The following is a 57671-nucleotide window of genomic DNA, read 5'->3' on the forward strand; positions in this document are numbered from 1 at the left end:
CTATCTCATTCGGGTTAAATGACATGTAAATTACGCTTTACTTACTATTGCTACGAGCTAAAGCAGCGTTTCTGCACCATCAATAAAGATTTCAGTGCCTGAAATATGACTGGAGCTTGATGAAGCTAAAAATTTGACAAGATCAGCCACTTGCTCTGGCTTACCCGGCCCGTGCTCCAGCGGCTGACTGCCTTCCGGATAGACAACAGGGATTTGGATTTTCTCAACTTCAGGCTGCTTGAACGTATTTTCGCCGATATTGGTTTCAATCGCACCTGGACAAATGACGTTTACACGTATTTTATATTGTGCCAGCTCAAGTGCAGCCATCTTGGCAAAAGCGACCTGCCCCGCTTTCGAGGAGCTGTATGCGGACATGCCGAAGCCGGAAAATTTTCTGCTGCCGTTAATGGAGCTTGTAATAATAATACTTCCGCCGTTTTGCTTCATATGTGGAACGGCATATTTCACAGTGAGGAACGTACTCTTTAAATTCGTCGTTAACGTTTCATCCCACTGATCTGGTGTTAAATCTTCGATTGGCGCAACCGTACCATTAATGCCTGCATTGGCGAATACGATATCGATGGACTGGAATGTTTCGACCGCTTTTTGTATCGCTGTCTCAACACGTTTAGGATCTGCGACATCGGTATCGACAAAAATACATTCCCCGCCTGCTTGCTTAATTTGTTCTTCAGTTGATTCAGCGCGCTCGTTATTAAGATCGACAAGCACAATTTTGGCGCCCGCCTTGGCTAATGCAATTGCTGTAGCTTGACCAATTCCTGATGCAGCGCCAGTAATGAGCGCGACTTTATTCTGTAAGCTCGTATCTGTCATACGACAATCTACCTCCTGATGCAAATATGTACATCCCTTCTTAAGATTGCCTATTGCTAACAAATTCATGCTTGCAGTTTAAGTCAACCGTATCAGGTTGGAGTCATTCTTCGAATTGTGTCTGCTCCGCGCTCATAGGCTATAAAGGGCATGAAAACGCTAATTATCGCGCACAGGATGTACATAAACGAGTATGATTGCCAATCAGCGATTGGTCCCATCACTGCTGCAGCAAGCGTCACGCCAAGATCTCACTAGTTGTTCTCTGTCTGCTATTGCTCAGCTAGTGCTCAGTTGAACGCCAGTCCTCTTCAACCAATTCTGCCAGCACGCCTGCCGCTGCCTTACTTCCCGATGCTGCAGCGAATATAAGCTGTGAAGGCATGACGTATGCGGAGTCACCAGCTGCAAAGACGCCGTCTATTGTTGTTTTGCCCATCTCATTCGTAACGATGCCCCCGCTTTCCGTTACTTCATAGCCCAATTCCTGATGAAAGTGAATCGTTGGCTGCAACTCGGAAGTGATAAGGCCTCCCTGGCATGAAATGCTGCTGCCATCGGCAAAATGGACCTGTTCGATCTGACCATTCTGACCAGTAAAGCGTTCAATAGAGGTTTCGATTACTGCTATGCCTCTTGCTTCAAGCTGCTTTTTCTGATCTTCATCCAATATGCTCTTGCCATTCGTACATACATACAGTTCCTTACTCCAATTGTAAAGCAGCTTGGTAATGTGCAATACGTGTGAATGGTCAGAAACAAGAATAAGAGGTTGATCACGATGCTCCCACCCATCGCAAAACGGACAATTGAACAAACTGTTTCCATAGAAATCCGACAAACCATCAATATCTGGCAGCACTTCCTTTAAGCCAGTAGCAAGAATTAGCTTTCGCGAAGTCAATGTTTTGCCAGAACGAAGCTGAACTTCAAAACCACCCTCAACTTTCTTGATGGTGACAGCTTCCTCAGCCTGATGCTCGACAGAAGGGTAACGCAGCACTTCTTCCATCGCAATTCTTCTGAATTCAGCAGGTTGTATGCCGTCGCGAGTCAGATATCCGTGTGAGGCATGAGCAACTCTGTTCCTTGGCTTTCCACTATCAATCAGCAATACCTTTCGTTTCGCTCTTCCGAGAACAAGGGCTGCGTTCATGCCTGCTGGCCCGCCACCAATAATTGTACAATCATACATCGTGATTTCCTCCCGTTAATTAAAGATATTAAAGAGTGTTTATGTCTGTAATTGAAGGATAAAAAATGGAGCTCTTACTGAGGGTAGCTGCGCAAATGATTAAACTCAGTACAGCTCCATTGAAAATACTCCCGTACATAGCAATGTCAATGGACATATGGGACAAGCTCTGCAAGCTTCTTAGATTGCAAATGCTGCTCCATCTCTTTTTCAACAGAGATCATGACCTGATGAATGAGGCAGCGTGAGTCAGCGTGATCGACGCATTCAAAAAGCGACGTCGTACCCTCTACAGCGTGAATAATATCAAGGAAGCTGATCTCCTCCATGCTTCTTTTGAGACGGTAGCCCCCGCCAGCGCCAGTAGCCGATTCAATCAAACCCGCTTTCACCAGCTTGGTAAGAATCTTGGAGAGATATGTAGGAGATACCCCTTGCCGATCCGCTAAATATTGAACACCAACAGGTTTGTCTGGCGCAACAGCCATTAAGTAGAGCATCGTATGCAGGGCGTAGCTGGTTGCTTTTGAGTATTTCATGATCCTTCGGCATCCCTTCAATTACAGACTTAATGTATCTATAATATCCTGCAATGTTGCATCCAGTCAAGCTTCCATGTTATTTGTTCACGTTTATTGTTCGTTTCTTTTAATACGAACCGGCTCCTTTACCCCTTGATTGCTGCAATCCTTAAACGCTTGTAATCGATATGCCACGCACCGTCCATATAGAGTGATGGTTTAAGCTTGTCGATGATTTTGCAATAGGCATGTTCTCTAACTTCGCTTGTCATTGATTGAAAAAATGGCCATGCAAAGCCTTTCAGCCAGTGAGTTAAACCTTTTTCTTCATCCGGCATTATAGTGGGACGATCAAAATGAGAAGCATAAACAACTCGAAACCCTTGGCTTTCCAGCAATGTGCTGTACTCTGCAATGCTTGGAAAATACCATGGATTAAGCTGATTGGCATCTATGCCATGCAGCTCCGTCAGCACTTCTCCAATTGCATCAATAACAAGTTGGACATTGCCTTTTCCGCCGAGCTCTGCTATGAATCTTCCTTGCGGCTTGAGATTATGCCAAACAGACTCAATCACCGCTTCTGCAGGCTTAATCCAATGCAACGCAGCGTTGGAGAAAATTGCATTAAACGGTACTTCGAATGAAAAATCCTTCGCATCCTTTACAACAAATTCGATGTCAGCATATTTTGCTTTCGCCTCCTTGATCATCTCGCTTGATGCATCAAGTCCAATTACATGTGCACCCCGCTGCTTAATGCTGAAGGTAAGATCCCCTGTTCCGCAACCAAGATCAAGAATTCGTTCTCCATGCTCCACGTTCAACAGCTCCACTACATCCTGTCCATACTGTGAAACAAAGCCTAGCTTATTATCATAAAGCTCACCGTTCCATGCCCCCATATGTTCAACTCCTTTATCTTCCAGCTTTGAATATAGTATTACATAGTATATTTTATTTGTTAAATATATAAATGCTATTATAACTATAGGTTTTTCCTATAATATATGGGTTTGGAGCGAAGCTACTATTCTCTTTTAGCTTTAGAAGCAGCAAACGTCAATCTACATATCGATTTACTAGAATCGAATGCTATAATGTGCATAGCATATATCTTATCTCATGTATTAAAGGAGGAGCGCATGTTTGTTTCGATTCTAATCTTTCTTGCCGCTGGTCTTGCGGAAATTGGCGGCGGTTATTTAATATGGCTATGGTTGAGAGAGTCTAAACCTTTTTGGTATGGCGGAATCGGTGGCGCATTGCTTGTCATTTATGGCATATTGCCTACCTTTCAGAGCTTTCCGAATTTTGGACGAGTATACGCAGCTTACGGTGGCGTGTTTATCGTTCTTGCGGTGCTGTGGGGCTGGCTAGTCGACAAAAAGACACCTGATCTCTATGATTGGATTGGTGCTGCTGTCTGTGTGCTTGGTGTGGCGATTATACTATGGGCGCCAAGAGGATAGAATGACTTTCGCAGTCGTCTTCATCATTCGCTGTAAGATGAATAGACTGCATCCAATATATACTTATGGCTAGGCCTAGAAAATCAAGAAACCGATGTGTGACTTATTGAATGAAAATCAATGACTTGATTGCAGATGCGATTGAGCAAGTGTCGGTCATGACTGACGACAAGCAGCCCCATATGCCGCTCAGATGCAATGTCCAGCACCGTCTTCCATATACTCGCTTGCGTAATAGCATCCAGCATCGTCGTCATCTCATCAGCAATTAGAAACTTCGTCTGCGGACATAATGCACGAGCGATGCATATGCGCTGTAGCTGTCCGCCCGACAGCTCCGAAGGCCAGCGATCGAGCCAGCTTCGATCAATATGCAATGACTCTAGCAGCTCATCATCTGGCATCCACCCTTCACTCACGATGCTCCTAACTCTCCAACGCGGATTAACGGCCCGTTCTGGATGTTGAAATACGAACTGGATCGGCTGATAGCCTCGCTTTTGCAGTGGACGCCCATCCAATAATACGCTGCCTTGCGTGGGAGCTTCCATTCCCGCAATAAGTCGGCATAGGGAAGATTTGCCGCAGCCGCTCGGTCCTTGCAGGCCGATAATTTTACCGCTGTGAAGCGTAAGGTCCACATGCTGAAACAGCCAGTTGTTCTTGTTAATGCACTTGCCAAGTCCTCTTGCTTCAAGCTTCATGCTGCGACCTCTTCCCTTCGATAAATTGATGCTGCGGCAAAGCCTGCCACAGCGCACGTGCATACGGATGCTCAAGCAGATTGCCCTCTCCACTAAAGCTTGATGCTGGTGCAACCTCGACCAGCTTGCCATCAAGCAGCACGGCTACACGATCTGCAACGGCAGCCGCTTGAGCAAGATCGTGTGTGATGAGCATGATGGAGCTCCCTGCTTCGACCAACTCTTGAAAATAGTGCAGTGTCTGCTGAATAACCCCCTCATCCAGCCCTGGAGTCGGCTCATCGGCAATTAGTAGCTTCGCTCCGCTTCCTGCTGCAATTGATACGAGTACACGCCTTGCCATCCCGCCCGATAGCTGATAAGGATACAGCTCAGCTGTTTCCTCTGCGAGCTTAAAGCGTTGAAAAATATGACGTCTCACCTTTTTGGGATCACCAATACGTACAGCCTGTTCTACCTGCTTGCCTACGCGCATGAGCGGGTTAAGATACTGTACGGATTGCGGGATAAGCGCAAGCTCAGTCCCTCTTAGTTCATGAAGTCGTTCTGAGGAAAGCGGTTCGCCCTCGAACAACAGCTCCCCGTTCACCTTCGCATTTGAAGGCAGCAGACCCAAGATCGCATGGGCTAGCAGACTTTTTCCGGAGCCGCTTGCTCCTACAACAGCAACGATTTCTCCAGACTCGATTGAGAGCGACAGATCGTCAATTACATTCAGTACTTGCTCCCTCAGCTTATGATCATGGATCGTAAATGAAATGGACAGATGGTGAACGTCAAGCAGTGCCATTAATGTCCTCCTCCTTTCTCTAGTAGTGCGCGCGCTGGATCAATGAATCGATACATACTTCTAGCTAGCATATCGAATGCTCTTACAACGAGAAATAAGCAGAATCCAGGAAACAATGCCAGCCACCACATCCCAGCCGAGATGTATTTCATTGATTCTGACAGAATGATGCCGATGGCTGGTTGATGGGGAGATAAGCCCATCCCTAAAAAGGTAATCGCAGCTTCATGCAAGATGGCATGTGGAAACATTAGCAGCGATCCAACTATGAATTGCGGCAGCAAATGTGGTAGCATGTGGCGGGTGGCGATCCACCACGGTGTTTTTCCAAGCTGCTTTGATATTAGAACGTATTCCGATGACTTTAATGCCAATATTTCAGCGCGCATCAGGCGGGCAAGGCTAGGCCAATGCGTTAGAGCGACCGCAACAATAACCCCCTTCAGCCCTCCTCCCATTGCAAATGCAATCAGCAGCAGCAGTACGAGATGCGGAATACTTAGAAAGCAATCGATAAGCCATGTAATAATACGATCTGCCGTTTTCCCTAGCGTTGCAGCCATTAATCCAAGAAAAGCCGCGATCAGTGAGCTTGCTAGCGCGGCACTCATGCCTACCCCAATGCTGAGCGCAAGTCCGTTCATTGTGCGTGTGAACATATCTCTACCGAGCCAATCCGTTCCAAACCAATGCGACCATGATGGAGCGAGGTTGCGTGCCTCAAGCTGTGACAGCAAACCATGACCTGGCAATACAGCTGCAAGCAGTAGCGGAAGCAGCAAAATTATCAGTGCAACGATCATTCGAGTCAATGTGCTACGTCTCATGCTTGAATCCCTCCTTAATGCGCGGATCGATCAAGCGATATATCCATTCAGCCATTGAATTACCTATAAATACAAACATCGTGCTGAACAGAACGATACCCATTAACAGTGGGATATCTCCTCTGGTGCTTGCTTCTACAGTAGCTTGACCAAGACCAGGATAAGAGAATACTTGCTCGATCAGCACAGCTCCGCCAAACAATTCACTAAATGAGGCAAATTGCAGCGTAACGGCAGGCATCAATATATTACGCAAGCCATGTCGCCACACGAGCTGAAAACCACGCTCACCTCTTGCCTTCGCAAATAATACGTATTCACTTGACAGCACCTCGACCAGCTTTTCGCGGGTATGCAGTGCAATGCTGGATATACCCGTTAAGCTTAAGGTTATCGCAGGCAGCACCATATGATAGGCTTTATCGAGCCAGGTCACTTCATTCGCCGTTACGCCTGCTGGTACGCCTAGTCCAACAGGAAAAATAGGCAGCCAAACCGTAAACAGCAGCAAAATAAGCAGCGCTATCCAAAACGTTGGCGTAGAGGACAAGGCATAGCAATACCATTGAATGATGCGATCCAGCCATGTGCCTCGTTTCATCGCAGCCGCAACTCCGGCAGCAAAACCAAGCAGTCCTGACAATAACCATGCGAACAAAAGCAATGAGACTGAGCTCATAAATTTCTCTTTGATAACAGCACGAACAGGCTCGCGGTAGATCATAGATGTGCCCATTTCGCCTTGAAGGATAGAACTGGCCCAATATACATAGCGCTGAAAAGGCGGATCATGAAGACCCCAATATTGTGCGATAGCAAGCCTTTGCTCTTCGCCGACACGCAGCATATCTGCACCGATATAGGCTTGAATCGGGTCAATCGGCGACTGACTCATTAGAAAAAAGGTCATGCCGCTTACGCAGATCAGGAGCATGACAAGCTTTATGAACTGTCGTATCAATAGCTGGATCATATGCATGCATTAATCCGTCCATTTCCATTGCTCGATATTGCTTGTAACCGGCCAGCCATGACCATGCGGATGAATCGGCTGCTCTCCAATATCAAGCTGATCTGCTACGAAGTATAGATGATCGATATTGACCAGCCATGCCCAAGGAGCATCTCCCATGTTGCTTAATCCAGTTGTGCCATCCCACTGTGCTTTTTTCCATAGCTCCATTGCTTGATCAAGGTCTGTTGCTTCAAGCGCAGCATTCATATAGCGGTCTACTGTTTCATTGGCATAGTGACCGGGATTGTAATAGCCTACTCCTGCATAAGAGCTGCTGTATACGTTGTACATTTCTAGTGGATCAAGACTACCCCAGCCGAATAATACAGCATTCGAATACATCAGCTTTTCGATCTCATCCCAGCTCTTCCCTTCCACTGTAATAGAAATGCCTAATGGCTTGATCATATCGGCTGACGCGATCGCTAACGCCTGTCTAATGCTATCTCCTGCCGGATAGATCATTGAAAATTGCGCTTTCGTTCCATTCTTCTCGAGAATTCCATCACCGTCACTGTCATTCCATCCACCTTCTGCAAGTATTCGACTTGCTGTACCTACATCGCCATCTTCAATAACAGCAGCCGCTTCATTCCACCATGGCAGCTTATCGCTAATCGAATATGCAGGCGTTCCATGTCCCTCCAATATGCCCTCAACGAGCATATTGCGATCAATCGCTACATTTATTGCCTTGCGAATCGCGGCATCGCTCGTCACATCATTGCCAATTGGATATCCTTCTGGCGTACTCATGCCGCTGCTTACAGAAGGAAACATAATGCCGCGATTATCTACCGACTCGACAGCTTCAAGGCGCATTCCTTTAATGGCTTGGTTGCTGAAGGTCGATGGCACGGCAGCCATATGAACATTGCCTGCTTTAGCCGCAGCTAACGCTGCATCCTCGTCAAGAAAGAGAAATACTATTCGTGGAAAGGCTGGCTGCCGTCCGTAGTAAAGCTCATTTTGCTCAACAATAAGCTGCTGTCCTTTATCCCATTGCACCAGCTTATAGGGACCAGATCCAATAGGCTGCTGCGCATAGCTGTCTGAATAAGCATGCTTTGGCACAATCCCCATCGTCGTTAGCAGATCGATAAACGTCGATTGGGGTTTTTTAAGCTTGAATTCTACACGGTATTGATCCAGCTCCTGCAAGCTATAGATGTTCGATAGATCGACAACAGAAGCTTTTTGCTGCGCCGTTTGAAAGGTAAAGACAACATCCCCCGACTTAAGCGGTTCACCATCGCTAAATACGATATCCTCACGCAGGGTTACCGTCCATGTTAAGCCGTCCTGGCTAATCTCGTACCGAGTTGCTGCATCTGCTATAATCTCTGCGTTCTGATTGCGTTTAAAAAGCGTACTTTGAAACAGCGGAGAACCATATCGCCCCCATCCTGTCGTAGGATCGAAACCATCCTCTGGCTCGCCTCCGATTGCCAGTCTTAAGTCAGCTGGTTGTGGCTGTGGAATCCGAGAGCTCGTGTGTTCATTGCCGAGTGCCGAGCATCCCGTCATTATTGCTAGACATAAAATGAGAATGAATAGATTTCGATGTTTATGCATAAGTTCTTCCCTTCTATGATAGATAAAATGAATAATTAGCAAACACTGGTATAAGGTTTCATGATAGATTCTATGACATTAGTATATCAGTATAATCGCTCTCTTTCATCCACCACTTCCAGTTTTATCTATCGTGCACAATTTTAGTAGAGGTTGATCGACATCCTATGTTAGTCAGTCATAAAGGTTGTGCATATGAACAAATATAAAAAGAGCACCAGCCCGCAAGAAGATGTTCTCTATCTTCACATCGGTCGGTGCTCTTTCAATATAAAAAAGAGTTTGCTGCTATTTACGAATCAAGCTCGACGTGCTTTGTAGCGATTTTATCGGAAAATACACGATCATGCTCAACAAACAACAACGTTGGCTCGTAATCCAGCAATACCTCCTCGATCTGCATCCGTGACAGCACATCAATAAAATTTAGCGGTTCGTCCCATATATATAAATGTGCAGGCTCACAAATGCTTTTTGCAATCAGCACTTTTTTCTTTTGCCCGCCGCTAAAATGCTTCATATCCTTTTCAAATTGATCTCTTGAAAAATCCAGCTTTCTTAGCAGCGACTTGAACAGCGCTTCATCTAACCCTTCGTTTCGTGCATAATCCTTTAAGTTTCCTTGCAAATGCGCAGTTTGCTGCGAGACATATGACATCCTCAGTTGACTTGCGATTTGCAGTGTTCCGCTATACGATAAAGGCTCACCGTAAATAAGCTTCAGCAGACTTGATTTGCCGGAACCATTTTTACCTGTAATGACGATGCGATCTCCCTGCTCAATCGAGAAGCTAATATCATGAGTGACCTGCTTCTCTCCGTAGTGAATCGAGACGCAATTCAACTCCACCAGCTGATGCTTATGATAAACGAGCGGCGTCATTTTCATCGGAACGCTTGCTTCCACATTTTTGAGCAGCTTTGATTTTTCTTCGATTGCGTTCTGCTGCCGTTTTTCCAGCACCTTGGATCGCTTCATCATTTTTGCTGCCTTATGACTAACATAACCTCGATCTACCTTCGAGCCTGAATTGTGCGAACCATTTTTCGTTTTCTCCACCTCATGCGACCAATGATTCGTTTGCTTGGAAGCCTCGTTTAACCGCTTAATATCGTGCTTCAGCTTTTCATTTTCAGCCAGTTCATATTGATCCTGAAGCTGCTTGTTCGACCACCAGCTGGAGAAATTTCCCTTCTGAATCTCGATATTGGTTTTATTGATCGACAATATATGATCAACACAATCATCGAGAAATGCGCGATCATGCGAGACGAGAATATAGCCGCGCTTTCTCTTCAAATACTGACTGACACTTGCGCGCCCTTCTGCATCCAAATGGTTCGTAGGCTCATCAATCAGCATAAAGTTGTTTTCCTTGAGAAACATCGAGGCGAGCATCACTTTACACTGCTCCCCGTTAGATAACGTGTTAAAGCTGCGCTCAAGCACGGTTTCATCGACCTGCAATAATGACAGCTCTCGCAGCACCTGCCATTCCTCCGCCTCAGGGCAAAGCTCCTCGATAATGGCGGATGTCAGACGCGTGTCATCCTTAATCTGGTACGGAAAATAATCAAAATCAACAGAGGCCGAGATGCTGCCGCTGTACTCATACTGACCGAGCAGCAGCTTAAGAAAGGTCGTTTTCCCTCTACCATTTCTACCAGTAAAGCCAAGCCGCCAATTCGTATCGAGCTGAAAGCTGACGTTTTCAAATATTGTGTCGTAGCTTCCATCATAGGCAAATGTTAAATTCGTTACTTGTATCATAGACATACCGTTATCCTCCTTACTACACCATAAAAAAGCCGCAAGAAAGTTACTTCTTGCAGCTCATCAATAAATATAGTGAATCAAAGCCATTAGCACTGAACGGTGCCTAGCCTAGATAACGATATTTAAATAGAGTCAAGTGAGCGTAACTTTCTTGCACAACAATAAAACGGACGATACAGCTACTCATCATCACAGACAAATGACATGTATTCATCATCGTTTTACAATTAGCAAGAAATCTACATTTCACTCTTCAACTCCATTCATTAATTTAGGTGAATTATAGCATAAGTCCCTAGTTCTTACAAGGGTTGAAGCCTCGTATTGCCATTCATTATATTCCCCATCTTATCAGCAAACCAGCATGCGTTAAGCCACCGCCGAAACCGTATAATACAAGGTGATCCCCCTTCTGAATGCGCCCATCCTTAACTGCTGCATCCAGCGCTAGTGGAATCGTTGCTGATGAGGTATTGCCGTATTGCACCAGACTATATAATGTTTTATCCAGTGGCAGGCCAGTTCGCTCACAGATTGATTCAATCATACGCAAATTGGCACTGTGTGGAATAAACCAATCCACGTCATCTATAGACAAGCTTGCCTTTTGAAGCAGCTGCTGAACTCCTTCAGGAACAGTCGTGACAGCCCAGCGGTACACCTCTCTGCCGTTTTGCACAATTTTGTTTGAAGGATGAATCGCCTCACCAAAAAGCTGCTTAGATATTCCCGTACAATAGAGATTTTTGCTCTTTTGACCTTCCGTGCCCATATGGTGAGCAAGTACGCTTGATTCCACCTCGTCATATTCGACGAGTACAGCTCCAGCACCATCACCAAATAGAATACAGGTCGTTCGATCCTCGTAATCCGTGATTTTGCTCAATGTTTCTGAGCCAATTACCAATATTTTTCGATGCAAGCCTGACGTAATAAGTGCATTGGCCAGATGAATGCCGTACGTAAAACCGGCACAAGCCGCATTCAGATCGAGCGCCCCTGTATGCTTCACATTCAGTTTGGCTTGGATAATCGCTGCTGAGCTTGGAGTTGCTACATCTGGGGTGAAGGTACATACGATGATCATGTCGACATCGTCGATCGTTTTGTTGTAGCGAGAAACAAGATCTAATACTGCGCGATAGCCAAGATCACTGGTATATTCATCATCTGCAGCAATCCGTCTTTCCTTAATTCCTGTTCGTGAAACAATCCATTCATCATTCGTATCGACAATTTGTGCGAAATCTTCATTTGTCATTATTTTCTCTGGAACATACGATCCGATTGCTGTAATTTTGGCTTTAAATTGAATCATTATACACCTCCAATAGTACGATCCTTATCATCATACCACAGATTAGTACCAAGTACTAATACTTGATGCTATATTTGTGCAAAAAAAATGACCATCAAGATGGCCATTCTATAGTTATTGACGCTCTTTATAATCGATTTCAAGAAAATCCACAACTTCTACTTCCCAACGATCCTTTACAAAAGCAGTATGAACGGGATGCTCATTATAAGCGTCGTATGCTGACTGGGATTCAAATTTCATCGAGAATCCATATTGAAAATTATTTTTTGGACTAACCTGATCAAATACTTGAAAATGACGAACGGTTGGTATAGATGAAAGCAAAGCTCGTCCATCCTGAAGAAATTGTTTGGCTTCAATAGAATTTTTCTCATGCTTTAATGTGAAAATAACAGAATGAATAATAGAGGAATCCATAACATTACTCCTTTGTTTCAATCGAATGATTGGCTATGTGTTGCGCGCAGACTGGACATTCAAAATCTTCGGGAGAAAGCTTAGAAGCACAAGCTTGACAATATTCTCTGAACGGTTCGGAAACATAGGCCGGATTCTTCTGTTCATTGAGCAGTTGTTGCATCAGTTGCTTTAATTCCTGTACTTCTCTTGCTAGTTTTGATGACTCAATTGCACTAGAAGTCACCCAATAAATGATAGTGACACATAAGCATATTGCAATAAGCCCCGTACACAATACAAGAACGACTTCCTGCACTTCCCATTCTCCTTGTCCAAAAAAATTAACGATCAATCACCGCGACTCTGAATTGCAAATGGTGATGATATATAATTTTAATAGATTTTTTGAGCGATTGTAACCCTTACAAACCGCAAAAAAAATTGATGATTCAAATTTCAAATTTCAGTGAGACGTGATTGCGTGAAACGATTAAACCCACTTTCGAAAGTGTTTTTACAGACAGTATGACTCGACTATGCATGATGCACTACCATTATATGTTAAACAAAGGCCGATCACAATAATTACTTTTAATGCTGCATAGTTGATTCCTTCAACATGCATACTATACATGTACAATTTGGCTGACCCAAGCACTAACTTAGAATGGAAGGAAGTTAACAATGTCAGATCTTAAAATTGGTATCATCTTGGGAAGTACGCGAGAAGGACGTGTTAGCCCGCAGGTTGGTCAATGGATCAAATCCATTGCGGATCAACGTGGCGACGCACATTATGAAATTGTAGATATCAAAGACTTCAACCTCCCGCTATTAGGGGAAGCAGATGCATCAGAGCAGGCAGGACGCTGGAATGAGAAGCTTGCATCACTGGACGGCTTTATATTCATCGTTCAGGAGTACAATCATAGCATCTCTGGCGCATTGAAAAATGCAATTGACTATGCACGTGAAGCCTGGAACAATAAGGCCGCAGGTATCGTCAGCTACGGTTCTGTCGGTGGTGCGCGCGCAGCCGAGCATTTGCGAGGCATTTTAGGCGAGCTTCTTGTTGCCGATGTACGTGTCCATCCCGCACTATCGCTCTTTACAGACTTTGTGAATGGCACCGAGTTTAAGCCACAGGATTTGCATTTAACAAATGTCAATCAAATGCTTGATCAGCTGATTGCCTGGAGCAAAGCGTTGAAAACGATTCGATAACAATTAGTAAAAAGCCTACCTATATGATCTGACGTATGCTTATCAGATTACAGGTAGGCTTTTATCGTTTTTTAATGAAGGTAGTTATTCGTTTTCTTGGTCGCCGTACGGCTTGATTGTTACAATTGTACCGTCCTCGTTGTACTTCAATTCCGTAAACTTCACGCAACGCTTATGGTTTACGCCGCCAGAAAGGGAGCAGTCATGATAGAACAAGTACCATTTTCCTTTGAACTCCACGATTGAATGATGTGTTGTCCAGCCAATAACAGGCTCCAAAATTTTTCCTTTATATACGAAAGGTCCTGTTGGCGATTTGCTCATTGCGTATACCAAGTAGTGTGTCGAACCAGTTGAATAGCTCAAGTAGTAATTGCCGTTGTACTTGTGCATCCAAGGACCTTCAAAATATCTGCGTTCTTCGTCACCAGCAAGCAGCGGGTTGCCATCCTCGTCCACGATGCTGATCTCTTGTGGTGCAGCTTTGAAGTTAAGCATATCGTCTGTAAGCTCAGCAACCATAGGACCAAGTGCTGGGCCATTCACATCCGGATTTGGAGCATCGGCTACGAATTCGCCTGTTTGCCATTTTTCCAACTGTCCGCCCCATAATCCACCAAAATACATATACGCACGATCGTCCTCATCTACAAACACAGCAGGGTCAATAGAAAAGCTTCCTTCGATGTAGTTGTCCTCTGGAACAAACGGCCCTTCTGGATTTTTGCTTGTCGCAACGCCAATTCTGAAAATATCCTCATGGTCGCGTGCAGGGAAGTACAAATAGTAGGTGTCATTTTTAAACGCCGCATCAGGCGCCCACATTTGCTTGCTTGCCCATTTTACATCACGCACATGCAGTGCTTCGCCATGATCGACGACAGGCGCATCAACATCGTCCATGGAAAGGACATGGTAATCCTCCATTTTATACTGATCCCCATTATCGTTACTTGGTTCATCATGATCAAGGTCATGTGACGGGTAGATGTATAGTTTTCCGTTGAACACATGTGCTGAAGGGTCTGCAGTGAAAATATGAGTAACTAAAGGCTGGTTCGGCTTTGCATGATTTGACATATCGCGTTCTCTCCCTCTATTTTTCAAATGGAACTGTAAAGATGTACACGCGTTCATTATTACGTAAAATGATAGCGTTGTCAATACATTTTCCATAAAAGGATATACAAAAAAAGCCTGAACGAATCAGGCTTTCACAGAAACAACACAGCTGCTCTGAACACCGCAGCAGCAACCACTCCCAAAATAACAGTTGCGAGTATATAGGCTGACGCCGCCCCTATTCGTTTTTGCTGAATAAGCTGAAGCAGCTCGTAGCTGAATGTTGAAAAGGTCGTAAACGCGCCAAGTAGACCAACACCTAGCCATTGCCAGACCCATTCATTAATGAGCAGTTGCTCGTAGAGTCCCCATAATGCGCCCAGCAAGGCAGATCCAAGAACGTTAATGACTAAGGTACTAAAAGGAAATCTGGAAGCCTGACGCCACACTGCAAGCTGTCCCACGTAAAAGCGCAAGCAGGCCCCGATTGCACCCATCAGTGCAGTTCCAATTATCATGCGCTGTCCCCCTTGCTCTTCAACCGATTGCCAAGCGCATAACCAAGCCATGCAGCTAACAAGCCTCCGATAATGCTTAAGGTTAAGTATTGTACTGCAAGCAGCCATTGCTTGGTCTCCATCAGCTTCAACAGATCGAGGCTAAAGGTAGACATTGTGGTAAAGCCGCCCAGCATCCCTGATCCAAGCGTCCAGCGAAGACGATCATACAGTCCAGCTGGGAACATCGTAAAAAGCAATGCAATTAAAAAGCTGCCTATAATATTTATCCATACAATATGAAAATCATTAGCAAGTGGATAAAGCTCGCTTATTATGCCTCGCAAGAACACACCGGTTGCACCTCCTAGCGCAACCCATCGATAGGCCTGCATCGCCTTCACCTCTATTTCTTTCACTCCTTTCATCTTATCAAAAACAGCCGCTCTCGAATAGAAGATTTACCGCTACCCTGCATAGGATTGGTTCGAGTTGGCATCATAAGAGTGAAATGAATCAAGAGGAGAATTCTACCTATGAGAAAAGGAAAGACTTTGAAAAAAGACCTCAGCACAATAGATCGTCAGGAAAAAAGGTTAATCACGACTTGCTTTGCGGTAGGAATTATTATGCTGGCTGCGCTGTTGCGTAAAATGTTCTAAAGAGAGGTTGATACGATGAGCTTGCTTTACACCTATGATCCCGTCATTTTCAGTAGATGGTTAACGTCATTAACTTTAGCCTTTCATATCATATTTGCAACTATTGGGGTCGGTGTCCCTCTATATATTGGACTTGCAGAATGGATTGGCATTCGGAAAAATGATTTCCATTATATCCTGCTTGCAAGACGCTGGTCTCGCGGCTATGTCATAACGGTTGCTGTTGGTGTTGTAACAGGTACGGCCATCGGCTTGCAGCTAAGTTTGCTGTGGCCAAGCTTTATGCAGGTTGCAGGACAAGCGATCGCCCTTCCGCTGTTCATGGAGACCTTCGCCTTCTTTTTCGAAGCGATCTTCCTAGGGATTTATCTATATACATGGGATCGGTTCAAAAATCCGAGGATTCATCTGATCTTTCTCATTCCTGTTGTGATCGGATCTGGCGCCTCCGCTATATTCATAACAATCGTCAATGCCTTTATGAACTATCCAGTTGGCTTTACATACGAAAACGGCATGATTACCGATGTTAACCCTATCGAGGCGATGCTGAGTCCAGCGATGCCAACCAAAATTTCTCATGTGTTGTCTACAGCTTATTTAACATGCGGTTTAGTGCTCGCTGCGATCGGTGCTTTCGCTTACGCACGAGGTCAACGTGAAGAATACCATCGCAAAGCGTTGAAATTTACTATGGTGTGCGCCTTTGTGTTTATGCTTTCTACCGCTGTCATTGGTGATTTGTCAGGAAAGTATTTGGCGTTATATCAGCCAGAAAAGCTGGCAGCTACAGAGTGGCATTTTGAAACGCAGTCGCATGCACCATTAATTTTGGGCGGGATACTTCAAGAGGACTACACTGTCAAATATGGACTGGTTATACCTTATGGGCTAAGCTTATTGGCTTTCAGTGATCCAACTGCAGAGGTTGTCGGTCTAGATCAATTTCCCAAGGAGCATTGGGCACCATTATGGGTTCATTACATTTTCGATATGAAGATGGGGTTAACCGCCATGATTGTGCTGATTACGCTTATATTTATGGTAGAGCTTGTCCGTAAGAAAGGCAATATTTATCGCAAATGGCTGCTGGCGCTCGTTGTAGTCGCTGCACCGATTGCTATGCTAACCATTGAGCACGGATGGATCTTTTCGGAGGTCGGGCGTCAGCCATGGATCCTGCGAGGCATTATGACCACATCAGAAGGCGCAACTAAGTCTGACCACGTTGATCTGATGCTTTTGCTGTTCTTCCTGCTCTATCTCGTGCTTGGCATTTCAGCTGTCCGTGTATTGACGAAAATGTTCAAGAACAATAAAGTGGCAGACGAACTGGCGTTATATAAGAAATAGAGGTGAAGCTATGAGTTATGAACTGCTTGGCATTACAGTGTTGTGGACCTTTCTGTTTGGGTATTTGATCGTAGCCTCGATTGATTTTGGCGCTGGTTTCTTCATGTATTACAGCACGATAAGCGGAACAAGACATATTATTCATGATATGATTGAGCGCTACCTATCGCCTGTTTGGGAAGTAACGAATGTGTTTCTGGTGTTCTTCTTTGTTGGGATTATTGGCTTTTTCCCTGATATCGGCTATTATCTGGGAACTGCTCTGCTTATTCCTGGAAGCATTGCTATTGTACTGCTTGCGATACGGGGCTCATACTATGCCTTCAGCTTTTATGGGAAAGCCGAAAATCGGATCTACAACTTGCTTTATGGTGCAACAGGCCTGCTAATTCCTGCTGCTCTATCAACGGTTTTAACAATTTCCGAAGGTGGCTATATTACGGTCAGAGATGATGGCAAGGTCGTTTTTCTTGCGAAGGAGCTGTTTACAAGCCCGTATTCATGGAGCGTAGTTGTGCTGGCGCTCGTAAGTGTACTGTATATCTCGGCTATGTTTCTCAGCTACTATGCGTTTAAAGCTTCTGATAAGAATGCCTATCGTGTTGTGCGAAATTATGCGCTAATCTGGAGTTTGCCAACACTGCTAGCCAGCCTGTTTGTTTTTTTCTCGATCTATAGCCACAATCGGGAGCATTTCAATCGAATGCTTGAGCTATGGTGGATGTTTGCGCTATCCATCCTCTGCTTTCTTGTCGCAATTACGCTGCTCTATACAAGCAAGCATCTTGGCTGGTCATTTGTGTTTGTTATGCTTCAGTTTGCATTTGCATTTTACGGCTACGGAGCAGGACACTTGCCGTACATCATTTATCCATATGTCACGATTTACACGAACTTCACCAATCCGAATATGGCGATCGCCTTAATTATCGTGTTCCTGTTAGGTCTTGCATTGCTAGTTCCCTCCTTATATCTATTGCTAAAACTATTTTTATTTAACAACGATTATGTGAAAGGAAAACACGGCTATGAACCTCGATGAATTTTTGGTGCTTGTTTGCCCACCTTTTATACTGGCTGCTGCAATCGTCACTCTAATTTTTTGGGGATCGATTGGCAACACAAATGAAAAGCCGGATAAACAATAAAAACGTTCTGCTTATTAATATAGCCAGCGATGTTTAGGCATGCTGACGGTTTTTCCGCAGCAGCCTGCATACATCGCTGGCTATTGAAATTTGAATTATTGTGTCTGCATCCATAACAGCAATGCCACCATCGGAATGATCACAATAAGCATAACTGCTGCAATGGCAGCAATGAGCAGCATGCGCTTTTTGCTGTCTGCCATTTTCATAGGATTCGCAATCCCACAGGTTGCGCAATGAGTTGCCGCAGCTGCTATGGGAGCATGACATGATTTGCAATGCATGTCTAATCACCTTTCTGCTAATAGTTAATGACATTAATAATTAATAGGTTATCGTTGTTCAAAATTGATCAAAATTTGCACAATCTCTGATTGGCTGCCAATTCGAATAGGCGGGCCCCAAAAGCCAAATCCTGACGAAACGATCGAGTGAAGCTGTCCTTTTGACATATAGCCATAGTCATTTTCGAATAATCGTTGAGTAATGAGATGACCTGGTGCGATCTGACCTTTATGGGTATGTCCAGACACCACCAAGTCAACACCTGCTGCTTCTGCTTCTGCAAATTCATACGGCTGATGATCCATTAGAAAAATCGGCATCTGCTTATCGAGTTGTGCAGTCAGCTCCGAAGTGGCTGCTCGCGGACCTTCTGAATAGTCCTTACGTCCAATAACGGCAATCGCATCATCAACGATTAGCACTTCATCATGTAAAATCTTAATGTTTGACTTCTCAATAGCATCTATCAAAGTGGCCAAATCTCCACGATAACGATCATGATTGCCTAGTGAGCCATATACCCCAAGCTTCGCTTCCAACCCTGCCAGTATACTGAAAATCTCCTTCTTTTCAACGATTTCCAGATCGTCGTCAATGATATCACCAGGGATTAAAATAATATCAGGCTCTAACGCATTAACCTCTTGCACCAAGCGCTCAGCATGCTTCGCACCTGATAAATATCCAAAGTGTGTATCAGAAAACATCACGACATTCAAATTCTGCTTGTAAGGCTTGTCAATGTCAATTTCATATGTCGTGACCTTTGGGGTATATGCCATATAGCTGCCGTATGCAAGTGCGGACAACAAAACAACAGAACCGACTATTGTGGCAACCACTCTCACCTTTTGACGATGCAGCGACGTCAGCCTGAGCAGCAGCATCAACACATGAATGACAGGCAGTATCATAAGCGACAAACTAAAAATAGCAAGCCAGTAGTTGCCGATAATCGAAAGGATTGCCGAACCACCGCCTAGTCTGCCTAAAATAAAGGCTGTAGATAGAAAGAGCAAAATAACAGAATAAGCGACGAGGAATATGCGATTCCCTTTCAGTCCAATACCACGATACCCACTCCAGCCAACATAAAACACTAATCCTCCATATAACAATAGGGTAATCAGAACAGCAATAATCACTTGTAGGTCGTCATCCTTTCCAGTATAGTTAGAATAAAAGCATTAAGGAGCTGAGCACATCATGAAACCACAAACGATCCTGCTGTATGATGGAGAATGCTCATTTTGCAACCGTACGGTACAATGGATTATTGTACGTGATCCGCGTGCCAACATCAAATTCGCTTCACAACAAGGTGAGCTTGGCATGCAATTACGAGCGCACTATAAAATTCCTGATGATGTCGACTCCCTGGTTTTTATCGATCAGAATAAAGCGTATGTATACTCTGAGGCCGCTTTGCGTGTAACCAAGCATTTGCATCGCGCTTGGCCATTCATGCAACTGCTGCTCGTGATTCCTGTCTCGATTCGCAATGCAGCCTATCGCTATTTTGCTAAGCATCGCTATCAATGGTTCGGCAAGCAGCATGCATGCCTCATTCCAACACCTGAGATCAGAGCTAGATATTTAGATTAGAGTCTATGTTTATATTTTGTCCAAAAGCGACGGCACAGCGATCAACTCAACCGCGTGCTTCTTCTCATCATCATGAATATGCGTATAGATCATTGTAGTATCGATAGAGCTATGGCCCATTAGTTCTTTTACGATACGAATGTCTACTTGGTTTCTTAACATTAAGGTTGCAAATGAATGTCGCAGCTTGTGGCAGGACAGCTTAAGTCCTTGCAGCTCCGCCTGTTCTGCTTTCATCTCGTTAAACATTTCAGCGATTATTTTTTGAATTTGACGAATAGACAGCCTTCTTCCCTTTTGCGAAATGAAAAATGCTTCGTCTTTCGGCTTGTAGGGCTTGATCCGCTGTGCAAGAACTGACCTCATATATTGATTAACCTCAGGAGCCAGTGGAATCTCATTCCATTTCCTGCCCTTTCCCAGAACGGTAATTGTTCCCTTCGCCTCATCATAGTGTGAACAGTTCAAGCGATGAACTTCCCCTACTCTTAACCCAGAATACGCCATTAGAAGCAGCAGTGCAATATTTCGATCCTTATACTTGCCGTGCATATAGCTCACAGTTTTAGCGAGCTGTTCCTGCTCCAAATAAATAGGCTTGCGATTTCGTTCAGTTTTGGACTTTTTCACCTCCTGGGCTGGATTGCTTGTAAGCAGCTCAAAATCAATTAGTGCCTTGAAAAAGCTGCGCAGCGCGGCCAAGCTTCGATTGCGAGCCTGATCTGACAACCGCTCCTTCTCCTGCACAAGATAGCTCACAATGGTCAGCTTCTTAACCGCGCTTAACGATGTTCCGTCTATGTACTTCAAAAAATGTTGAATCTCTCTGATGTACTCCTTTTTCGTTGTCTCAGCATACCCGGCCTGCTTCATCCACAGCTGAAATGCTTGAATCGACTCTTCATACTGTTCATGCAGCATGTTACGCATCTCCTATCGTGTAAAGCTACACATGTTATCAAGATTAGCTGTTGATTGCGCCACTAAAAATCGCTTAAAACAAAAAGTGCGCAAAACATAGATTTTGTGCACTTAATTATAACAAGTTTATCGTCATTATACTAAACAGATATTGGATGTTCTGTCGCAGCTGCAACGCAAAAGCCCCCTGTTTGTTAGCGTTAAGCTAAACCATTAGGGGGCTGACTAATTCTCGACAACTAGACGGACCGAGTGCTGCAATATCAGCTTATCCATTTCGTCATGATATACGCTTTGATTTGCTCTGCTACAGCAGAGGGTGGATTGGTAGTTGTCTCAATAGTAGGCATTGGCGGGTCATATGCGGAATCTGCATTGTCCAGCAGCCACTGGGCAAACTGCTCATGCTGTTTTAACATATCGTCCGTCCACGTCGCTTTATCTTCGCGATTGCGCAGCCGATGATTACGTGTTGCATCATCACAATGCAGGTTAATAAAACAGACCTCGCGAAATGCTTGATACATATCACATTTCTCTGCATCCCACGGCATACATGTGCCGCATATAATTGTCCCTCTGCCGGACAAAGCAACAGCATGTGCAAAATGCAGCAAGAGATTGTATCGATCTTGGTACTCGAGCTTGGAACTAGTTGTACCAAAATTATCATTGTCGGTGCTGAAAACGACAAAGTCTGGCAGTAGCTTCCGCAACTCATGCATGACAGTCGTTTTACCTACACCACTTGCTCCTGTAACGATAAATAACGGCAGTTTATTCATTACGTATCTCCTATTTTTCATTCCATGGATGGTTTAGTATTGTTACTAGAGCATTAAAGTCTTCTTCGCTGCTGCTCCAAAAGACGACCGGCACATGTTTCATATTCATTTGACGATATGCTTCATGTCGATGACGCCCGTCATTAATTTCATATTTGCCATTCGCATACGATACGATTAGAGGTGGCACGTCCCAATCCGCATACGATGCTTTCATGTTGTCAACAACATGAAAAAACCACGCGATATCGTTCGCCTTAGTTAGATAGGAAGGAGCTCCTTCCTCAATGCCAAACGGCGTTATATCCGTAGTAATTGGACCAAAATAGTATCGCTTCTCAAGCAATAATCCATCTGCTAGGGCAATATTTTTACCGTCATTTCTGAGGAATAGTTGAATCCATTTTTCTATCTCACCTCGCTGCGCATATTCCATGGCGCACTTCGTACTGCCATAGATCATGAGGTCACCTCCTTCCATATTTGCTTCAATCGCTCTATAGCTTGATAATAAAGCTTGAGTACAGAGAAAACTATGACACCTTTAAGTTAAATTGTTTTCGACATACACCTACCTATACATACATGCCGTAAGTATTGAGAAATGCATCATGACATTCCTTAGCTGTGATCCATATGATGACAGGATACTCTGCCACACGAGAACGTACCAATGCTTCATACAATGGATTATCACTATTGATTTCAAATTTATTATGTTCATAATTGATCAGTAGAGGTGGTGTATCCTCCGTCTGTACAATCTTGTTTAGCCACTCGGAAACTCTATGTTCGAACACTTCAGGATGAACTTTCCATTTCATATCATACTCTGGGCCACTGGATCGCTGAAACAATGAAAGCGGCATCATAATTGGACCTATATAATATCTATAACAAAGCCTTAATCCATCCGAGAAGATCTCGTTGCGTCTATGAAATAATAAATAGGTATGAATCCATTCCTCGAGTAGCCCTGCCTCTGAGTATTCGCTAGCAGATTTCAAAGTAGGGGAATAAGTCAATTGGAATTTGTTTTTCCTGGAATATACGATTTTTTTGATCGTTTCCTCGGAGAGATGGAACTTCGCAGATAACTGTTCAACCTCAACACCATGAAGAAACATATTGACGATTAATTGGTTGCGCTTAACTAGCATATGTCGATAACCTGAAAGCTCGCCCCAAGCCTTTCTTTCCTTTTCAAGAGGAACATACAGTAGTTTGCCAGCAGCATACTTTTTAATCTCTTCTAATAAATGCGCTGGCAGTACATCTCCAGCATTTTCATACTTCATCCTCATCACCGCCCGCCTTTTGTTACCAATATAGCGTCAAACACTCTGCTTGTCCATTATTTAACATTATTTTATAAATCGTCAATAATTGCGAACTGTACCTTGAAAATTCGACATCTATGCTTGAACCATAATCCAAAAACAGGTATCGTTGACGTATACGTATATAAAACTAGAAAGCAGGTATAACGATGAAAACAGAAAAACAAAAAATGCAAGCAGGAGAAATGTACAATGCCGCTGATCCTGAGCTAATGGCTGATCGTTTGCGGACACGCAAGCTTGTCAGAGTATACAATGAAACCGCTGACGATAACTTTGAGCAACGTATCTCCCTTTTGAAGCAATTGCTTGGCTCAACAGGCAATCACATTTACATGGAGCCTAACATTCGTTTCGATTACGGCTATAATACATATGTTGGCGAAAACTTCTACGCGAACTTTGACTGCACCATTCTCGATGTTTGCGAGGTTAGATTCGGAGATAACTGCATGCTTGGTCCAAGTGTACAAATCTATACTGCAACACATCCTCTTCACCCTACGGAGCGTAATTCGGGAAAGGAATATGCTAAGCCGATAACGATTGGAAACAATGTGTGGATAGGCGGTAATGCTACGATTAATCCTGGTGTGACGATCGGTGACAATGCAGTAATTGCTTCTGGGGCTGTTGTAACGAAAGACGTCCTAGCTAATACGGTTGTTGGTGGGAATCCTGCCAAAGTGCTAAAGCATATAGAAATCTAAGATGCATAATGCTTTCTCCCTCATCCACTGTAGAGGGAGAAAGCAAATTCAGCTGCTGCGGATGAGCCTGACCAGTTATAACCTAAACTCTTATAGCTGACAAGTTTACATAATTATTGTTATGTGATAGATCGTCAGCTACTGGCCAAATCGTTACAGTAATCTATCTCGTAGCAACTTTCTCTGATTCTACGTTACTATTACAATATTACAATGTAACGCAACAAAAACTGCTTGATAATGGCTAGCGTAGCTAACGATTATCAAGCAGTTCCTTTTTAAACGAGATATTGCATCAAATCTATGCTTTAAAATGCAGTTTCAGCCATTTGTGAGCCAACGGAACCCACTCGGCAGCAGCCGCGTTAATCTGAATAGGATGCGAAGCAGTCGTTTCATCCGCTAGTGACAAGCCATGCCCACCCTTTTCAAATACATGCAGCTCATGCGGAATGCGATGCTTGCTAAGCTCAAGCGCAAATGTAAAGGAATGTGCAGATAAAACAAGATCGTCTTCAGACGTATGCCATAAGAAGGTTGGCGGCGTATGAGCACCTACGTAATGTGTAGGGGTCAATTGCTTCAATTCTTCTTCGGTAGCTTCATGATCGCCAAACATCGCTTTGTTGATCATCGTATACAGATCGCTGAATTTCTGCTTGTCCTCTTCTGACATCAGCTGAAGAGCAAGCAAGTTGTCAATCAGTGCATAACCGAGCAGCAATGCATTCGGCTTTAATTGATCAGCTGGCACCCCGATTTTTTCAACAACATCCGCTCGGTTCCAATGCACACCAATACTTGCTGCAAGATGACCGCCAGCTGAAAAGCCGGCAACCGCAATATGATCAGGGTTGACGTTCCACTCTGAGGCCCGTTTTCTAATTTCCGATATTGCTTTTGCAGCATCATATAGCGGCTGAGGGAACTTCACGTGCGGATTAGGATTGCTTTTCATCTCTTCTGTAACGGGAGATGCGCCATAATACGTATTATAGTGCAATACGAATGTACGATATCCTAGCGAAGCGAAACGCAGGGCGACTGGCTCTGCTTCACGATCAGATGTGTAGAGATAGCCTCCACCAGGCAAAACGAGCAAGGCTGGCTTTGGTTCAGGCTGGCCTTCTCGCGAAATTTCATAAGGAATATAAGCTGTTAATGTAACCTGAGGGAATTCCTCCCACAGCTGAATCGTTTCGATATGCATGCCAATCCTCCATTATCATCTCTTAGTCTTGAAGGTTCACGTTATGATATACCTGCTGAACGTCCTCCAGATCCTCCAGTGCATCAATTAGTTTTTCGAATTGAGCTTGCGCATCTGGTGCCAAATCAACCTCGTTATTAGGCAGCATCGTGATCTCTGCAACATTAAACTCAGTGATGCCGGCTGCCTTGAATGCATCCTGAACCGCCTGGAATTGATCCGGCTCAGCGTACACAATAACAACCTCATCTTCTACGATAATATCGCGTACATCGACGTCTGCCTCAATGAGAAGCTCCATTACTTCATCTTCTGATTTGCCAGAAATACCGATAACCGCAGTTTGTGTAAACATATACGAAACAGAACCACTTACACCCATGCTGCCGCCGTTTTTATTGAAAGCAGAACGAACCTCAGGGGCTGTACGGTTTACATTATTCGTTAATGCATCAACGATAACCATTGATCCACTTGGACCAAAGCCCTCATAACGAAGCTCAGAGTAGATCTCATCCGCGCTTCCTTTGGCTTTCTCTAATGCGCGATCAATAATAGCTTTCGGCACGTTGTATGTTTTCGCACGTTCAAGAACAACCTTAAGCGCGCGATTTGATTCAGGATCGGGCTCGCCTTTTTTTGCAGCCACATAGATTTCAATTCCGAACTTCGCATAAACACGACTTGTGTTTGCATCCTTTGAAGCTTTTTTCTCTTTAATATTATTCCATTTACGGCCCATCTTGCTCCCACTTTCTGCATAAAATATTCAACAATATTATAACACTGATTCCTATCAGAAAAAAACATGCCAGCCCATCATTTATCAAGAAAAGTAGACAAGTTATCGGTGTTTGCAGTTTAAATGAAAATATGCAATAATAGTCGTCCGCTGCTTTACGGTTTATACAAACGACTATTATTGCATATTTGTTTACATAATTATATTTACGTTCTTTATTCAATATTCTACATCATTACACATCGAATTCCATCATACGTTTAGCTTGATCAATTAGCTCTAATGGGGATACTGGTTCTGTTTCATCAAATTGAGACGCACCGATTCTCAGTTTAATCGCAACATTATATTTTTCCTTGTACTCGAATTCATTCAGCTCGTTTATTTTATCCTTCAAGCGCTGGATAACAATTTCAGATCCCTCAATATCCGTGAATAGCACGATCCCCCATGTCGGTTTTTCGTTATTAAGCAAGTATAAGGAATCATTGCTTCGTACCAATGATTGACTGAGCTCTGAAACCTCTAGCAATATGCTTGAAAACTGCTCAGTGCTCATAACTCTTTTAATTTCATCCCAATATTTCACGTTAATTACGAGAAGCGTTAACGGAATCTTGTACCTGACTGATAGGGCCATGAAGGTTTGCACATCCTGTTGAAAGGATAATGTATTTTTCAGTCTAGTCGTCTCATCAATCGTAGCCAATGTTGAATTTTTGTTGAGCAGACGTTCATTTTCCTCCTGGAGCAGACGATTGCTATGCGTAAACAACCAAATGAGCAACGTAATAACCGGTGTCAATACTAACCAGAAGTAATTCGTCCCACTTATAACATCGCCCATTGTTGCCACCTGATACAGCGTATATGAGCCATACCCGAAAATAAACAGCAGATTCAGAATCAAGCCTGTAATGATCGTTGTAAAATACGTAATGATCGCAATTAAGAAGGCCGCATTCAAAAAGATCATATTCATGACGTAGTTATTCGGATTATTAGCTATAAACATCATAATGATAATACAAGCTATGATGAACAAAAGAAACGCTACATCAGATATAAAGCTGTTTTGAAATCGTTTCATTACTCTTCCTCCGCTTGCGCCAGTATTTGCGTGTTAGCAACAGCAGTGCCACAATGGCTACACTCATTGTTACCATAGCAGAAAGTACAAAGGTTAACACATCTTTTCGTTCTGTAAGATTCAGTATTGGTGCTGCCTGAGCATGTTGCTCCTTGAATCGATAAGCAGAGACCTGGCCATCAAGATCAGTAATAATGCTATCGCCATATAACTGCCACAGCTTATCTTCAGATACTACTAATTTTGAAGCTAATTCATAATATCGTGGCTCAGCACCTGAGATGACAAGCATGCCAAAACCATCACTGTAAGGAGATGGAAGCAACTGAAGTGTACCTATTTTTTTACCGTATTCGTACTCAATGCTTTTCTTTTCGTTTGAAATAAAGCTCTCTCCATTGGCAGCATATCGGAAGTATAGCTTGTCATTCACTTGACGAATTAATGCGTTATTGGAGAAGGAGCCAAGCACGATAAGCTGTTTGTTTTTCAGCATGCTTACATCGACGTTGTCCGAATATACCTTCACATCACCATGATTCGTTTGCGCATATCTACCCAATAAGTGAAAGACATTCGACAACACCGTATAATCAGTTGCAGTAAGCTGCTCGGGCACAACGATCGCGATTGAATTAAATCCCCCACCGTGCATAAAATTTGATGGATAATAATTAAACAGCAAATCATGCCGATCAACAGTATTTAATTGAAGCATTGACGATGAATCGATGTATGCCCACGGCACATGATCGTGACTGACGCAATACATCTCTTCTATTTCCAGGTCAAAAGCTACTGTTACTGTAAAATTGCCGTTCACATCCAAATTTTTAGGAATGGAAAGCTCCAGTACATCCTGATTAGCCATAACCTCAGACAATCTTTTACTGCCGATCGGTTTGTTGTTGATAAGAACGGTAACTAGGGAACGATTAAAATTCAAATTCTGCGCGTACCGCATATCGATCCTAATTTTACTCGCTTCTGCAATGGATTGATTAGCTGGCAACGAAACAAAATAACTTTTTTCTTGATGTGCAGGCCCCATTAATCGATCGCCTGTTTCCGTTAATGTAATGATGCGGCTTACGTTAACAGCTGGTGTTAACACGTCTGTATCTGCGTCAATCCATTTTTCGTTCGTAGCTGTCTGCTCCATCAATTCCTGATTCGCGACATATTTTCCTGCCTTAACCAGCATCTCTTCATTCTGTGAAGTTACAACCAAAATATGCTGCTGTTCCAGCTCAATTAGCTTCAATAGCGCTCGCTGCTGTACATCAACCTGTCCCAGTGCGGTTTTGATGCGCTCGGGAAGCTCGTTATACATGCCAACATATATGACAACCTGCTTCTCGGCAATCTTCTCATCTCCTTCTGGCAGCAGCGGAACCGGGAGGCTTCCATCAGATTTGGCTTTTGCCAGACCGGCAACCCCATAGATTGCTGACTCAAGCTCAGCAGAGGATGAATTCTTGTTGACAACCACAGCATGATCTACCGATTTTACTGTATCCAGTCCAATAAAACGTTCAAAAAACTGGTTAATGCTTTGCTTCATCGGTGCACTAGCATAGGATACGGTAACAGATGAGGAATCGTTAATTGTCATCCAGTTATTATCATTCTCCGTCACATCACATACATTGTACAACCCTTCATCTGTGCTGCTTGTTCGCTTCCCTTCAATCATGACCGTATTAATACCTGACACTAATAAATGAGAAGGTATTGATATCGAGATTCCTTTGCTATGCTCTTCCGATGGACGAAAAGAGTGAAACGGCGTACCGTTGATCGACAACGTAATACTTGATTTCTCTACGTTAAGAAGCGAAGAAAAATTATATTCAAGATATAAAGCAGCTTCCTCAACATTCCAGTAGTCTTCAAGCTCAAAATATTGATAATTTGCAGTTTCGTAACCAGAAAGAGCTACCGGACTAAACTGTCGCGTGTACGTTTCCAGTGAGCCTTCTTCCGCATTTGCTCTTTCAGTTGTATTGCCCATAATTAAACAAAAGAGGATAACACCAAGCACCAGCCATTTTTTATTCATCATCTTCTCTCTTCCTTTTATTATTGATGTGTCGTACTTAAAACCGTTCTGTTTTATACCACTTGATTTCACGCTTGAAAATAACATCCTTCGCATATTGATATAATCCGTATGCCGCTACCAGCATCCATAGCTGACAATACGTTATATACATCAGCATAATAATCCAAAGGTTAGATAACCTCATCTCACCTTTTTCTGTTATGAGCGTAATAAAGGTACCGACAATAAATAGTACAATCGCAAGCAGCCACAAAAACGAGCTAAAGCTTGCAATCGTCGTCTCAACATAACCTAACGCGTTCATAATAAGAATGGAATCGGATAAGAGCAATGAAGACAGCAATAGTAAATAAATAGACAAAAAATAAAGGATATCAAACCGCACTTTTCTAGATGATCGGTTAAACAGCAATGGAATATTTTTTACAATGACATAAATGTTTCCTTTCACCCATCTTGTCCGTTGCTTGAACCATACCTTCAACGTCTGCGGCTCCTGCTCCCAGGTTACTGATTTCGGTTGGAACTTGATTCGATAACCTAATCGGTAGATTTGGAAGCTAATTTCGGTGTCCTCCGCTATCGCATTGACATCCCAGCCTCCAATCGCTTCAATAATGGTGCGACGCAAAATAAAATTGGTTCCTGGGATGGTGCACAGCTTGAACAAGTTCCATCGTCCTGCCTGAGCCATCCATTGAAAAGACAAGGTTTCAATGTTAATGAATCTCGTTAATAGATTCGCATCACGGTTGCGCGTGCGGAATTTGCCTATAACGGCTCCTAATGATGAATCATGCATCATCTCTGCTACCAAATATCGCAGCGCATTTTTTTCAGGGGTGTTGTCTGCATCATAAATCGCGATGATCTCCCCCTTACTTCTTTCAAATCCGATATTTAATGCATTCGATTTGCCTTTTCCGCCTGTCGTCGCATCTGTATGTATACAGATCAACTGTCTATCGCTAAACTGCTGCTGCAGCTTTTCCAGCAGCTGCTTGCTATTGTCTGAGGAATTATCGTTAATGACAATGATCTCGTAGCGATCCTTGGGGTAATCAAGCGCCAGCAAGGAACGTACAGTTTGTATAATCACTTTGCCCTCATTATGGGCTGGAACCATAATCGACACGAAAGGATACTCTGTTAACGGTGGAATCTCAGTTTTTTCATTTTTAATGTAGTAAAGATAGCCTGCAATAATTAATACCACATTAACCAGCAATAACGACCAAATGCTAAAAACTGAAAACAGCATGACGATATCAGCAGTAGTCATTCCCAAACTCCTATTCCACGTATTTTTTTCTATACAAGCGATATCCGATCCATAACAACACAGCAAATACAATCAGAACAATTGTTATAAGTACAATAAATATCCGGTTTTGTACCGTGAACAGCTTTTCGAAGCTTGCTTCCTTTTGTTCAATATATACGTGCTCTGAGCTAATCTCGATGTACAATTCCTTCAGCTGCAAATCGTTACCGTTTAGTCGCAATGTCCCCTTTTCCGAGACGACTTCAGCTTGCTCGGTAGTAACAGAATGGGATTCCAGCTTATAATCGCGGAATAACACCCATGCCTCAGACAGCCATTCCAATTTTTGCTTAGCTTCATCAGCGGATTTCAGCATATCAATTGTCAGTGCAATATTGAAAGGCATGTCTTCGATAACAAGTGATTTGTCGGCATGCTTCTTCCACTGCTCGAGCTCCAGACTATACATGCTTGATGGGAACACCTGCAAACGATTAGTCGGTTGATTACTCATCATTTTCACATTCGGGAGCATAATGACCGAATCATAGAACCTTAACCCTTCAGATAAATAATACTCGTCCTCAAACCAATACAGTTCAGCGGTAGCACCGAGCGGCACAACGGAATGTTCAACTAGAAAATTGATGTAAGACACAATATTGCTGCTAAGAACTGATAAGTCCGCACTAATCGTTTGAGAGGATACGGTCGGTGCGTCAATCAAGATCGAGCCATTGCGTGCCTGCATGTAGCCCAGTGTTTCTGCATAACGCTTAGCCGCAGGATAATCGAAATTACTAAATATTGGATTTGCGCTTACAAGAAACGGGATCCCTGCCTGGTACAAATGGTCGCTGATCTCGCGAAGAAGCTCCAGGTCGGAAAAAGGATATACCTCCGTTAGCAGCACATACATGCCGCCTGCCTGATCTACGTTCAGCCAATCCTTTAGCACATACCCTGCTGCCCATTCGCTTAAATCGCCTTTCAAGTAAAACGACAAATACGCATAATTGCCTTTGATCAAGGCGTAAGGAGATGTACTACTACTCATCATTTCTTGAATGCTGCCATATTGCTTCGCATCATGTGCCGCATCAACAATCATCGTAAGCTCATCGCTTAAGCGAAGCTCATTTGAGAAGCCATTCATTGTCAGGCGCACTGCTGGGGATTGTTCTGTCTTAATCTTGAGCGCCAAGGCACGAACCATGCTGGAAGCCGGCTTAGCCCCAATATGCAAGTACTTTCCAGTGTAACGCTCCATATCATGCATCAGCGCGTCATCATCAAAAGCCTGCTCATCCTTCTGCTTGTTTCGCAATATGATCACATGTGAATAGCTGTTAACCAAGTTTTGTTCATAGTGCTCGATGTTAATAGTAGTTACATCCACATTAAATACGCCAAGCAGTCGTTTTAATGCATCTACATTCCCTTCCGCAGACGCTCCAAGTGACAGACTGTCATACACAAGCAATACTTGCTTTTGCTGTTCAGCATGAGCCGTACCAGCTGAGGCAGTTACAGGAAATATAATGGCTATCAACAGGAGAGTCAGTATATAACGCTTCATCGTGTTACTCCCCCTTCCTTCATGACCATAGTCGCCGCGCGATCAAGCTGCATACTGCTGCATAGGTTACAACGTCAAAGCTAGCCGTGAATAAAAATTGGTGTTTTGCCAAATCGGCATCCCCAGCGCCAACAATCGAAACCAATATAGCAGATAGACCAATTAATATTAACGTCACAATCAGCGGCAGCGGCAGCATTCCCCTTTTATCTCTAGCCTTGAAGGCTGTAATAAAGGAAGGAACGAACAAACCAATCATAATCACAATCCATATGACAATAAAACCGAATGTTTTCGGAGATATGGATTGTTTCACCTTGCTGTAAAGAGAAAAAAATGACGTCTGCTCACCAAAAGGCTTGCCTACAGCCTGCTCGAAATTGCCCATTGCTTCAGGACGAATCGCGAATCCGTTCTGTGCGGCCTTATTCAGCATGCTAATCGCCTGATCCGGATGCGAGATGTAATACAGCAAAACTGAAAAGAAGCTGTACCGATTATAAAAGTTTTCAACCAGCAGGTTTGAATTTACATCAACAGTCGTATACGGCAAATAATAGATATCTCCGCTTAGCACCGCATACTGTCGATCAATGTCAAACGCTTCAAGTGCCGCTTCTGGATCAGGAGAATTCAATAGAATACCTCGATTCATCGCATGGTACTTGTTAATGTTTTTGAACTCATCACTGATTAGAATATAGGAACCTACACCTGCAAATAATACAGCGGCCAAAGTTATCGTTGTCACGGCGCGAAATAATTTGCTTGGCTTAATGAACAAGAGCAGCAAGCCCATTACAGCAATAATAATGCCAACAGGAGAATTCTGCTGTTTGCTAGTTGTTAGCAGCAAGCTTGAAATAGTAAACAAAATCATCATGACGTAGTCATTGTAGCGATTCCGATAGATCAATAGAAGTGAGGCAACCATGTAAATTAACGAAATGAGGACAACACTTTCACTGTAAAAGGAGTTGAAATAAGCCGTATAAGCCGTGTCTGCAAACAGGAATATCGTTACAAGGCTTATGATATAGCCTCTCTTTCGATCAAGCTGCCATGTTAATGACTCCGTCAGTAGATAGATTCCAATAACATACAATACGGTATAAAGTGCTCCCTGGAAACGAATATCGAATACCTCGGTACTAAAAAACCACTCGTTGAGCTGAAGCGCCATTTTAATAAAAATCGACTGCGACGAAAATAGCGTTGCTCCGTTCTCATTAAAATATTGCAATATACCATATTGCTTCACAAAATACCCTAAGTACTGACTATCATAGTGTGGATCATGAAAATATAAACCATTACTATACAAGATCCGAAAATAATCTCCGTTATCAGCCATGCCAATGAATGGCGGGATAAATAATGCAAAAGTTGTAATTAGCAGCACGCCAATTGCTGCTACGAAGGCTGGTGTTGTATAAAAACGTTGCTGTTCGACTTTCAGCAAATCCTCTCTTACACTCATAGATCATGTTCACTTTCTTTAATTTAATATGAATAGGCAAGCAGTGCATGGAGGTTATCAAAAGAATAGGCTTGACGTGATGCGATATCTCCATATGCTCCGTACAGTTCGCTATCCTGCTCAAGTACTTGAAATTGCTCCATTCTCTCGATACTGTCCCTATACAGTTTTTCATCACGAAGCTCGGAACCAATGATTGCAGTAATCGCATAGATCGCCGTTGACTGGATGTCGGTAAGCGGCTTTCCATCTCGAGAGTATCTACCATAAAGCGTTCCCTGCTCCACCTGAGTTTTAATATAATCAATACTTCTCGCTTGCTGTTTTCCAACCTCAACCAATGATAAAATCGTTAGCAACGACTCCACCGTGTTAATGTCCTCCGATTGATAGGCTGCTTCTTCATATAAATATCTCGTTTCATAAAATGGAAATTCATCTGACAAATAGCCATTCTGAACAAGCTGAAGCATATTTTCTATTAATGCAGTTTCATCTGCTATAAGCTGCAGCGTTCGAAGATCAATATAGCAAAGCGTAATAAATGAGTTGGTCATCTTATAATAATCGTCATAAAAATCAAATAGGCGATCTTCTTTCGAATTATAGTTTAAAAACCGCTTTCCAAGTCGCTCTGCTTGTTCTCGATAGTTATTCTGCTCAAATCGATCAGCTGCCTCATACAACGCTCTAATTATTCTCAGATCATCGACTGCCGCGTTAACCGTATAAAGCTTATTGTGCTTTGGACTAAAACGGTAACTGAATCCACTTTCCATATTGAATTGGCGTTCAGTCAGCTTCCAGGCTTGTTCGAATTGCGACTCTTGACCCGTTCGCGTATAGTAACGCATAGCCAATCCCATTGATTCACTTAGTATTTCATGCCCTGTGGCTACTAACTCCTGTTGCTCGGTATCCTGGTAATTGGTATAAATCCCATTGTCTCCGGTTAATTGTGCAATTATAAAACGATGCAAGAGGTGCTCTCGTTCTTCGTTGTGTTCAGTGGTTTGGGATTGAATAGAAGGGCTAGGTATAGGTACGTTATTGACATGATTGTTATTAGTATGGTCGCACGAGGCTAGCACGCTTGCAAATACTACTAGTAGAATGCAAGTAAACCACTTCATAATAATTGTTCGAGCTCCTTTCACTCTTAAAAGCATATTGCGCTCATGACTACCAAATAAATCTAATACAAGGCAATAACTTCTCATACGCGTATAAGGCTGCCCTCAATAAATCTATTTCATAAACTCGATGCGATAATTATATCATCTACCTCTGAACAAAAACTGAACAAATTTATAAATTTCTGATCATTTGCCAAGTAAATATTAGAAACTCAAAAACAATCTGGTTATAATGTACAAAAAAAGAGACGAACACATCGTTCGTCTCTTCCTAGAAGTAAATTAGAACACCTTCGTTGTCCATGATTCACAATTCCATACCTCTGTTACTACGTCGCGATAAAACTCAGGTTCATGCGAAATAAGCAAAATAGAGCCTTTATACGCTTTTAGCGCACGCTTCAGTTCATCCTTTGCATCTACATCAAGATGGTTGGTCGGCTCATCGAGTACGAGTACATTGGACTCATGATTAATAATTTTACATAGACGAACCTTAGCCTTTTCGCCACCGCTTAACACTTGGATTTTGCTTTCAATATGCTTGGTCGTTAGACCGCATTTGGCAAGCGCTGCACGAACCTCGAATTGCGTAAAGGAAGGGAATTCCTTCCATATTTCCTCGATACATGTATTGTAGTTGTCCTCTTTCGCTTCCTGCTCGAAGTAACCAATTTGCAAATTCTCACCGCGTTCTACTTCTCCACTCACAGCAGGAATAAGGCCAAGCAAAGATTTCAGCAACGTTGATTTACCGATCCCGTTTGCACCGACAAGCGCAATTTTTTGTCCGCGCTCCATGCGAAGGTCCAGCGGACGAGACAATGGCTCGCCATAACCGATAACAAGCTGATTCGTTTCAAATATAAGACGTCCTGCTGTTCGGCCTTCCTTAAAGTTAAACTGCGGCTTTGGTTTTTCCTTCGCCAGCTCTATTACATCCATCTTATCGAGCTTCTTCTGACGGGACATCGCCATGTTGCGTGTCGCTACACTCGCTTTATTGCGCGCAACAAAATCTTTCAAATCAGCAATTTCCTGCTGCTGACGCTTATAAGCTGATTCAAGCTGCTGCTTTTTCATTTCATATACTTGCATGAAATGATCATAATCGCCAACATAGCGTTCCAGCTTTTGATTTTCCATATGATAGATCAGGTTAATGACACTGTTCAAAAACGGAATATCGTGAGAGATCAAAATAAACGCATTCTCATATTCTTGCAAATAACGCTTCAACCATTCAATATGCTGCTCATCCAAATAGTTCGTAGGCTCATCCAGCAGCAAAATATCAGGCTTCTCTAGCAGCAGCTTAGCCAGCAATACCTTGGTCCGCTGACCACCGCTTAGATCATTAACATCCTTATCCAGACCAATATCGGTCAAGCCCAAACCACGTGCTGTTTCATCGATTTTCGCATCGATCAGGTAGAAATCCTGATTCGTCAGCGTATCCTGGATGGTGCCAACTTCCTCCAGCAGCTTTTCCAGCTCCTCCGGGGAAACCTCACCCATTTTCAGGTACATATCGTTCATTTCCTGCTCCATATCGAACAGATATTGAAACGCACCCTTCAGCACATCACGAATTGTCATTCCTTTTTGCAACGCCGCATGTTGATCGAGATAGCCAACACGAACGCGGCGAGACCATTCGACTTTTCCATCGTCTGGCTGCAGCTTGCCTGTAATAATGTTCATAAAGGTGGATTTCCCTTCGCCATTCGCTCCGATCAATCCAATATGCTCGCCCCTAAGCAAGCGAAACGATACATCATTAAAAATTGCGCGATCGCCAAAGCCATGGCTAAGACGTTCAACATTCAATATACTCATGTAAGCACCCTATTCTTTGTTCATATCTCGCTATATTATAATCGCAAATAACCCTTCACCTCAACCGTTATTGCATAAAAATGATACCGATCTACCAATCTTTCACGAGTTTTGTCGATAAGTATATGCAATCCGCCATACATAAACTGACAAACAAATGATTTTTTATTTGTTACGATTAGCATATTCCGAAATATTTTTTTGAGGTGACTATCTGATGGAACTATGTGCAATCATGAATGAACATTTTGAAAATGAAACCATTTGCTTTGATGGCTTTGCTTTCAAAGACTGCATGTTTACGAACTGCGTCATTTTAATAACTTGTATGGACTTTGAATTTGTCAATTGCTCCTTCGTTGGTTCGACACTACATATCGAGCCATCGTTACCGATATTCGAAATCTCTACTCAACTATCACAATCGACCTATGACGAATCGTCGCAATGCTTTCGCAATGAATTTCAGTATCCTAACCCTGAATTGCCATTACAAAAGGCGTAGTTAATCGCTGAATCAGGCTGCAGCTATTGTGAGTATGGTCGTTGAACCCACTCTATTAAGCTGCAGCTTTTTCATTATGTGACCTCTCACATAAAAAAGCCTGCTAGGCTAACCTAACAGGCTCATTCATCATGCTCTATTCAACTTGGTGAATTTTGATTAGGTTCGTAGCACCTGCGCGGCCGCTAGGAATACCAGCAGAAATGATTACAAAGTCACCAGACTCCACATGATTCGTACGAACGCTGTTGCGAATTGCAGAGTTGAACATTTCGTCTGTAGATGAAACGTACTCACCTTTTACCGGGAATACACCACGTACTAGCGACAGACGACGCAATGTTTTCTCATTCGGCGTAATGGCAATGATTGGAGCTTTCGGGCGGTATTTGGACACCATGCGTGCCGTAAATCCGCTCTCTGTAGGTGTTAGAATAGCTTTAGCGCCAATTTGCAGTGAGCTGTTCACAACTGCTTGAGAAATCACTTCTGTAACGGAAGTAGATTCTGTATTCATATTCTTTTTGTATGCTTCATTATAATCAATCGTAGATTCAGTGCGATCTGCGATCATGGCCATCATTTTTACGGACTCAAGCGGGTATTTACCAGCAGCAGATTCGCCGGAAAGCATAATCGCATCTGCGCCTTGCAACACTGCGTTAGCTACGTCGCTTACTTCTGCGCGAGTCGGACGAGGATTTACCTGCATTGAATCAAGCATTTGTGTTGCAACGATAACTGGCTTGCCAGCCTTGTTGCATTTTTCGATCATAACCTTTTGAATCATTGGAACGTCTTCAGCAGGGATTTCTACGCCAAGATCACCACGAGCAACCATAATGCCATCGGACGCTTCGATAATCGCATCAAGATTGTCGACGCCTTCCTGATTTTCGATTTTGGAAATAATCTGAATATGAGAAGCACCTTGATCTTCAAGAATTTGACGAACCTCGAGTACATCCTCTGCTTTACGAACAAAGGACATCGCGATCATATCAATTCCTTCTTGTATCCCGAAGTTAATATGCATAACATCACGTTCTGTCACACCTGGCAACGTCGTGCTGATACCAGGAAGATTCACGCCTTTGCGCGGTTTCAATGCGCCGCCGTTCATAACCTCGCAATGCATATCAGAGCCTTGCACTTCTGTTACATGCAGTTCAATAAGACCATCATCAATAAGAATAACATCACCTGGATTAATGACGCTTGTCATATCAGGGTAGTTAACACTTACACGCTCGCCATTTCCAGTAATCGGATCTGTCGTTAGCGTGAATGTATCGCCTGTTTTTAGCTCATAGCTTGCTTCCTCTAGTGTACCGATGCGAATTTCCGGACCTTTAATATCCATCATTGTTGCAACAATTTTACCAGCCTCTTCTGCTGCTTCACGCACAAGCTGAATACGAGCGCTGTGATCAGCAAGCTCGCCATGTGCCATATTTAGACGTGCAACATTCATCCCTGCTAGCATCATTTCTTTAAGGATAGAGATAGAATTACTTGATGGACCCATTGTACATACAATTTTAGTGTGGCTCATTTTTGTTCTCCTTCTGACTCGAAATCTTCTTTACATCTTCATCAATGTCTTCATTTTAGACCTTTTTTCACGTCTCGTACATGAAATATAGTATAATGGGTGTACTATAGTGTACCGAGGTGTCGAAATGATTCATCAATTACAGCTATTTCATACTGAAGGCTCGAAATGGAGCAAGCAGGTCCAGCATCAGGACAGTCAGTTTCACTTTTACATCTTAACGTACGGCAGCTGCGAATTTCATACTGCAGATGCTGCATTAACTGCTCATAAAGGAGAATTTGTTCTTGCTCCAGCTAACTGTTCATACGAAGAACGCTCCCCCTTGACGGGATTGCATCAAAAATTCAGCTTTTCCTTTGCCGCATCAGATGCTTTACTTGTTATGCTGCCCATGCTCGCCAAAAATAATTGGCTCCATGCCGCAACAGGATTATATGAGCGTAGTATTGAGCGTTTGCGCCCGCTCTGGAAGGAAATGCAGGAGGAGCAGCCTTACTGTCTGCTTCGTATCGGATCTTTTCTAATGGAGACGCTTGTACTCTGGCAACGCGAACTGGATCGTGGCGAGCTTGCCCCTGCTTCGCTCATTCATATTGAGCGGATGAAGCAATATATTCAGGCGCATTATCGCGAGCGGATTACGAAAGAAATTTTGGCAGATTACATTAGACGCAGCCCAAGCTATGCTGCTTCGTTATTCAAAAAAGGAACCGGTCAAACGATCAGTGAATATGTTCATGCAGCTCGTATGAAAACCGCAATGTACATGCTTGCCGAGTCGCTATTGTCCATCACTGAAATAGCCGAATATTTGGGCTATGCCGACGTTTCCTACTTTCAGCGCTTGTTCAAGCGGACCTATGGCCAGTCTCCAAGCTATTACATGCAGGACCGCAAAGGGACGGGGCGTTAATAATGTTGTATGAACAGAAATTGACTGACTTAATATGTAGTGCAGAGTAATGCAGTATAGTTTATCACAATAATAATTAATGCCATTAATCATTTTTTTGTGCAGCGCATTGCATTCATGCTTTCCCCTTTTATTTCCAAGCAACACTGCAACCTAAAAACGGTTAGATACCGTTGTTAAAGTCGTACGCTCCTCTGAGCTGCCGAACATAACAATCGTGGATCTAACCGTTTTTCTTTCAATATCGTGCACCGTTGCTCGCTAGCGAAGTCGTTACAGTGCAAGTGCTTCCTTCTTCGACGACTTGCCGAAGCGTTGGCGATATCCGCACTTGCGGCACAGCTCTTCTACCGCTTGTCTGCGCGAGAATCCGTCATAAATAGCGGTTGCGCGTTCCCCTGCAATAATGTCCGTGAAGCTCTGCTCATTCACATTGCCAAGCTTTAATATTCCTTCGCCGTCTAGGCAGCATGGAATGACCGTACCATCAATAAGCACCCCTGCTTGATTGCGAAGCGCATGACAGAAGCCTACCCCATCATCCTCTTCCTCATCCAGTGCTGGCCAGCGGAATTGAGGATCCTGATTCAAATATACGCGATCGGCGATTTTCATGCCCGAGCCTGTTCCTGGCTTGTAGCGCTCTTGAATTTCATAATCAAGGTCAAAGGCTTCCTCAATCATAGCGAGCAGCTCGCGATTGCGCTTTGTTTTTACGTTTTCCTCGTTGTTTTCTGACAGATTCCATAAGCGAAACGACGAAATCATATCCGTTGTCGCTCTTGCCTCATTTACAAACTCTAATATATCAGCCAAATACTGCTTTAAATCACGACTGCCAGGATCACCGTCAAAGCTATGCAGTGAAAAGTTCATTTGCCGCAAGGCAGGCTTGCCAAGCAGCTTGCTTCTATTTTTCCGAATCAACGTTCCATTTGTCGTAATATTGACCTTAAAGCCCTTTTCTTCGGCTATGTCGAGCAGCTGATCTATTTTAGGATGCAGCAGCGGCTCTCCTTTTACATGAAAGTAAATATAATCGGTGTAGGGTTTGATTTCATCCAATGTATGAGTAAATTGCTCGATTGATAAAAATCCTTTAGCCCGCTCGGTAGGCGGACAAAAATAACAGGATAAATTACAGATGCTTGTCGTTTCAATATAAAATTTTTTGAATCTTCTCATTTGCATTACGCCTCTTCACGTGATATAGTCCCTCTCATCATATCACACTTCGGTAAATTGTCGCATCTCTTCTGCTGACAGTCACTCGGTACGCCCTTTTAATATATCTACCGCTATTGCCTGCAAATGTCACGTAAGATATAATCCTTTTTATGCGTTTCTTATTGAACGGAGCAATCTCTTCACACGTTAAAGATTGAAAGGCAGGATGATGATGCACCAAAACAAATATTGGGTTCTCGTTGTCATTGCGGGTTTGTTTGAGGTGGTCTGGGTGTCAGGCCTTAAATACTCCTCTACGCCGCTGCAATGGACTGGGACTGTTATTGCGATTATTTTAAGCTTTTATTTATTTATTTTAACAACCTATAAGCTGCCTACAAGTACTGCTTACGCTGTTTTCGTAGGGCTTGGCGCAGCAGGTACTGTAATCGTTGAGATGGTTGTGTTTAACGAGCCCGTTCATGCTGGCAAAATCATTTTGCTGACTACGCTGCTTGCTGGTGTAGTCGGGCTTAAATTAGTGGAGCATCCTCCAGCTGATCAGAATGCTACTGAAACGAACATATCTGACACCTCGTCGAGCAAGGGGGGCAACAAATGAGCTGGTTTCTTGTTATCGCAGCAGGTTTATTTGAAATGATTGGCGTCATCGGCATCAATAAGCTGAATGAGCGCATTTCTGTTAAAAACATCAGCATTATGGTCATTGGGTTTGGGCTTAGCTTCGTGTTTCTTACCTTATCGCTCGAGGAGCTCCCAATGGGAACAGCCTACGCAATTTGGACAGGAATTGGCGCTGCCGGGAGTGCGATGATCGGCATCCTTTTTTACAAAGAACCGAAAAATGCTGCACGACTGTTCTGCATCGCTCTTATCATCGCCTCGGTGATCGGGCTTAAATTAATCTCGTAAATAAGCATTCCATAACAAAAAGCAGCTGTGCTTGGCACTGCTGCTTTTTTGTTATACCTTATATGTCTTTATACATCAAACTCATTTTTAGGCTTGCGTGGCTGACGAGGAACTTTATTTTGTACCGCGGGCAGATGACGCATGCTTCGAAGCATGGGTCCTTTGCAAATCGGACAGGTTTGATCAGAATGTGCAAATTCCTCACGAACCCAAGCCTTACATTCAGCATTTTTACATTTAAGAATTTTAGTTGGTTTCAAATCTGTTGTTGTGTTAGTAGTCGTCACGCTAAATGTTTCCCTTCACTTACAAGTTATTTCACTCTTGATCCCATTTATTGAATTGGAATTAGGCACACAGGCTTTGTAGAGAAAGCCTCTTGCCCCGTTGTTGACAGCTGGCCTGTTTCAGCATCTCGCTTCAATACGACGATGTTATTGTTGTCGCGATTGGCTACAAGCAGGTATTGTCCTGATGGTGTTAGTGTAAAATGACGAGGATGTCCGCCGCCTGAGGAAATATGCTGCACGAGCGTTAATTTCCCTTGCTCATCAACAGCGTACACAACGATGCTGTCATGCCCTCGATTAGAGCCATATACATAGCGTCCATCAGCCGAAACTTGAATTTCAGCTGTACCGTTTTCGCCAGAAAAACCATCTGGCAGTGTAGAAATATGCTGAAGCTCATTCAAAGCTCCTGTAGTCGCGTCATAACCGAATACACTCACCGTTGAATTCAGCTCATTAATCACATAGGCTAACGGCTTAGATGGGTGAAAAGCTAGATGACGCGGGCCAGAACCGCCAGGCAGCTTCGTTTCACCTGTTTTAATTAATTTAAATTGTTCAGCATCAAATGTATAAGCAACAAGTAGATCAAGACCCAGATCCTGTACATACAGATAACGTCCATCCGGGCTGAAAAAGCTGGAATGAGGATGCGGTCGATCTTGACGCTCCGGATCCACGCTGCTGCCAGTGTGCTGTACAACATCTGCTAAGTCGCCTAACGTGCCATCAGGATTCAGCTTGATAAGACCAGTCATTCCACCATGATAGCTTGTAACGAACAACGCCTTATTATGCTTATCGCGCTGAATATGGCAGGTAGTTCCAGCAACTGAAGGCTGCAGCTTTACTAGCTCAAAGCCCTGCTCGTCATAAAGCAAATGGGCCAGCGCGCCAGATTTGCTACCATCCTCATTCACAAGCTCACAGATAGCATAGACACTGTTGTTCTCTGCATTCACATTGAGGAAAGTCGGGTTTTTCAAGCCACTGTATGCAGCAAGCTGTTTTAGCTGTCCGGTCGCCTCATCGAACTCAAAAAGCTCTACTCCATTTTCGTTTTCTTCCGCGTAAGAGCCTACAAATAGTAACATGTCAGGTCACGCTCCTTTATACTTTACAGCCATCAGGGCCACAGCTGTCACTGTCATCTGAAGAAACAACTTGAGTTAAGCCGCCAGCACGCTCCGACCATGCTTTGTTCAAGGTGTCAAGAAATACAGATACTGGCTGCGCACCGCTAATCGCGTACTTGCGATCAACAACAAAAAACGGAACTCCGCGCACACCTAGCTGCTGCGCTTCGAATTCATCCGCTCTTACCTGTGATTTAAATTTCTCAGGATCGCTAAGCACGTCAGCAACCTGAAGTCCTACGGATTCCGCAAGCTCAGTAAGCACTTGATGATCAGACAGATTTTTATTGTCTGTAAAATAAGCGTAGAATAACGCTCCAGCAAGCTCTTTCGCCTTCCCTTGCGACTCTGCATAGTGCATAATGCGATGCGCATCCAATGAATGAATCGTCATCATATTGTCAAAGTGAAAGGTTAATCCTGCCTCCGCTGCACGACTTGCTACGCCCTTAGTCATTTCCTTTGTTTGTGCCACACTATTTCCGTATTTCTCGGCTAACGCCTCAATGGTTGAGCGCTGCGGAGTTTCATTAGGGTCCAGCTCAAAGCTTTTATATTGCGTCACGATCTGCTCCCGATTGGGAAACTGAGCCAATGCTTGCTCATAATACGTTTTTCCTATGTAACAGAAAGGACAGGCAAAATCCGACCAAATTTCTACTTTCATGTTCTTACCCCCTTTTCTATTGAATCCAATGTCACCTGCTATGTCGTCATGCGCTATGAATGATCATGGTTTCTTAAGTCTCAATTATTGTACCCCAACCCGACAGTTGGTACAATATTGACTATACGATGTTTTTCATTTATAGAGGGAGCTGGTACGATGAATATTATTAAAGTCAAAGATCGTCAAGAGCTCGAACGCAGAATGCCAAGCATGCCGTGGTATGTGGAGCAATTCATCCAGTATAAACTGCCTGATTTGTCTCCCTCCACCTTGTTAGAATATATAAGAGACTACGAAACCTTTTTTCACTGGCTTATGGCTGAAGGCCTGTCTCAAGCAACCTCGGTAAAGGATGTATCACTCACGGAGCTTGAGCAGCTGCGCATGGAAGCAATTGATGGATATCGCTTATATCTTTCCACATTCAAGGAAGAGCGGAACAGTCGAACGACAATTACTCGCAAGCTGTCCTCGCTTCGCTCACTTTTCCATTACTTGAGTCAAATTGCCGAGGATGAGCACTTTTATCCGTTGCTCAAACGCAATGTTATGGCAAAGGTCGCAATTAAGCGAACGCATAAGCCCAAGGATACAGCGGCTAAGCTGGAAGGCAAGCTGCTGCAAGAGCATGAAATTGATGAATTTCTACACTATGTGCGAGTCGACTACGGCAAGGATATGGCGCGCAATAAGCAAGCCATGTACTCCTATCAGTTGAACGTTGTGCGAGACAGCTGCATTATCAGCTTGATTCTTCACTCAGGTCTGCGTGTCTCAGAGCTTGTAAACTTGAATGTTGACGATATCGATCTCAAAAAAAAGCTGTGCTATGTATTCCGTAAAGGTAAAAACGATGAAACGTTCAAAACACCGGTTTATTTCAGGCAGGCTGCGGTTGACGATCTGAAGCAATACTTGGAGCTGAGGGATACAAGCTACCGCGCTCCTAAAAAAGAGAAAGCGATGTTTTTAGCAATTGCCAACGGCAAAAACGAAGGCTCACGCATGACGAAACGAGCCATTCAAGCGATGGTAATCAAATATGCGACTCATTTCGGAAAGCCCTACCTGTCTGTACATAAGCTTAGACATTCATTTGCAACCGACTATTATTTGCGTAATGATATCTACAAGACACAGGAGCAGCTTGGCCATGCCTCGCCGGATACAACGCAAATCTATGCCCATCTTACGGATAAAACAATGGCGGAAGCCATTGATCGTACACAGGAAAACTAGTCTGCATCTGCAAGATGCTTGATGCAGCAGGATCGATTTTCACAGCATACAGGCGTACAATAAACGATGAGACTGCTAGTGTATAGGGATGTCTCAGGAAACAGGATTTACAAGATAAAAGACACATTAGAGAGAACAGAACAGGAGCTTTAGGAGGAACCAACTATGATAGAGGAACATACCATCATCATCGGAGCAGGTCCATGCGGATTGGCGGCTGCAATATCGCTTCAGCGAATCGGGATAAAACCGCTCGTGATCGAAAAGCGCAATATCGTGCATTCTATATCACAATATCCTACGTATATGTCATTTTTCAGTACAGCTGAACGACTGGAGATTGGCGATATTCCATTTACAACGGCAAATGACAAGCCTACTCGGTTAGAGGCTTTGAACTACTACCGAACAGCTGCACAGCGCCACAATGTGCGTGTACAGCCATTTATGACCGTCACAAGCATTAACAAGACAGAGCAAGGTTTTTTACTTAATGCCATTAATCAATATGATGAAACATTCCAATATGCAGCGAAGTACGTCATTGTCTCGACAGGCTATTTCGATCATCCTAATATGCTTGGCATTCCAGGCGAGGATCTGCCGAAAGTAAGCCACTTTTTCCGTGAAGCACATCCTTATACAGGTCTGGAGGTAGCGATAATCGGCGGCAGCAACTCTTCAATCGATGCAGCGCTCGAGCTTGAGCGCGTAGGCGCACGAGTTACAATTGTTTATCGCGGGGCCGAATACTCTAGAAGCATCAAGCCGTGGGTTCGACCAGTTATCGAAGCCAAGGTCGAAAAAGGGGCGATTCGCATGCTGTTCTCTTCACGGGTTGAAGCGATTCTTAATCGCACTATTGAAGTGTCAACACCTGAAGGCAGACAAGTGCTAGCTAATGACTCTGTGCTTGCGTTGACCGGCTTCCATCCTGATCATGATTTTTTAACAGCCGCTGGCGTTACCTTTGAGCCTGAAGGTCATCCTTCCTATAATCAGGATACGATGGAAAGCAATGTGCCTGGCATCTTTTTAGCGGGTGTTGTTGTATCCCGTAAAGAAGACGCTAATGAAATATTTATCGAGTCTGGACGGTTCCACGGCGATAAAATAGCAGCCTATCTATCTGCACGAGGCGAGGGTCAAGCTCAGTCGTAATGTAAAAATGACGCGCGACAAATTCAACTTTCACTATAGTATGGGCCGAACATGAAACCATACTTTCGATGCTTATAAAGAAAACCGAACGATAACGAAATTGTGTTGAGCCACATTTCGTTATCGTTCGGTTTATTGTTAGCGGAAGCTATTCATTTGGTGTCATCACCGAGTATCGCTGATCACAAGTTAGCAAGCAACTGCTAGAGAATAGAGTGTTATGTGATGCTCAAACCTAGGAGTTAAGAGTGCTACGATCTCCCCTTTTTCTGAGTCTGCTCTAGTTGCTCCTTAAGCCGGTCTATCTCTTGCTCATTAGGCTCAATGTCCCCGTAGCGGGTATCATTGTAACGTTCTAGCAGACGTTCATAGGCTTGATTGTTGGCGTTTTCCCCGTCTTCCTTAAGCAGTGCGATCGTTTCCTTTGCCGTATAATAAGGAGCAATCGGCTTTCCTTTTTGCCGTCCTAGATCAACTGCGCTGCGGTAAAGAGCTCTGACCTTCTCGGCAGCACTCAGTCCTTTCCAGCCCTTTAGCTTGGCAGCAGGTTTGACCTTCTTCTGCTTCTTCTCCTTAAGCTTTTCCGGCACGAGTTCTTCAATTTCATCTGTATAGCCCGTTGCAGTACTGCCTTGCAGCCCCTTTAAACGAAGCAAATGAGCAAGCATCTGCTTCATTAGCGGCATAAGCTTGCGTACAGCATAGTATACAACGACAACAGCCAGCGCGATAAGCGCTGCAATCGCCAGCCATTTCACTATAAGCTCAAGAATAGCCCAAAACTTAGATGGTTCTCCTTGTGGTCCTAGGTCTCCAAGCTGGGGCATTTCTCCTGAAGGCTGCTCTTGCGGCGGCGGCTCTTCAACTGCACGCTCTCGCAGCAGCCAAGCAAGCAAAGCTGTTATCCATTCCCCTACATATCGCTCCACTAGACGCTGCAAATCTCGAAACAGCATAATGCCAACGACCAGCAAGGAAATGATCGTAATATAAATTCGATTCATAATTACTGAGCGTTTGATCGTCGCCGACGAAGCGTCAATCATCTGCTGATCCGTCACCATACGTTCATTATGAATATATAAAAATAGCAATACTGCCAGAATGCCTAAGCTATAAAAAAGCGTATTATAGCTCGCCAGCTCATGCAGAGCTGTCACCTTCAGGACTTGCAGCACAACCGCAAGAAATAAAAAAATAAGCATAATCGTACTTGAAAAGCTATTGATCCAGCCTAGCTGCAACGAACGAAAGCTGTTTGTAACAAACGTGAATCCAACTAACAAGCAGCCAATCCATGCATTAAGCGGCAGGTCTTGGGAAGTGAGCGCTGCCAGTATGAGCAGCGGGGCTCCACCAAGCAAGAGGACGGCAGATATTCGATAGGCGTTTCTGACTTCTGATTTATTGTAGAGCAGCTGATACGGTAGCCAATACGTGACAATCAGCAATACAACCCACAGAAGCAGCATCGAATCTGACAGACTGTATATACCAATCGTTAGCCATATCGGCGCATAGAAGATTAATTCAACGATTGCCTGCCATAATGGCATAAACCATCGCTTTAGTGAAGAACCACTCATCCTACCGCCTCCTTGCCCTGCTCCTTATTACCTGAATATTCATACAGCTCGTCCGCCCGAAGCACGAGCACGGCATTTTGCTGCTGTCGAAGCTGCTCTGCTGCTTGTTCTCCAGCTTCATTCCAATAGGAGCTAATGATCAGAAGATCATGATGCGTTAACCATTCTTCAGCATAGCGAAGAAGCATTTCATGCAAGGCTTCTGTTCGATCCAGGAGCAGTTTGGACATTTGTTCTAATATGACATACCAATGCCCTTCGCCACGAGCAGGCGCAATCCAGGTGCTTGAAGCTTGATCTAAGCTTCTCATGTTAGCGGCAAAACCACACTCCATTCCCTGCTCGATCGCTTGCTTTGAAATTCCGGCAGCAGCATTGATGCACCACTCAATCTGATCAACATTGCTAACCACCTTCCACATTCCCTCATGGTCATCCACATTTACAATAATTAGAAGCTTTCGGCTGGCTGTAAATTCATATTGATGCACCTGAAGCCCGCCCGTACGGGCCGTTGCTTTCCAGTTTACAGACTTTAGCGAGTCGCCATACATATACGGTCTAGTCCCCGCCGTTAGAAATGGGTCTGGAAGGATAAAGCGCTTTACGATTTGATCGCCTTGCCAGCTATGAGATGGCAGATGGTCCAGCGGAAGTTCAAGCGGCTTTGGGTACACGGTTAACTGGGAATTCAGTGGAATCTTTTTGGTTTGCCTCGTTAACCCTAGCAGATCTCCACTTGTTAAGGTCACCGTCTGCAGCTGATACAAGCCGCGCCGACGCGGAATTAACGTATGGGTACGCTTAATGCGTTGATAGCTCGAAAGCGTGAAATAGCTTTGATGGTTTTGATAATGGCTGCCCGCACTAACCGAAAAATTATCCTGGTTGCTAAACTGCAGCGATGCTTCTAATGAGGATTCCACATACATCCATGGAATAGGCAGCCGTTTTTTATTGCTAAGTGTTTCAACGAGCATCGTTTCATCGTCCTGAAAACATGTTCGCGATACGAATTTGCGACTGTATTCCAACCCTTTAAAGCTGAATCGTCGAAATAAGACCTGCTGTATTGCCACAATAATTAATGTCGTTAATAAAAACCAAAACAGCACCATACACGCTACACTCCATGCGGCATTGCTTCAGTAGGTACCGTAACCTGCTGCAGCACCTGATGAATCACATGCTCGGTTGCCGCAGTACCGCGATGCATGCCGCGCAATGCCAAGCGATGCGCGAGTACAGGAGCAGCCATCGCTTTTACATCATCTGGCGTTACATAATCTCTTCCTCTAAGCGCAGCATACACCTGCACCGCACGCAGAAGCGCTTGACTGCCACGAGGCGATACGCCCATCTGCACATCTTCTCTAGTTCTTGTAGCCTCGACAACCGCCACAATATATCCAAGCAGCTCATCGGACAGCTTTACACTGGTGTAGCTTCGGGCTGCTTGTGCAAGCTGCTCCTTTGTAACAACGGCCTGAAGCTTTTGCAGAGGGTTTTCGTCCTTGAAGCGTTTTAGCAGCTCCACACCCTCTTCGCTTGTAGGGTAGCCCATTTTAATTTTGAACAAAAAGCGGTCAAGCTGCGCTTCCGGCAAAGGGAAAGTTCCTTGCTGCTCAATTGGATTTTGCGTCGCAATAACCATAAATGGAGAACCTAGCGGCATCGTAATGCCGTCGATACTCACTTGCTTTTCCTCCATACATTCGAGCAGGCTCGATTGCGTTCTCGGAGTCGCACGATTGATTTCATCGGCAAGCAAAATATTACTGAATACCGGTCCTGCTCTAAACTCAAACTCGCCGCTTTTTTGATTATAGTAGTGAATGCCGCTCAAGTCAGACGGCAGCAGATCAGGCGTGAACTGAATGCGCTTGAATTGCAGAGACAAGGAGCTGGCTAATGATTTCGCAAGCATCGTTTTGCCTGTTCCAGGAACATCCTCAAGCAACACATGACCATTGGTAATTAATGCAATAACGAGTAGTTCTATAACCTCATCCTTGCCTACGATTACTTTTCCTACATTGCTTTTAACTGCTTCATAGATTTGCTGAATTGCGGTTTGGTCCATGAGAACTCCTCCAATTCTATTAGCGACTACGCAAACGGATAGCTGCGTCCAGCTTGTTTTCGTTGCAGCTGCTGCAAGTCTTTCCAATGAATAAGCTTAATATTTTGCTCCTGCAAATACTGCTTGAACTCCGGATGCTGCAACGCTTCCCATTCGACGATGCGCTTGCTTGCATGACTATGGAAATAGTTCAACTCCTCAGAAGGCTTGCTGGGGTGCACAATCAGCTCTGACACTCCTGGTTTAAGCTTGCTTAGATAGCTCTTCAGCTCCTGCAGAAAAGACTGTGTCGTCTCGTCAGCTTTTGCTTCGAACGGCAGCCCGATCAAGTAATCGACAATGACAACACCCTTCTGATCCGCCAGCTGCGCAAGCGCTGTCAATTGTGGTTCGAGTTGAGCAGGCACAACTTCCTGCTGCGCTTCATTGACGTAACGCGGTAGACGAAACGGCAAGCCATAATGCGCACATACATCTAGCGCTTCCACTAAAAAATGCTTGCCCGTTGCTAACCCGTACAGGCTGCCCATATGGCTGTCCGCATGACTTGGCTTCATACCAAGCTGAAGTGCCATCTCAATTTGATGGTTAAGCTCGAGCGCAACCTGACTTGGCGTTGCAGCCTGCTCAAAGCCCAAGCAATCATGATGAAAATAGCCTTCATTCGTAACAAGGCTCGATACATCGGCGTTGCGTGTAACTGGCCCCCATTTGTAAGCATTCCATTCGCTTGTAAACGTAAAATGAACACCTACATCATACTGAGGGTTGTTAACGCTCCAGGAGACCGCGGCACGTGCATAAGCACAAGGCATCATTACTGTCGCAGAGCTGATCGCTTCAGATTGGAGCAGCTGCTGGATTCCTTCGTTAAAGGAGGGAGACAATCCAAAATCATCACCGTTAATTATGAGCAGTCGATCCTGCTCTGAATATCCTAATTGCTGTGCCAGACTCATCCTTCATCCCTCGCCTTCTTCTAATTGGTTAGGCCATAGCCTTATTCACATAATTAATAGCAAATGCTGCATGTTCAACGATTGAAGCCAGTACGTTCCCCTGGTCCAAGCCCTGCTCAAATCGCTGCACAAAGTGCATCGCTACATCGACACTGCGCAGCTTAATCAGCTCAGGCAGAAGTTCAATTTCGCTTATGTGAAGCGGAACGATTGCAACAAAGGCTTCTTGCATCGCTTCAAGCTTCTCCTGTAACGCTTCCGTCTGTGGTTTTATCAGCTCTGAGAGTAATACGGCTAGTTCCATCACCCGCATATCGCGCGTAACAAATTCAAAATCAAGTATTGCAGTAACACGATCACCGACAGCAAGCGAGTTGCTGCAATTGATATCGCCATGTATCCATTGCTGTGGCAAAGCCATAAGCTCAGGCTGAAGCTGCTCCAGCTTGCTGCGTTCGCGCTGAATAAGCAGCAGCTCATCCTCCAGCTGCGCCAGCTCGGCATGAGCGAGCAGGCGAAGTACAGCCTCTTCGTTGAACGGAGCATAATTGTCCGCCAGTTCATAGTACGGTGAATAAGCAGGCACCTCCGCAACTGTCAGCTTCGATAATGCTACGCTTAGCTCGGCTGCTGCTGCTGCAAGGCTTGTCATCTGCTCCTTGCTGCTAGTTGAAGGTCGTTCACCTTCGATATAGCAAAAACGAGCAGCAAGCCTACCATCTTCTAGAGTCGAGATCGTGCTGCTCATTCTATTCATTTGTGGAACCGGAAGCGCTAACGATAACGATTGGCGCTGCAGTTCAAGCAGCATGCGGTGCTCAAATTCCAGCTTACTCAGATCCGCATGATTGTTGTAAATACGAATGATCGCTCGTTCGCAGTCATCTTCCAGCGTAATCGTAGTGTTGTTCATACCGCTCATTCCCGGAATGATGCGAGGTTGTCCGCACCAGTGATACTGCGCTAATAGCTGCATAAGCTCAGCAGATAGGCTAGTTGTCATCCGATCCCCCATTTCCCACTGTATGGCTACGTTAGCTTTTTATGTATGCTGCTTTTCCAGGCATCTGCCAGTTCAGGAATGGAAGCTAGCTTTTTCCACTGTTCAAGTGTGCTGTTAGCTCCGTACATAATGTGATTCGCTTCCTTAATCGACAAGGAATGCTCCGCCTTCTCAATGAGCTCCAGCTCCATATCAACACTCGCTTCGCCTTCCTCAAGTACACGCATGTAATAACCCGTATACCCATTGTTCTTGGAAAGCTGCACCAGCTCAGGCCATTCGTTGCGAATGCCAAGCTTGAAGCAAGGCTGGCGTGGTTGACTCACTTGAACGACCATCGTACCGATTCTAAACGTATCTCCTATCGCGACAGTTTCCTCCGTAAGCCCTGAAATCGTCATGTTTTCGCCAAATGCTCCCGCCGTTAAAGGTCGGCCTAATGCCTCCCATACCTTATAGCTTTCCTGCAAATAGACACAGATGGCTTTGTCCGCACCACCGTGATGAACGGTATCTCCCTGTTCATCACCTTGCACGCCTAGCTTGCTGATCCAGTGTCGGTTATTAGAGGGCTGCTTGAAAATAGCTGACGGCACTTCTTTTTTGCCATGCTTAATCATGATCGTTTTCCCGACATGAAAGGAAATAATTTTAGGCATGGATTCCAACTTTTTTTCCATTTGTTCACCACCTAATAGTATTATAGCTTCTAATAGACGGAATTGGCAAAATAGTTAGATTTTCTATTACAATTCGACAGCTTTCTCCCCTCAAACAGAATCGCGCTACCGTCGAAAGTAAGGCGACATTTGTAAAGTCCTGCGCTTGCCCGGGAAATATACGCTTTACTATTTCCCTTATTGCACGGTTATTTCCTGTTTATCCATCATTATTTCTCGCCGTTATGATCGTGATGTTTCCACCAATTCTGTTCCGTGCCAGGCCCTTTTTTCTGATCTTTGTCTGTTTCCATTTACACATTTACTACGCTCTCTATCGTTTTTCAATAACGTTCCTCACGATGTTAATGTAATGGCATTTGGCTTTCCATTTCAAATAAGTCTCGACTGCCTCCCGCATCATATTGCAGCAGCTTTGTAGCAAATCCCCTTTTCACGACGGCATACAGCCATAGAAGCACAAGCGGTACGAAGACAATAAGCAATTCAGTATAAGCAAGTGCTGCCCCTGCGGCGCTCGCCAGCCCAATCAGCAGTAACACGCTGACTAAGCGGATTGGTCTATCCCACTCCTCTAGCTTCCATAGCGCTGTTTTCTGATCCAGTGGTACACCATATAGCAAGAGCACATAGATCAACGCATAGCATATAAATGCAAGCAGGCTAACCGTAATAAAATAGTGCTGCGCACCAACGAGGAATAGTGCTAAAAGCAGGCCAAGCGCGATGAACTGTACACCTACAAGTGCATGCCGCGGCTCCTGCTTTTGATAACTGATTTTAGACAGCTGATCGCTTAGCGGAACAATTCCGTCGCGTGCCATCGCCATTAAGGTTCGTGCACTTACATGCAGCATCGTTGTGCTCGATAACCAGCAGCTAAGCAGCGCGAGCACGATAAGCACGTTACCAAGCCCCGGAATGCTGGCAGCCAGCAACGATAGCCATTCAGTTCCTGATGCATTCGTTGCTTGCAATCCCAGATTCATATATACAATTGCCAGTACTAGCAGCAAAATTAAACCGACCATATATGAATAGCACGTTGATAGCAAAGTAGACCACGCAATTCTTACCTTTGGCTCAATTGTTTCTTCTGCCGACTGAGCGCTAGCATCTCCGCCAATAAAGAAACGACATGCCAATGCAACCATTAAACCGATATTCATCGGGGTTAGCTGGTTTGCGTTTGAGAACCAATTTGCTACTGATGTATCGAGTGCAAACAAATGCATGCCGCTGTAGCTGTCGCCTCGCAACGCTTGATAGCACACTATAAGCAGCGCGATCACACCGACAACCTGTACCGCTATTGAAGCATTATGCAAAATGGGATAATAGGAGCTTTTTAGCAAGCCAATCACGCCCTGCAGCACGATAACCCCAGCTACAGCTAATGTAAATGCACCTGGATGCTCAAGCCATGACAGCATCGGAAGCTGAAGCAGCCTCAGAAAATATACAACCCCATAGCTATAGCCCAGCAGCATGCACAGCTGCCCCATTAGCTGAAGACCACCTACAAAGGAGCCTAGCCACGTCCCTCCTCTTCGAAGGGCGGCATGATACAAACCTCCCGCAGTCGGTTGAGTAGATAAATATTGTCCGATAAGCGCAACGATAACGATAAACAGCAAGCCAACCCCACTATATACAAAAAGACTGTTAACAAGACCGCCCTGCATTACCATCGGTGCGAGCAAAAGCAGCGCTATCGGAAACACACCGATTGCATTCATCGATATACTAAATATGGAAAGCTCGCCATATTGTCTTCTAAAATATTGCCCGAAGCCAAAGCGATGCAGCTCATGCTTGTCCTGCAGCTGCTGCACAACCTTTCCATAACGAACACCACTAATATAATTTTGCTTGCGCAAACTGGACTGCACCTTTAATGTGATCGCGATCATCGACAGCACGGCGATGAATACGAGCAGCATAAACAATACTAAACCTATCATGTTGACACCTCCATACTCTATTTATATGTTGATGTCTCTATTAGCATGTCAACAAGAATGATTACGTTGTCGAAGCATAAAAAAGAAGTGCGAGAGTCTCGCACTTCTTTTTTATGCTATATCATATTTTTCTCGCGTTCCGTCAAGCGGCGGCCATACACATCAAGGACAAGCTCCCCGCCGTTCAAGCCTAAAATTCGATCTGCAAATCGTTCAGCCCAATCTCCCTGGTGCAACACAGCAATTACGATAATTCCCTGCTCCTTGCACAGCTGCTTCAGCTCGCTTAGCACGATATCTGCATTATGTGGATCAAGACCTGCCACGGGCTCGTCCGCGACAATTACCTTTGCGCCATGCACCAATGCTCTGGCAACTGCAATACGCTGCTGCTCGCCACCTGATAGATGTCTAGCCTTCATTTTTGCCTTGTCCAGCAAGCCTCTTTTTTCGATCATGTCCATTGCGCCCATATAATCATCATTGCGAACCATGCCAGTCCAGCGTCTCCAAGCTGGAGTCTGACCTACTGCGCCAATAATGACGTTTTTCAATGCCGATTTGTCAGGGAACAAAAACGGCTTTTCTTCCAAGTACGCGACTTCCTTCTTTACCTGAAGCTTTGCGCGGAAGCCACCCTCAAATACATTTTTGCCATTAAAGATATATTTGCCTGAAGTCCAGCTCTCCTGCAGGGCCAAGCATTTCAACAACGTTGATTTTCCACTGCCACTTGCGCCTTTCACTGCAATGAAATCGCCCTCATATGCATCAAACGTAATATTTTTGAGCAGCTTCGGTCCACCTGGTATTGTTTTCGAAAGATTTTGTACCCGTAACATATCGTCATCCTTTCTATGAAAACGCATCTATACGTTAAGTTTACGATAAAAAATACCCTCTTTCCATACGAACGAATGTTTGGTATAATAAAAACAGAACAAATGTTCTATTCTATTAAACTTCTAAAGGAGGCTTGATCAGCATGAATCCAACTTGTCAGCATTTTCGATTTATAGAAAAGGTTCCGCCAAAGCGAGACCTGACCTTTACCTTTTTCAGTGATGGAAGACTTATTATTGAGAATAATGATACAGGTGAGCTGATCAGTCCTTCTCAATTGCGCAGTGATAGTAAAGACTTTTATGTAAAGCATCGCATTTCCTTCATTAAAAATCGACTGCTTCAGGCGAAGGAGCGTTATGCGTAGCATAACCTTTCCATTGACTCGCAAGCTATTATAAGGTAGATTGGGGTCATACAAGATTGTTAGAAGGAGAACCACAACATGTCGCAGCAAATTTTATTTGATCTTGATGATACATTAATCTACTGCAACCGTTATTTTTTTCGTGCGATTGATCGTTTTGCGGAGCAAATGGTTATCTGGTTCAGTGATCCTTCAGTCACGATGGACACTGTTAAAAATAAGCAGCATGATATTGATAGCGCGCTAATTGCCGAAACAGGCTTTAAGAGTGAGCATTTCCCTCATTCTTTTCTCGAAACCTATCACTACTATTCTCAATTGCTAGGACGCGCGCAGTCCTCTATTGAAAAAGATATGCTATGGAAAATTGGAATTGATGTATATGCTCACGAAACGGAGCCGTATCCTGATATGGAGGATACACTGCAGCAGCTGCAAAAGCAAGGACACGAGCTTCACCTGTACACTGGCGGTGAGCACAAAATCCAGCTTCGCAAAATTGAAGATATGGGACTAGCACGTTATTTCGATGATCGCATCTATGTCCGACAGATTAAAAATATTTCAGCGTTAGACGAATTGCTGTCTAATGAGGCCTTTGAACGTCCAAGAACATGGATGATTGGCAATTCGATCCGCAACGATATTGTGCCCGCGCTTCATGCAGGTATTCATGCCATTCACATTGAGGTGCCTGATGAATGGACCTACAACATTATTCAAGTTGATGTAGAGCCGCAAGGCCATTATTTATCCGTGCAATCCTTGAAGGAAATCCCGTCCATACTTGCCCGTTCCAGCTAAATAAAAGCTATCCACTAACCAGCTTGAGTTAATCATGCTGACTGGTGGATAGCTTTTTTGCTTGTAGTGACACTTGCAGGTCGCTGACACTTGCAAGTCGCTTTTTGCATGTAATCTTAAAATCTACAATAACGAATAACGCTCGTAATAACGCTTTATAAGTTATTCCTCTATCGCTACTTGCCCAGTCTCCCGATTCACTAGTACAAGCTGTGCTTGAATAGGCTGCCCGTTTTGCTGAAGCTGGAGCTGCTCTGTTGTTCCTCGCTGAACTAATGCTTGAATATGCTGTGCATTAAGCTCGATCCCATAGGCCTCTCTCCATATCACAAAACCGCAGCCCTGCCTAAAGTGAGAACAGCCATAGCCCTTCTTCCCCATTATGATAGAGCCTCCGCAGCCTTGTCTCGGACATGCTGCAATACTCTTTAATGGTTGTCGAGATGGTTGAGCCTGTACCTCTACCTGGACAGCCGGCGATGCGGCTTGCTCAGCCGGAGCTTGGACTTCTTTAGCCGAAACCGTATTAGACCTTGAAGCCGTTCTTTCAGCTGTCACTTCGGGCGTGGCAGCAGTTTTTCGCTTCCTTGAACTAGCAGTCGCTTTCGCAGCATCTGACGCCTCTGTTTTGCTTGTTCTGCTTTTTTTCGCAGACGCGGACGTCGCTTTCTTGCCTTTCGGCTCTTGCTCAAACTTGAATTTCGCAACAGCAGGCTGTACACGAATCTTATCGACAATCATCGTAGCGAATTTCTTCACATTTTCCATGAACTGCTCACCCGAAGCTTGCCCTCTTGCGATATCGTTCAACCGTTTTTCCCATATCCCGGTCATCTCGGGCGATGTCAGCAGATCAATCCCTGCTCCACGTATTAACTCAATGGCCGCCTTGCCTTTATTCGTTATCGTAATTTTTTTCCCTTGCATCGTAATATAGCCAACCTGCTTTAGCCGTTCGATCGTAGCAGCACGTGTTGCTGGTGTGCCCAGGCCGCAATCCTTCATCGCTTCACGCGCTTCATCGTCCTCAATTTGCTTGCCTGCGCTTTCCATCGCCTTCAATAGCGTTCCTTCAGTGTACGATTTGGGAGGCTTAGTCTCTTTTTCCTTTGCAGCGGCGGAACGACAATGTACAGGCTCATTTGCATCAAGTTCAAAGCTCTCGCTTTGCTCGATTACATCCTCTTCTTCCTCTGCATTCTTTTTACGCTTGCTCGTATTATCCGCCTGATCTCCATAAATATGCTTCCAGCCAAGATCTACGAGCTGCTTGATCGTCGTTTTGAAGCGATGTGCTTCCACCTTCGTTAATACAACATGGCTTATATATTGTGCAGGCGGATAATATTGCGACAAAAAGCGCTTAACAATCAG

The 57671-nt window shown here is 44.1% G+C and carries 59 protein-coding genes (1 of these 59 cut by a window edge); 14 read left to right on the plus strand and 45 right to left on the minus strand.

The window, feature by feature from the left end; genetic code table 11:
* Positions 1-57: 57 nt before the first annotated feature.
* The 4 genes from ACFP56_RS05420 to ACFP56_RS05435 all read right to left on the minus strand — a co-directional run bounded on the left by ACFP56_RS05420 (position 58) and on the right by ACFP56_RS05435 (position 3464).
* Positions 58-843 (minus strand): SDR family oxidoreductase, encoded by a 786-nt coding sequence (locus tag ACFP56_RS05420; protein ID WP_379232012.1) that lies wholly within the window; start codon positions 841-843, stop codon positions 58-60.
* A 283-nt stretch (positions 844-1126) separates the two neighbouring features.
* The gene (locus ACFP56_RS05425; RefSeq protein ID WP_379232014.1) at positions 1127-2038 is read right to left on the minus strand and encodes an NAD(P)/FAD-dependent oxidoreductase; all 912 of its coding nucleotides are present in this window, start codon (positions 2036-2038) and stop codon (positions 1127-1129) included.
* Between the two features lie 146 nt (positions 2039-2184).
* Complete coding sequence (locus tag ACFP56_RS05430; RefSeq protein WP_379232016.1) at positions 2185-2577, minus strand: RrF2 family transcriptional regulator; 393 nt, start codon at positions 2575-2577, stop codon at positions 2185-2187.
* Positions 2578-2705: 128 nt separating this feature from the next.
* Positions 2706-3464, minus strand: coding sequence for a class I SAM-dependent methyltransferase (locus ACFP56_RS05435; protein WP_379232018.1), 759 nt, complete (start codon positions 3462-3464; stop codon positions 2706-2708).
* A 240-nt stretch (positions 3465-3704) separates the two neighbouring features.
* On the opposite strand from ACFP56_RS05435, the gene ACFP56_RS05440 reads away from it, so the two are divergent.
* Positions 3705-4031 carry a YnfA family protein gene (locus ACFP56_RS05440; RefSeq protein ID WP_379232020.1) on the plus strand — a complete coding sequence of 109 codons (327 nt, stop codon included), beginning with the start codon at positions 3705-3707 and terminating at the stop codon, positions 4029-4031.
* Positions 4032-4114: 83 nt separating this feature from the next.
* Here ACFP56_RS05440 and ACFP56_RS05445 read toward each other — a convergent pair whose 3' ends face one another.
* The 9 genes from ACFP56_RS05445 to ACFP56_RS05485 all read right to left on the minus strand — a co-directional run bounded on the left by ACFP56_RS05445 (position 4115) and on the right by ACFP56_RS05485 (position 12755).
* Positions 4115-4735, minus strand: a complete 621-nt coding sequence (locus ACFP56_RS05445) for an ABC transporter ATP-binding protein (protein ID WP_379232022.1) — start codon at positions 4733-4735, stop codon at positions 4115-4117.
* Positions 4725-5525 carry an ATP-binding cassette domain-containing protein gene (locus tag ACFP56_RS05450; protein ID WP_379232024.1) on the minus strand — a complete coding sequence of 267 codons (801 nt, stop codon included), beginning with the start codon at positions 5523-5525 and terminating at the stop codon, positions 4725-4727. The genes ACFP56_RS05445 and ACFP56_RS05450 overlap by 11 nt, the downstream gene beginning before the upstream one ends.
* A complete protein-coding gene (locus tag ACFP56_RS05455) occupies positions 5525-6352 on the minus strand; it encodes an ABC transporter permease (protein WP_379232026.1) in 828 nt (275 codons plus the stop codon). The genes ACFP56_RS05450 and ACFP56_RS05455 overlap by 1 nt, the downstream gene beginning before the upstream one ends.
* A complete protein-coding gene (locus tag ACFP56_RS05460) occupies positions 6342-7331 on the minus strand; it encodes an ABC transporter permease (RefSeq protein ID WP_379232028.1) in 990 nt (329 codons plus the stop codon). Before ACFP56_RS05460 ends, ACFP56_RS05455 begins: the two co-directional genes overlap by 11 nt.
* A 3-nt stretch (positions 7332-7334) precedes the next feature.
* Positions 7335-8942 carry an ABC transporter substrate-binding protein gene (locus ACFP56_RS05465; RefSeq protein ID WP_379232030.1) on the minus strand — a complete coding sequence of 536 codons (1608 nt, stop codon included), beginning with the start codon at positions 8940-8942 and terminating at the stop codon, positions 7335-7337.
* Between the two features lie 292 nt (positions 8943-9234).
* Complete coding sequence (gene abc-f, locus ACFP56_RS05470; RefSeq protein ID WP_379232032.1) at positions 9235-10719, minus strand: ribosomal protection-like ABC-F family protein; 1485 nt, start codon at positions 10717-10719, stop codon at positions 9235-9237.
* Positions 10720-11053: 334 nt separating this feature from the next.
* Positions 11054-12037 carry a ketoacyl-ACP synthase III gene (locus ACFP56_RS05475; RefSeq protein WP_379232034.1) on the minus strand — a complete coding sequence of 328 codons (984 nt, stop codon included), beginning with the start codon at positions 12035-12037 and terminating at the stop codon, positions 11054-11056.
* 114 nt (positions 12038-12151) lie between these two features.
* Positions 12152-12457, minus strand: coding sequence for a Dabb family protein (locus tag ACFP56_RS05480; RefSeq protein WP_379232036.1), 306 nt, complete (start codon positions 12455-12457; stop codon positions 12152-12154).
* Between the two features lie 4 nt (positions 12458-12461).
* Positions 12462-12755, minus strand: coding sequence for a hypothetical protein (locus ACFP56_RS05485; protein WP_379232038.1), 294 nt, complete (start codon positions 12753-12755; stop codon positions 12462-12464).
* A 368-nt stretch (positions 12756-13123) separates the two neighbouring features.
* Here ACFP56_RS05485 and ACFP56_RS05490 point away from each other — a divergent pair, with 368 nt between their 5' ends.
* The gene (locus ACFP56_RS05490; RefSeq protein WP_379232040.1) at positions 13124-13663 is read left to right on the plus strand and encodes an NADPH-dependent FMN reductase; all 540 of its coding nucleotides are present in this window, start codon (positions 13124-13126) and stop codon (positions 13661-13663) included.
* Positions 13664-13747: 84 nt separating this feature from the next.
* Here ACFP56_RS05490 and ACFP56_RS05495 read toward each other — a convergent pair whose 3' ends face one another.
* The 3 genes from ACFP56_RS05495 to ACFP56_RS05505 all read right to left on the minus strand — a co-directional run bounded on the left by ACFP56_RS05495 (position 13748) and on the right by ACFP56_RS05505 (position 15641).
* Positions 13748-14743, minus strand: coding sequence for a glycoside hydrolase family 43 protein (locus ACFP56_RS05495; RefSeq protein ID WP_379232043.1), 996 nt, complete (start codon positions 14741-14743; stop codon positions 13748-13750).
* Between the two features lie 134 nt (positions 14744-14877).
* A complete protein-coding gene (gene crcB, locus ACFP56_RS05500; RefSeq protein ID WP_379232045.1) occupies positions 14878-15243 on the minus strand; it encodes a fluoride efflux transporter CrcB in 366 nt (121 codons plus the stop codon).
* On the minus strand, positions 15240-15641 hold the full coding sequence (locus ACFP56_RS05505; protein WP_379232047.1) for a fluoride efflux transporter FluC: 402 nt from the start codon (positions 15639-15641) through the stop codon (positions 15240-15242). Before ACFP56_RS05505 ends, crcB begins: the two co-directional genes overlap by 4 nt.
* Positions 15642-15758: 117 nt before the next feature.
* Here ACFP56_RS05505 and ACFP56_RS05510 point away from each other — a divergent pair, with 117 nt between their 5' ends.
* From ACFP56_RS05510 to ACFP56_RS05520, 3 genes are read left to right on the plus strand one after another with little or no spacing between them, the layout of a single operon-like run.
* Positions 15759-15884 (plus strand): hypothetical protein, encoded by a 126-nt coding sequence (locus ACFP56_RS05510; protein WP_379232049.1) that lies wholly within the window; start codon positions 15759-15761, stop codon positions 15882-15884.
* 15 nt (positions 15885-15899) lie between these two features.
* Positions 15900-17237, plus strand: a complete 1338-nt coding sequence (locus tag ACFP56_RS05515; RefSeq protein ID WP_379232051.1) for a cytochrome ubiquinol oxidase subunit I — start codon at positions 15900-15902, stop codon at positions 17235-17237.
* 10 nt (positions 17238-17247) lie between these two features.
* Positions 17248-18279 carry a cytochrome d ubiquinol oxidase subunit II gene (locus ACFP56_RS05520; RefSeq protein ID WP_379232054.1) on the plus strand — a complete coding sequence of 344 codons (1032 nt, stop codon included), beginning with the start codon at positions 17248-17250 and terminating at the stop codon, positions 18277-18279.
* Positions 18280-18480: 201 nt separating this feature from the next.
* Here ACFP56_RS05520 and ACFP56_RS05525 read toward each other — a convergent pair whose 3' ends face one another.
* Together ACFP56_RS05525 and ACFP56_RS05530 are read right to left on the minus strand one after the other, a co-directional pair.
* The gene (locus ACFP56_RS05525) at positions 18481-18669 is read right to left on the minus strand and encodes a hypothetical protein (RefSeq protein ID WP_379232056.1); all 189 of its coding nucleotides are present in this window, start codon (positions 18667-18669) and stop codon (positions 18481-18483) included.
* Between the two features lie 48 nt (positions 18670-18717).
* The gene (locus ACFP56_RS05530) at positions 18718-19815 is read right to left on the minus strand and encodes a metallophosphoesterase (protein ID WP_379232058.1); all 1098 of its coding nucleotides are present in this window, start codon (positions 19813-19815) and stop codon (positions 18718-18720) included.
* 61 nt (positions 19816-19876) lie between these two features.
* Here ACFP56_RS05530 and ACFP56_RS05535 point away from each other — a divergent pair, with 61 nt between their 5' ends.
* Positions 19877-20275 (plus strand): thiol-disulfide oxidoreductase DCC family protein, encoded by a 399-nt coding sequence (locus ACFP56_RS05535; RefSeq protein ID WP_379232060.1) that lies wholly within the window; start codon positions 19877-19879, stop codon positions 20273-20275.
* A gap of 9 nt (positions 20276-20284) precedes the next feature.
* Here ACFP56_RS05535 and ACFP56_RS05540 read toward each other — a convergent pair whose 3' ends face one another.
* The 4 genes from ACFP56_RS05540 to ACFP56_RS05555 form a co-directional block, all read right to left on the minus strand.
* Positions 20285-21196 carry a tyrosine-type recombinase/integrase gene (locus ACFP56_RS05540; protein ID WP_379232062.1) on the minus strand — a complete coding sequence of 304 codons (912 nt, stop codon included), beginning with the start codon at positions 21194-21196 and terminating at the stop codon, positions 20285-20287.
* Between the two features lie 263 nt (positions 21197-21459).
* Positions 21460-21981 (minus strand): AAA family ATPase, encoded by a 522-nt coding sequence (locus ACFP56_RS05545; protein ID WP_379232064.1) that lies wholly within the window; start codon positions 21979-21981, stop codon positions 21460-21462.
* 10 nt (positions 21982-21991) lie between these two features.
* Positions 21992-22444, minus strand: coding sequence for a ParB/RepB/Spo0J family partition protein (locus ACFP56_RS05550; protein WP_379232066.1), 453 nt, complete (start codon positions 22442-22444; stop codon positions 21992-21994).
* A 112-nt stretch (positions 22445-22556) separates the two neighbouring features.
* Positions 22557-23279, minus strand: a complete 723-nt coding sequence (locus ACFP56_RS05555; protein WP_379232069.1) for a CD3324 family protein — start codon at positions 23277-23279, stop codon at positions 22557-22559.
* A 191-nt stretch (positions 23280-23470) separates the two neighbouring features.
* Here ACFP56_RS05555 and ACFP56_RS05560 point away from each other — a divergent pair, with 191 nt between their 5' ends.
* On the plus strand, positions 23471-24031 hold the full coding sequence (locus ACFP56_RS05560) for a sugar O-acetyltransferase (protein ID WP_379232071.1): 561 nt from the start codon (positions 23471-23473) through the stop codon (positions 24029-24031).
* Positions 24032-24332: 301 nt separating this feature from the next.
* Here the strand turns inward: ACFP56_RS05560 and ACFP56_RS05565 are convergent, their stop codons facing one another.
* The 10 genes from ACFP56_RS05565 to pyk form a co-directional block, all read right to left on the minus strand.
* A complete protein-coding gene (locus ACFP56_RS05565; RefSeq protein WP_379232073.1) occupies positions 24333-25241 on the minus strand; it encodes an alpha/beta hydrolase in 909 nt (302 codons plus the stop codon).
* A 22-nt stretch (positions 25242-25263) separates the two neighbouring features.
* Positions 25264-25983 carry a YebC/PmpR family DNA-binding transcriptional regulator gene (locus ACFP56_RS05570; RefSeq protein ID WP_379232075.1) on the minus strand — a complete coding sequence of 240 codons (720 nt, stop codon included), beginning with the start codon at positions 25981-25983 and terminating at the stop codon, positions 25264-25266.
* Positions 25984-26218: 235 nt separating this feature from the next.
* Positions 26219-27073: a diguanylate cyclase domain-containing protein gene (locus ACFP56_RS05575; protein WP_379232078.1), complete on the minus strand. Its 855-nt coding sequence runs from the start codon at positions 27071-27073 to the stop codon at positions 26219-26221.
* Entirely contained in the window at positions 27042-29138 is a 2097-nt protein-coding gene (locus ACFP56_RS05580; protein WP_379232080.1) for a cellulose biosynthesis cyclic di-GMP-binding regulatory protein BcsB, read from the minus strand. Before ACFP56_RS05580 ends, ACFP56_RS05575 begins: the two co-directional genes overlap by 32 nt.
* Positions 29139-29172: 34 nt before the next feature.
* The gene (locus tag ACFP56_RS05585) at positions 29173-30420 is read right to left on the minus strand and encodes a glycosyltransferase family 2 protein (protein WP_379232082.1); all 1248 of its coding nucleotides are present in this window, start codon (positions 30418-30420) and stop codon (positions 29173-29175) included.
* A gap of 10 nt (positions 30421-30430) precedes the next feature.
* The gene (locus ACFP56_RS05590; protein WP_379232084.1) at positions 30431-31981 is read right to left on the minus strand and encodes a hypothetical protein; all 1551 of its coding nucleotides are present in this window, start codon (positions 31979-31981) and stop codon (positions 30431-30433) included.
* 19 nt (positions 31982-32000) lie between these two features.
* Positions 32001-33461 (minus strand): glycan biosynthesis hexose transferase WsfD, encoded by a 1461-nt coding sequence (gene wsfD / locus ACFP56_RS05595; protein ID WP_379232086.1) that lies wholly within the window; start codon positions 33459-33461, stop codon positions 32001-32003.
* A gap of 23 nt (positions 33462-33484) precedes the next feature.
* Complete coding sequence (locus ACFP56_RS05600) at positions 33485-34441, minus strand: hypothetical protein (RefSeq protein ID WP_379232088.1); 957 nt, start codon at positions 34439-34441, stop codon at positions 33485-33487.
* A gap of 438 nt (positions 34442-34879) precedes the next feature.
* Positions 34880-36436: an ABC-F family ATP-binding cassette domain-containing protein gene (locus ACFP56_RS05605; RefSeq protein ID WP_379232091.1), complete on the minus strand. Its 1557-nt coding sequence runs from the start codon at positions 36434-36436 to the stop codon at positions 34880-34882.
* A gap of 641 nt (positions 36437-37077) precedes the next feature.
* The gene (gene pyk, locus ACFP56_RS05610; RefSeq protein ID WP_379232093.1) at positions 37078-38496 is read right to left on the minus strand and encodes a pyruvate kinase; all 1419 of its coding nucleotides are present in this window, start codon (positions 38494-38496) and stop codon (positions 37078-37080) included.
* Positions 38497-38623: 127 nt separating this feature from the next.
* Between pyk and ACFP56_RS05615 the strand changes: the two genes are divergently transcribed.
* The gene (locus ACFP56_RS05615; RefSeq protein ID WP_379232095.1) at positions 38624-39412 is read left to right on the plus strand and encodes a helix-turn-helix transcriptional regulator; all 789 of its coding nucleotides are present in this window, start codon (positions 38624-38626) and stop codon (positions 39410-39412) included.
* 273 nt (positions 39413-39685) lie between these two features.
* Here the strand turns inward: ACFP56_RS05615 and ACFP56_RS05620 are convergent, their stop codons facing one another.
* A complete protein-coding gene (locus ACFP56_RS05620; protein WP_379232097.1) occupies positions 39686-40597 on the minus strand; it encodes a radical SAM/SPASM domain-containing protein in 912 nt (303 codons plus the stop codon).
* Positions 40598-40811: 214 nt separating this feature from the next.
* On the opposite strand from ACFP56_RS05620, the gene ACFP56_RS05625 reads away from it, so the two are divergent.
* Both ACFP56_RS05625 and ACFP56_RS05630 read left to right on the plus strand, forming a co-directional pair.
* Entirely contained in the window at positions 40812-41201 is a 390-nt protein-coding gene (locus ACFP56_RS05625) for a DMT family transporter (RefSeq protein ID WP_379232099.1), read from the plus strand.
* Entirely contained in the window at positions 41198-41512 is a 315-nt protein-coding gene (locus tag ACFP56_RS05630; protein ID WP_379232101.1) for a DMT family transporter, read from the plus strand. The genes ACFP56_RS05625 and ACFP56_RS05630 overlap by 4 nt, the downstream gene beginning before the upstream one ends.
* Positions 41513-41580: 68 nt before the next feature.
* Here the strand turns inward: ACFP56_RS05630 and ACFP56_RS05635 are convergent, their stop codons facing one another.
* Genes ACFP56_RS05635 through ACFP56_RS05645 form a run of 3 tightly spaced genes read right to left on the minus strand, consistent with a single transcriptional unit; the run spans position 41581 to position 43605 of the window.
* Complete coding sequence (locus tag ACFP56_RS05635; protein ID WP_379232103.1) at positions 41581-41799, minus strand: cold-inducible protein YdjO-related protein; 219 nt, start codon at positions 41797-41799, stop codon at positions 41581-41583.
* A 47-nt stretch (positions 41800-41846) separates the two neighbouring features.
* Positions 41847-42896 carry a lactonase family protein gene (locus tag ACFP56_RS05640; RefSeq protein ID WP_379232105.1) on the minus strand — a complete coding sequence of 350 codons (1050 nt, stop codon included), beginning with the start codon at positions 42894-42896 and terminating at the stop codon, positions 41847-41849.
* Between the two features lie 16 nt (positions 42897-42912).
* Positions 42913-43605: a DsbA family oxidoreductase gene (locus ACFP56_RS05645; protein ID WP_379232107.1), complete on the minus strand. Its 693-nt coding sequence runs from the start codon at positions 43603-43605 to the stop codon at positions 42913-42915.
* A gap of 159 nt (positions 43606-43764) precedes the next feature.
* Here ACFP56_RS05645 and xerS point away from each other — a divergent pair, with 159 nt between their 5' ends.
* Both xerS and ACFP56_RS05655 read left to right on the plus strand, forming a co-directional pair.
* The gene (xerS, locus tag ACFP56_RS05650) at positions 43765-44847 is read left to right on the plus strand and encodes a tyrosine recombinase XerS (RefSeq protein WP_379232109.1); all 1083 of its coding nucleotides are present in this window, start codon (positions 43765-43767) and stop codon (positions 44845-44847) included.
* 165 nt (positions 44848-45012) lie between these two features.
* The gene (locus tag ACFP56_RS05655; protein WP_379232111.1) at positions 45013-46008 is read left to right on the plus strand and encodes a YpdA family putative bacillithiol disulfide reductase; all 996 of its coding nucleotides are present in this window, start codon (positions 45013-45015) and stop codon (positions 46006-46008) included.
* A 251-nt stretch (positions 46009-46259) separates the two neighbouring features.
* On the opposite strand, the gene ACFP56_RS05660 is transcribed toward ACFP56_RS05655, so the two are convergent.
* The 8 genes from ACFP56_RS05660 to ACFP56_RS05695 all read right to left on the minus strand — a co-directional run bounded on the left by ACFP56_RS05660 (position 46260) and on the right by ACFP56_RS05695 (position 55125).
* Positions 46260-47594, minus strand: a complete 1335-nt coding sequence (locus tag ACFP56_RS05660) for a DUF4129 domain-containing protein (RefSeq protein WP_379232113.1) — start codon at positions 47592-47594, stop codon at positions 46260-46262.
* Positions 47591-48712 (minus strand): DUF58 domain-containing protein, encoded by a 1122-nt coding sequence (locus tag ACFP56_RS05665; protein WP_379232115.1) that lies wholly within the window; start codon positions 48710-48712, stop codon positions 47591-47593. The genes ACFP56_RS05660 and ACFP56_RS05665 overlap by 4 nt, the downstream gene beginning before the upstream one ends.
* Before the next feature lie 5 nt (positions 48713-48717).
* Positions 48718-49677 carry an AAA family ATPase gene (locus ACFP56_RS05670; RefSeq protein WP_379232117.1) on the minus strand — a complete coding sequence of 320 codons (960 nt, stop codon included), beginning with the start codon at positions 49675-49677 and terminating at the stop codon, positions 48718-48720.
* A gap of 26 nt (positions 49678-49703) precedes the next feature.
* Positions 49704-50636 (minus strand): polysaccharide deacetylase family protein, encoded by a 933-nt coding sequence (locus tag ACFP56_RS05675; RefSeq protein ID WP_379232119.1) that lies wholly within the window; start codon positions 50634-50636, stop codon positions 49704-49706.
* A 28-nt stretch (positions 50637-50664) separates the two neighbouring features.
* Positions 50665-51639 carry a phosphotransferase gene (locus tag ACFP56_RS05680; protein ID WP_379232121.1) on the minus strand — a complete coding sequence of 325 codons (975 nt, stop codon included), beginning with the start codon at positions 51637-51639 and terminating at the stop codon, positions 50665-50667.
* Positions 51640-51665: 26 nt separating this feature from the next.
* On the minus strand, positions 51666-52319 hold the full coding sequence (locus tag ACFP56_RS05685) for an MOSC domain-containing protein (RefSeq protein ID WP_379232123.1): 654 nt from the start codon (positions 52317-52319) through the stop codon (positions 51666-51668).
* A 344-nt stretch (positions 52320-52663) separates the two neighbouring features.
* The gene (locus ACFP56_RS05690) at positions 52664-54283 is read right to left on the minus strand and encodes an APC family permease (protein ID WP_379232125.1); all 1620 of its coding nucleotides are present in this window, start codon (positions 54281-54283) and stop codon (positions 52664-52666) included.
* Positions 54284-54399: 116 nt separating this feature from the next.
* On the minus strand, positions 54400-55125 hold the full coding sequence (locus tag ACFP56_RS05695; protein ID WP_379232127.1) for a phosphonate ABC transporter ATP-binding protein: 726 nt from the start codon (positions 55123-55125) through the stop codon (positions 54400-54402).
* Positions 55126-55268: 143 nt separating this feature from the next.
* Between ACFP56_RS05695 and ACFP56_RS05700 the strand changes: the two genes are divergently transcribed.
* Entirely contained in the window at positions 55269-55493 is a 225-nt protein-coding gene (locus ACFP56_RS05700; protein WP_379232129.1) for a hypothetical protein, read from the plus strand.
* Positions 55494-55571: 78 nt separating this feature from the next.
* Positions 55572-56297: an HAD family hydrolase gene (locus ACFP56_RS05705; RefSeq protein WP_379232131.1), complete on the plus strand. Its 726-nt coding sequence runs from the start codon at positions 55572-55574 to the stop codon at positions 56295-56297.
* A gap of 162 nt (positions 56298-56459) precedes the next feature.
* Here the strand turns inward: ACFP56_RS05705 and ACFP56_RS05710 are convergent, their stop codons facing one another.
* Positions 56460-57671, minus strand: the 3' portion of a protein-coding gene (locus ACFP56_RS05710) for a DNA topoisomerase 3 (protein WP_379232134.1). The gene runs 1155 nt beyond the window's last position; only the last 1212 of its 2367 coding nucleotides appear in the window; the start codon falls outside the window, past its right edge — the gene reads right to left on this strand; its stop codon occupies positions 56460-56462.

This window comes from Paenibacillus septentrionalis, assembly GCF_042659865.1.
Classification (GTDB): Bacteria; Bacillota; Bacilli; order Paenibacillales; family Paenibacillaceae; genus Pristimantibacillus; species Pristimantibacillus septentrionalis.

Excerpts from the sequence above, each read along its gene's own strand:
- ACFP56_RS05695 (WP_379232127.1), bottom strand. The coding sequence starts at position 55,125 with ATGTTACGGGTACAAAATCTTTCGAAAACAATACCAGGTGGACCGAAG.
- ACFP56_RS05515 (WP_379232051.1), top strand. The coding sequence starts at position 15,900 with ATGAGCTTGCTTTACACCTATGATCCCGTCATTTTCAGTAGATGGTTA.
- ACFP56_RS05480 (WP_379232036.1), bottom strand. The coding sequence starts at position 12,457 with ATGGATTCCTCTATTATTCATTCTGTTATTTTCACATTAAAGCATGAG.
- ACFP56_RS05575 (WP_379232078.1), bottom strand. The coding sequence starts at position 27,073 with ATGAAACGATTTCAAAACAGCTTTATATCTGATGTAGCGTTTCTTTTG.
- ACFP56_RS05640 (WP_379232105.1), bottom strand. The coding sequence starts at position 42,896 with ATGTTACTATTTGTAGGCTCTTACGCGGAAGAAAACGAAAATGGAGTA.
- ACFP56_RS05670 (WP_379232117.1), bottom strand. The coding sequence starts at position 49,677 with ATGGACCAAACCGCAATTCAGCAAATCTATGAAGCAGTTAAAAGCAAT.
- ACFP56_RS05445 (WP_379232022.1), bottom strand. The coding sequence starts at position 4,735 with ATGAAGCTTGAAGCAAGAGGACTTGGCAAGTGCATTAACAAGAACAAC.
- ACFP56_RS05665 (WP_379232115.1), bottom strand. The coding sequence starts at position 48,712 with ATGGTGCTGTTTTGGTTTTTATTAACGACATTAATTATTGTGGCAATA.
- ACFP56_RS05520 (WP_379232054.1), top strand. The coding sequence starts at position 17,248 with ATGAGTTATGAACTGCTTGGCATTACAGTGTTGTGGACCTTTCTGTTT.
- ACFP56_RS05510 (WP_379232049.1), top strand. The coding sequence starts at position 15,759 with ATGAGAAAAGGAAAGACTTTGAAAAAAGACCTCAGCACAATAGATCGT.
- ACFP56_RS05590 (WP_379232084.1), bottom strand. The coding sequence starts at position 31,981 with ATGAAGCGTTATATACTGACTCTCCTGTTGATAGCCATTATATTTCCT.
- ACFP56_RS05430 (WP_379232016.1), bottom strand. The coding sequence starts at position 2,577 with ATGAAATACTCAAAAGCAACCAGCTACGCCCTGCATACGATGCTCTAC.
- abc-f (WP_379232032.1), bottom strand. The coding sequence starts at position 10,719 with ATGTCTATGATACAAGTAACGAATTTAACATTTGCCTATGATGGAAGC.
- ACFP56_RS05490 (WP_379232040.1), top strand. The coding sequence starts at position 13,124 with ATGTCAGATCTTAAAATTGGTATCATCTTGGGAAGTACGCGAGAAGGA.
- ACFP56_RS05645 (WP_379232107.1), bottom strand. The coding sequence starts at position 43,605 with ATGAAAGTAGAAATTTGGTCGGATTTTGCCTGTCCTTTCTGTTACATA.
- ACFP56_RS05540 (WP_379232062.1), bottom strand. The coding sequence starts at position 21,196 with ATGCTGCATGAACAGTATGAAGAGTCGATTCAAGCATTTCAGCTGTGG.
- ACFP56_RS05620 (WP_379232097.1), bottom strand. The coding sequence starts at position 40,597 with ATGAGAAGATTCAAAAAATTTTATATTGAAACGACAAGCATCTGTAAT.
- ACFP56_RS05585 (WP_379232082.1), bottom strand. The coding sequence starts at position 30,420 with ATGACTACTGCTGATATCGTCATGCTGTTTTCAGTTTTTAGCATTTGG.
- ACFP56_RS05630 (WP_379232101.1), top strand. The coding sequence starts at position 41,198 with ATGAGCTGGTTTCTTGTTATCGCAGCAGGTTTATTTGAAATGATTGGC.
- ACFP56_RS05535 (WP_379232060.1), top strand. The coding sequence starts at position 19,877 with ATGAAACCACAAACGATCCTGCTGTATGATGGAGAATGCTCATTTTGC.
- ACFP56_RS05570 (WP_379232075.1), bottom strand. The coding sequence starts at position 25,983 with ATGGGCCGTAAATGGAATAATATTAAAGAGAAAAAAGCTTCAAAGGAT.
- ACFP56_RS05615 (WP_379232095.1), top strand. The coding sequence starts at position 38,624 with ATGATTCATCAATTACAGCTATTTCATACTGAAGGCTCGAAATGGAGC.
- ACFP56_RS05550 (WP_379232066.1), bottom strand. The coding sequence starts at position 22,444 with ATGATCTATGGCAGTACGAAGTGCGCCATGGAATATGCGCAGCGAGGT.
- crcB (WP_379232045.1), bottom strand. The coding sequence starts at position 15,243 with ATGATAATTGGAACTGCACTGATGGGTGCAATCGGGGCCTGCTTGCGC.
- ACFP56_RS05455 (WP_379232026.1), bottom strand. The coding sequence starts at position 6,352 with ATGAGACGTAGCACATTGACTCGAATGATCGTTGCACTGATAATTTTG.
- ACFP56_RS05705 (WP_379232131.1), top strand. The coding sequence starts at position 55,572 with ATGTCGCAGCAAATTTTATTTGATCTTGATGATACATTAATCTACTGC.
- wsfD (WP_379232086.1), bottom strand. The coding sequence starts at position 33,461 with ATGAGTGTAAGAGAGGATTTGCTGAAAGTCGAACAGCAACGTTTTTAT.
- ACFP56_RS05545 (WP_379232064.1), bottom strand. The coding sequence starts at position 21,981 with ATGAATAAACTGCCGTTATTTATCGTTACAGGAGCAAGTGGTGTAGGT.
- ACFP56_RS05565 (WP_379232073.1), bottom strand. The coding sequence starts at position 25,241 with ATGCATATCGAAACGATTCAGCTGTGGGAGGAATTCCCTCAGGTTACA.
- ACFP56_RS05420 (WP_379232012.1), bottom strand. The coding sequence starts at position 843 with ATGACAGATACGAGCTTACAGAATAAAGTCGCGCTCATTACTGGCGCT.
- pyk (WP_379232093.1), bottom strand. The coding sequence starts at position 38,496 with ATGAGCCACACTAAAATTGTATGTACAATGGGTCCATCAAGTAATTCT.
- ACFP56_RS05655 (WP_379232111.1), top strand. The coding sequence starts at position 45,013 with ATGATAGAGGAACATACCATCATCATCGGAGCAGGTCCATGCGGATTG.
- ACFP56_RS05625 (WP_379232099.1), top strand. The coding sequence starts at position 40,812 with ATGCACCAAAACAAATATTGGGTTCTCGTTGTCATTGCGGGTTTGTTT.
- ACFP56_RS05605 (WP_379232091.1), bottom strand. The coding sequence starts at position 36,436 with ATGAGTATATTGAATGTTGAACGTCTTAGCCATGGCTTTGGCGATCGC.
- ACFP56_RS05660 (WP_379232113.1), bottom strand. The coding sequence starts at position 47,594 with ATGAGTGGTTCTTCACTAAAGCGATGGTTTATGCCATTATGGCAGGCA.
- ACFP56_RS05580 (WP_379232080.1), bottom strand. The coding sequence starts at position 29,138 with ATGATGAATAAAAAATGGCTGGTGCTTGGTGTTATCCTCTTTTGTTTA.
- ACFP56_RS05495 (WP_379232043.1), bottom strand. The coding sequence starts at position 14,743 with ATGTCAAATCATGCAAAGCCGAACCAGCCTTTAGTTACTCATATTTTC.
- ACFP56_RS05450 (WP_379232024.1), bottom strand. The coding sequence starts at position 5,525 with ATGGCACTGCTTGACGTTCACCATCTGTCCATTTCATTTACGATCCAT.
- ACFP56_RS05690 (WP_379232125.1), bottom strand. The coding sequence starts at position 54,283 with ATGATAGGTTTAGTATTGTTTATGCTGCTCGTATTCATCGCCGTGCTG.
- ACFP56_RS05440 (WP_379232020.1), top strand. The coding sequence starts at position 3,705 with ATGTTTGTTTCGATTCTAATCTTTCTTGCCGCTGGTCTTGCGGAAATT.
- ACFP56_RS05460 (WP_379232028.1), bottom strand. The coding sequence starts at position 7,331 with ATGCATATGATCCAGCTATTGATACGACAGTTCATAAAGCTTGTCATG.
- ACFP56_RS05700 (WP_379232129.1), top strand. The coding sequence starts at position 55,269 with ATGAATCCAACTTGTCAGCATTTTCGATTTATAGAAAAGGTTCCGCCA.
- ACFP56_RS05555 (WP_379232069.1), bottom strand. The coding sequence starts at position 23,279 with ATGAAGTATGAAAATGCTGGAGATGTACTGCCAGCGCATTTATTAGAA.
- ACFP56_RS05435 (WP_379232018.1), bottom strand. The coding sequence starts at position 3,464 with ATGGGGGCATGGAACGGTGAGCTTTATGATAATAAGCTAGGCTTTGTT.
- ACFP56_RS05475 (WP_379232034.1), bottom strand. The coding sequence starts at position 12,037 with ATGATTCAATTTAAAGCCAAAATTACAGCAATCGGATCGTATGTTCCA.
- ACFP56_RS05525 (WP_379232056.1), bottom strand. The coding sequence starts at position 18,669 with ATGCATTGCAAATCATGTCATGCTCCCATAGCAGCTGCGGCAACTCAT.
- ACFP56_RS05685 (WP_379232123.1), bottom strand. The coding sequence starts at position 52,319 with ATGGAAAAAAAGTTGGAATCCATGCCTAAAATTATTTCCTTTCATGTC.
- ACFP56_RS05680 (WP_379232121.1), bottom strand. The coding sequence starts at position 51,639 with ATGACAACTAGCCTATCTGCTGAGCTTATGCAGCTATTAGCGCAGTAT.
- ACFP56_RS05465 (WP_379232030.1), bottom strand. The coding sequence starts at position 8,942 with ATGCATAAACATCGAAATCTATTCATTCTCATTTTATGTCTAGCAATA.
- ACFP56_RS05675 (WP_379232119.1), bottom strand. The coding sequence starts at position 50,636 with ATGAGTCTGGCACAGCAATTAGGATATTCAGAGCAGGATCGACTGCTC.
- ACFP56_RS05425 (WP_379232014.1), bottom strand. The coding sequence starts at position 2,038 with ATGTATGATTGTACAATTATTGGTGGCGGGCCAGCAGGCATGAACGCA.
- ACFP56_RS05560 (WP_379232071.1), top strand. The coding sequence starts at position 23,471 with ATGAAAACAGAAAAACAAAAAATGCAAGCAGGAGAAATGTACAATGCC.
- xerS (WP_379232109.1), top strand. The coding sequence starts at position 43,765 with ATGAATATTATTAAAGTCAAAGATCGTCAAGAGCTCGAACGCAGAATG.